Origin of the sequence: Streptomyces pratensis, from assembly GCF_037137275.1 — a bacterium.
Taxonomy (GTDB): Bacteria; Actinomycetota; Actinomycetes; order Streptomycetales; family Streptomycetaceae; genus Streptomyces; species Streptomyces pratensis_B.
This window is the reverse complement of record NZ_JBBBEN010000089.1, coordinates 132,225-189,476: the sequence shown is the minus strand read 5'-3', so window position 1 is coordinate 189,476 and position 57,252 is coordinate 132,225. Positions and strand designations below refer to the sequence as shown.

Genomic DNA, 57,252 nt, shown 5'->3' with positions numbered 1-57,252 from the left:
GCCGGGCCGGCACGCCGTTCCGCTCCTCGGGGCCGGGCGCACCGGGGGTCGACACCTTTCCGCCGGAGCAAGCCGTTCCCGTCGATGCACACCCCCGATGCCTAGGCTGACCGCGTGCGAACACTCCCCGAACCCGTCCGGCGGCTGGCCGCCTGGTGTGCCGTCATCCTGCTGGTCTGCGGGGTCGCCTATATCGGGATTCGGCTGTGCGTGGCGCTCCGGCCGGCCGTCGTCCCCGTCCTGCTGGCCCTGCTCGGCACCGCTCTCCTGCTCCCGCTGCACCGGTGGCTCGTCAGGGCGAAGGTCAACCGGTCCGTCGCGGCGGGGGCCACCTGTGCAGCGGTGCTCGGCGCCGTCGGCGGCGCCGTGTACGTCGTCACGGTCACGCTGGTCGACACGTGGGACCAGATCGTCGCCTCGCTCCGAAGGGCCGTACGGAGCCTGGCCGACCGATTCGGGCTGGCCGAGACCTCACTGGAGGACCTCGCCGACGACGCGCTGAACACCCTGGACCGGTTCGGCGGGACCGTCGCCTCCGGGGTCGTCACCGGGGTCGGCATGGCCGCCCAGGCTCTCGGCATGGCGGTGCTCGCCCTGCTGCTGGTGTTCTTCTTCCTCCGCGACTCCGACCGGGCGGCCGCGACCCTGCGCTCGCTCGTCCCGCACGGGAGCGCCGACCTCGTCGAGGCGATGGCCCGGCGGGCCTTCGAGGGCGTCGAGGGGTTCATGCGGGGGACCACCGTGGTGGCGCTCGTCGACGCGGTGTGCATCACCGCGGGCCTGCTGATCCTCCGTGTGCCGGGGGCGCTCGGACTGGGTGCGATCGTCTTCATCGGCGCGTACGTCCCCTACCTCGGCGCCTTCGCCTCCGGGACCGCCGCCGTACTGGTCGCCCTCGCCGACCGGGGACTCGTCATCGCGCTGTGGGCGCTGGGAGTGGTGCTCGCGGTCCAGATGCTGGAAGGCAACATCTTCCAGCCGGTGGTCCAGAGCCGGACGGTGCGGATGCACCCGGCGGTGGTCCTGGTGGCGCTCACCGCGGGCGCGTCCGTGGCCGGCGTCGTCGGAGTGCTCCTCGCGGTCCCGGTCACCGCCGCCGCGTTCGGAGTCTTCCGCGAACTGCGCGCCCGATACGCCGGGCCCGACGGCCCGCCCGCCCCCGGCCCCTCCGCCGAGCGGCCGGCGGACGCGTGACACGCCGGCGGAGGGGACCACGCGCGAACCCCGCTCACCACCCCGTCCACAGGAAGTGGTTGATCAGCACCGCCGGGACGGCGGACGCGACCAGCCAGCACCGAACGCCCCGTCCGGGGAGCAGCGCCGCGGCGGGCACCAGCCACAGGAGGAACGGCTGCCAGATGCGCTCGGTCTCCGCCTTGCTCATGCCGGACAGGTCGGCGGCGAGAAGCGCCGTCAGGGCCGCCAGCACCAGCAGCGCCAGCCGCCCGCTCGGGACGGCGGCCGCGGGGTCGCGCCGCAGCGACCGCAGGGCCCCGGGAGCGGCCGCCGCGCCGCGGCGCAGTCCGGCGACGGCGGCGAGCCCGGCGGCGAGGGTCGCGCAGGCCAGGTTGGCCCAGACCCAGTACCCGTACGGGCGGACGCCGCCCGCCCCCTGGTAGTAGCGCTCGACCAACAGGTGGTACGCCGTCCACCAGTTGAACCCGGCCAGGGTGAAGGCGACCGGGACCGTCAGTGCCCCGAGCAGGAACAGCGGCACCGGGCGGGCGGTTCTGGCGAGCACCAGCACGGCGAGCAGCACGGCGGCCATCAGCCCCAGCCCGTAACTGAGGTAGCAGGTCCACCCGAACAGCAGACCCCCGCCGGCGGCCGCAGCGGCCGGGAATCGGACGCGACGGGTGGCGGCCAGCGCCAGCAGCGCCACCGACCAGGCGGCGACGGCCGTGAAATAGCCGTCGGCGGAGACGCCGGCCCAGACGGCCGCAGGGGCGAGGACGAGGAAGGGGGCCGCCCGCCGGGCGAGCCGTTCGTCGGCCAGGACGCGCACGGCGATCAGGACGGCCAGCGCCGCGGAGCTGCCGACAACGACGCACCAGACAGCCGCCCAGGCGCCGCCGCCGAGCCCCACGCGGTCCAGCCAGACGAAGGTCAGCGTCGCGCCCGGCGGGTGCCCGGCCACATGGGCGGGCCAGTTGCCGGGCTCGCCGATCAGGATGTGGTTCGTGAAGTCGCGCAACGTGGCGGGGATGTCCTCGAAGCGGTCGATGACCCGCAGGTACTCGTGCTTGGTGGTGAGCCGTTTCGCGACGCCGCGGTGCCAGCCGTCGATCAGCGCCATCGAGAAGACCCAGGCCATGGACCCGGCCCAGGCCGCCGCCAGCAGACCGCGCCAGGGCAGCCGGGCGGCGAGCGGAGGACCGTACGCGACCACCAGGACCGCCATGGTCAGGGCGGCCGGGGTGCCGGGACCCAGATGCGGGTCCCAGGAGGCCAGCAGCGGAGGCCACTGGGCGCGCAGGCTCCCGTCCCTGTTCTGGATGACGTGGCCCACGGCCACGGCGGCAGCGACGAGCAGAACGCCCGCGGCGGCGGCGGCCAGGTCCCGTCGTCTTTCGCGCCGGGCAGGGGCGTCGGTGGGCTCCGGCGGCGCGGGCGGGCGGCGCCCGGTGCCGTCGGCGGTGTCCGTGGGTGCGGCGTCCTCGGTCTTCACGCTGGCACGCTATGCAACCCGGGACGGAATCGGGCGGTACGACGGGGGCGCGTCATCGAACCGTCAGATTCCCTCCGGCCGGCCACGACGTCAGGATTTCGTCAGGAGTCGCAGCAGCCCGGTGACGGCGCCCGCGGCTTAGCGTCGGCTCCATGTCCGAACGCCGCCGCATCCGCGTCCGTCTCCCCGCTCTCCCGCCCCCTTCCCTCCGCGCCCTTCGCACGCCCGCCGACCCGGCGTTCTGGCGCAGCCCCGTGCGCGGGGCGCGCTTCACCGCCGTGCTCGGCGTCATCCTGCTCGTCGGGCTCACCCTGCTGTCCGTCACCGGCCTGCTCTCGTACGCCGCCTACAACCCTGACCTGCACCCGGTCAACGACAAGACCCCCGGCAAGGGCCGGCTCGGCTTCTACCTGTTCGCCTGGCCGACCGGTCCGCACTGGCTCTACCGGCTGACGCAGGGCCTGCACGTCACCGTCGGCATCGTCCTCGTGCCCGTCCTGCTGGCCAAGCTCTGGTCGGTGGTCCCGCGGCTCTTCGCCCTGCCGCCCGCCCGGTCGGCGGCCCACGCCCTGGAGCGGGTCTCGCTGCTGCTGCTCGTGGGCGGGGCGCTGTTCACGTTCCTCACCGGGCTGCTCAACATCCAGTTGGACTACGTCTTTCCCGGGTCCTTCTACGCCCTGCACTTCTACGGGGCCTGGGTGTTCCTCGCCGGTTTCGTCGCCCACGTCGCCCTCAAGGCGCCGCAGGCCGTGCGCGTGCTGCGGCGCGGCATCCCGCGCGGCGAACCGGACGCCCTCGCCGCCCCCGCCCCGCTGCCCGCCACGCTCTCCCGTCGCGGCGCGCTGGCTGTAGTGGGAGCCGGCTCCCTGCTCCTGCTCGTCACCTCGGCCGGACGCAGCTTCGACGGACCGCTGCGCCGGATCGCGCTTCTCACCCCGCGCGGCGGGACGGACCCGGGGCCCGGCCCGAACGCCTTCCCGGTCAACAAGACCGCCGCCGCCGTCCGGATCGGACCCGCCGACACCGGCGAGCGCTGGCGGCTGACCGTGCGCGGGCGGGCCGGGGAGTTCCGGCTGTCCCTGGCCGAGCTGCTGGCGATGGAGCAGCACAGCGCGAGGCTCCCCATCGCCTGTGTCGAGGGCTGGTCGACATCGGACCAGCTCTGGCGCGGGGTGCGGCTGGCGGACCTGGCGGCGCTCGCCGGGCACCCGGACAGGCCGCCCGGCGTGTTGGTGGAATCGCTCCAGCGCAGCGGCTCCTTCCGCAAGGCCGCCCTGCGCGACAACCAGGTCCGCGACGCTCGCTCGCTGCTCGCGCTGGAGGTCAACGGCGCGCCGCTGTCGCTCGACCACGGCTGTCCGGCCCGGATCATCGTGCCCGCCGCGCCCGGGGTGCTGAACACCAAATGGGTCGAGACGCTGACGTTCGGAGAGCCGTGATGTCCACCCGAGCTCTGCCGCCGACGCCCCGCGGGCCCCGCTGCTTCCCGCGCCGCCTGTACGGGGCGGGGCCGTTCCATCTGCTGCTGCTCGCCGTGACGTTCTGCCTGGCCGGCTACGCGGGCGTACGGCTGCTGGACGGGGACACGGCCGGCGTGCTGCTCTGGTTCGCCGGGTCCGCCGTCCTGCACGACCTGGTGCTGCTGCCCGCGTACGCGGGGGCGGACCGGGCGTTGCGCGCGGTGCTCGGCCCCCGGACGGCCCTGGTCAACTTCGTCCGGGTGCCGGCGCTCCTCTCCGGGCTGCTCCTGCTGGTCTGGTTCCCGCTGATCTCCCGGCGGACCGAACGGCGGTACGAGGCCGCCTCCGGCACCTCCCCGGACGTCTACCTCGGCAACTGGCTGCTGCTCACCGCCTCGCTGTTCGCGCTCTCCGCGCTGTGGCTGCTGATCCGTGCCCTTCGCTCCCGTACGGGGCGGCGGGGCCGGCGCAGCGAGACGAAGGTCCGCCCCTCCGCGCTCCACTGAGCGGCCGTACGCCAACCGCGCGCGCGGGCGTACCGCAGCAGCGCCGGCGCTCCGATCCGCGCCCAGGGGAACGGCTCGGCCGCCGCTTCTTGGGCGCACGCGGGGGCGAGCGTCCCGGCCGGGGCGCCCCGGCCGTCGTCGAGCCGCACCCGGACGCGCTCGTCGACGTCGAGGGGAGCGGTCTCCGCGATCAGGAGCCCGTCGGCGGCCAGCAGGCCGGCCGCCCGGTCCAGCAGGGCGGCCGGGTCGCCGCCGATGCCGATGTTGCCGTCGACGAGGAGCAGGGTGCCCCACCGGCCCTCGTCGGGCAGCGGGTCGAAGACGCTGCGCAGGAGAGCGGCGGCGCCCAGTCGGCGGGTACGGGCCACGGCGGCCTCGCTGACGTCGATGCCCAGGGCCCGGTGCCCCAGCGAGGCCAGCTCGGCGACCAGCCGCCCCGGCCCGCAGCCGACGTCCAGCACGGGCCCCTCGCACCGGTGGAGGGCGGACAGGTCGGCGGCGTCCGCCCGGGAACACCAGCGCTCCACGTCCAGCGGCAGCAGCCAGCCGTCGTTGCGGCGGAGGAAGAGCGGTCCGCGGCCGGCGCGCAGCGCCCGGGCGTACGGGTCGGCTCCCCAGGGGGCGGTGCGGGCCGAGCCGGGCCCGGTGGTCCTGTCGGGGCGGCCCGCACGGTCGGGGGCCGCGGCGTGGGGGTCCGGGGCCCCGGCGGGGGCCTCGGCGTCGATCGGCGAGGGGGGCAGCGTCGTGCTCATCGCACCCCCGCCCCGGCCAGCCGGGCGAGCGCCGCGGCGAACCGGCCGTCGGGCGCGGTGGCCGCGACCCGGTGGGCGTCGGCCGCGGTGTCCACGTCGACCAGGGCCGGGAGGTCGCGGACGGTGAGCCCCGCTTGTTCGAGTCTGCTCCGCTGCACCGCCCCGGTCCGCGGTACGGACATCGGCACCCCGCGCAGCAGGGCGGGGTCGGGTTCGGCGAGGCCCAGGGCCCAGAAACCGCCGTCCTCCGCCGGCCCGAACCAGGCCCCGCAGCCGTCCCAGGCGTCGGGGGCGAGCGCGGGGGCCAGGAGCGGGCCGGTGATCTGCGGAGTGTCCATGCCGACCAGGAGGGCGGGCCCGGTGCACCCGGCGAAGGCCGCCGCGAGCCGTTCGTCCAGGCCGCCCGCGCTCTGCGGCACCACCTCGAAGCCCGGCGGTGCCCAGGGGCCCGGCCGCCCGTCCAGGACCAGGACGCGTCGCCGGGCCGGGAGGGTGAGGGCCGTCTCCAAGGTGTCGGTGAGAGCGGCGGCCGCGAGCTCGGCGGCTTCTTCGGGGGAGAACGGCGGGCAGAGCCGTGTCTTGACCCGGCCTGGCGCCGGCTCCTTCGCGATGACCAGCAACTCCGTGGGCCCCCAGGGGCCGTGCGCGCTCATCGGGCGGCCTCCGTGGTGGCCGCCGCCGTCGGCCGGGTCCCCCCGGCCGGTGGCTCCCGCAGGACGCCCCGCATGTCGCGTACCGCGTGCCAGGTACCGCGCCAGGTCCCGGTCACCTTCGACTTGCCCGTGCGCGGCCGGTAGGGGACGTCCGTCTCGGCGACCCGCCAACCTGCGTCCGAGGCCCGGACCACCATCTGGAGCGGGTAGCCGCTGCGCCGGTCGGTGAGGTCCAGGGCCAGCAGGCCGGCGCGGCGGGCCGCCCGCAGCGGCCCGAGGTCGTGCAGCCGCAGACCGGTGCGGCGGCGCAGCATCCGGGCGAGCGCCAGGTTGCCTGCGCGCGCGTGCGGCGGCCAGGCGCCCCGGCCCTCCGGGCGGCGCCGGCCCAGCAGCAGGTCGCACTCGCCTTCGGCGATCCGACGCACGAACCCGGTCAGCAGAGCGGGGTCCAGCGAACCGTCGCAGTCGCAGAAGCAGACGAACTCCGCCTCGGCGGCGAGTAGTCCGGCGTGGCAGGCGGCGCCGAACCCGCGCCGTTCCTCCGTGACCACTGTCGCACCGAGGGAACGGGCCAGCTCGGCCGAACCGTCGCTGGAACCGTTGTCGACGACGATCGCGCGCCAGCCCTCGGGGACGCGGTCGAGCACCCGGGGCAGTGCGGCCGCCTCGTCCAGGCAGGGCAGGACGATATCGGCCTTCGGGAGGACGGTGGGCGGGGCGGTGGCATACGGGGGAGTGGCGAAGGAATCAGTCACCCGCCTCACCCTACGGAGACAAGTCCGGCATTTGGGGCACCCGGTTCTTACGAAACATGGACGTCGGCCGGATGGAGGCGTCCGCGCCTCCGGCGCGCCGGGGGCGAGTGCCACAGTGGGCGCCATGGAGAACACCCCGCCCGCCCCGCTCCGCGCGCCCGTCCGGCAGGACTCACGCGGGCGGGTCCTCGTCGTGGACGACGATCCGACCGTCGCCGAGGTCGTCGTCGGCTATCTGGACCGCGCCGGATACGCCGTCGAGCAGGCCGACGACGGACCCGCCGCGCTGGAGCGCTTCGCGGCCGCCCGGCCCGACCTCGTCGTCCTGGACCTGATGCTGCCCGTCATGGACGGGTTCGAGGTCTGCCGCCGGATGCGAGCGCACAGGCCGGTCCCGGTCATCATGCTCACCGCCCGCGGCGACGAGGAGGACCGCATCCTCGGTCTGGAGACGGGCGCCGACGACTACGTGACCAAGCCGTTCAGCCCGCGCGAACTGGTGCTGCGGGTCGACTCCGTGCTCCGCCGCGCACGTGCCGCCGCGCCGGCGGAGGAGGCCGTGCCGCTGTCGGGGGGCGGGCTGACTCTGGACCCGATGGCCCGGCGGGCCCTGCACGACGGGGTCCAGCTGGCTCTGACGCTCAGGGAGTTCGACCTGCTCGCCTTCCTGCTCCGGCACCCCGGACGGGCGTTCGGGAGGGAGGAGCTGATGCGGGAGGTCTGGGGCTGGGACTTCGGGGACCTGTCGACGGTCACCGTCCACATCCGCAGACTGCGCGGCAAGGTCGAACGGGACCCGGCGCGCCCGCGGTTGATCCGGACCGTGTGGGGCGTGGGGTACCGCCTGGACCTGACCGCCGGGGACACGGGCGGGGAGGACGGCGCGGAGGCTCGGGACGACGGGCGCCGGGGCCTCGGCGAGGACCCGGCCCGCACGGAGACCGGCCGGGCCGTCGTCCCCGGCCCGCCGACGGGGGGCTGACCGCCATGACCGACATCCTCCTCATAGCCCTCTTCGCCTTCCTGGGAGCGGCCGCCGCCGGGCTGCTCGGCGCGCTCCTCCTGCGCCTGCTGCGGCACCGCTCGCTGGTCGTCTCGCTGAGCGTCGTCGCCGGGGTGGCCGTCACCGCCATGCTGGCCGGGACCCTGACGGTCGCCTGGGCGATGTTCCTCTCCTCGCACGACCTGTACGTGGTCACCACCGTCGTCGCCATGGCCGCCGTGGTCTCCCTGGCCACCGCCGTACTGCTGGGCCGCTGGGTGGCGGCCCGCAGCCGGGAACTGACGCTGGCCGCCCGGTCGTTCGGCGACGGCGGCACCTTCGCCGCGCCCACCGCGCAGCCCACCGCAGAGCTGGCCGCGCTCGCCCGGGAACTGGCCGCCACCAGCGCCAAACTGGACAGTTCGCGGGAGCGCGAAAGGGCCCTGGAGACCTCGCGGCGCGAGCTGGTCGCCTGGATCTCCCACGATCTGCGCACCCCGCTGGCGGGGCTGCGGGCGATGGCGGAGGCCCTGGAGGACGGCATGGCCGCCGACCCCGGGCGCTACCTGCGGCAGATACGCACCGAGGTGGAGCGGATGAACGACATGGTCGGCGACCTCTTCGAGCTCTCCCGTATCCACGCCGGCTCGCTCACCCTGGACACGGCCCGGATCTCCGTGCACGACCTGGTCGGCGACGCGCTGGCCGGTGCGGACCCGCTCGCCCGGGAACGCGGTGTGCGGCTGGTCGGCGACCGGATCGAGGAGGCGCCGGTGGCGGTCGACGGGAAGGAGATGAGCCGGGTGCTGGGCAACCTCCTGATCAACGCCATCCGCCGCACCCCGGCCGACGGCACCGTCGCGGTCTCCGCGCACCGCTCGGACGAGGGCGTCGTGCTCTCGGTGACCGACGGCTGCGGCGGAATCCCGGAGGAGGACCTGCCCCGGGTCTTCGACACCGGCTGGCGCGGCAGTCACGCCCGTACGCCGCCGGCGGGGGCGGGCCTCGGGCTGGCAATCGTGCGCGGCATCGTGGAGGCCCACGCCGGCCGCGCCGAGGTCCGCAACGTGCGCGGCGGCTGCTGCTTCTCCGTCACGCTCCCGCCGGCGTGACGGCGTCCGCCTCCAGGGCGGCCCCGGGACTCCGCAGCCGGGCCGCCGCGAAGTCCCGCATCCCCTCGGCGAAGGCCACCCGGGGGCGCCAGCCCAGCTCCTCGCGCAGCCGCCGCGAGTCCGCCGTGACATGGCGCACGTCCCCCAGCCGGTACTCCCCGGTCACCACCGGCTTTGGACCGCCGTGCGCGCCGGCCAGCACGGCGGCCATCTCCCCGATGGTGTGCGGCTCGCCGCTGCCCGTGTTGTACGCGGCGAAGGAAGCGGGCCGGCGCTCCCGTACCGCATCCAGGGCCACGACGTTGGCCGCCGCGACATCGTGGACGTGGACGAAGTCGCGGCGCTGGCGTCCGTCCTCGTAGACGCGGGGGGCCTCGCCGCGGGCCAGCGCGGAGCGGAAGAACGAGGCGACCCCGGCGTACGGCGTGTCGCGCGGCATCCCCGGCCCGTACACGTTGTGGTAGCGCAGGGACACCGCCCGGCCGGCCGTGGCCCGCGCCCACGCGCCGGCCAGGTGCTCCTGCGCCAGTTTGGTCGCCGCGTACACGTTGCGCGGGTCGGCGGGCGCCTCCTCTGCCACCAGGCCGGGCGTCAGCTCCGCGCCGCAGTCGGGACAGCGCGGCTCGAAGCTCCCCGCCCGCAGAGCGGCCTCCGCACGCGGACCAGGGCGGACCGACCCGTGCCGCGGACAGTCGTAGCGGCCCTCCCCGTAGACCACCATCGAACCGGCCAGCACCAGGTCCCGCACCCCGGCCGCGGCCATCTCCGCCAGCAGCACCGACGTGCCCAGGTCGTTGCAGCCCACGTACAGGGGCGCGTCCGCGAAGTCCTTACCGAGGCCCACCATGGCCGCCTGGTGGCACACCGCGTCGACGCCGGCCAGTGCGTCCGCCACCGTCTCCCGGTCCCGGAGGTCCCCGACGACCACCCGGTCGCCGAGGACCGGGGCGAGTGCCGCCGCGGGGTGGGCGGTCGGCAGCAGGGCGTCGAGCACGACGCTTTCGTGCCCGGCCGCGGTGAGTGCGGCGACGACATGTGACCCGATGAACCCGGCTCCGCCGGTGACCAGTACGCGCATGGCCGCCACGTTAGGACCGGGAGGGCCGCCGGGCGGGCCGCGGCGCGCGCACGTCACTGGTCTGTAAGACCCGCCGTCACGGGCTCACGCGCAAACCGGCTCCCCGGCGCGGTCGGCGCAGCGCCCGCCCGGCCCCCTGGGCTTCTGTCGTGGGCCGGGCGGTCGACGCCTTCGCAACAGGACCGGGGCGGCGCGGTCCGCTTGCCCGGCGCCCACGGGTCAGTGGTCGTCCCAGTGGCCGTCGTGTTCGGCGTGCCGGTGACCGTCGTGGACGTAGTCGACGTGATCGTCATGGGGCACGGCCACATGCCCGCAGGTCTCACCGTGCCGGTGCTCGTGGCCCTCGTGGGGCGCGTGCCGGGGGTTCACGCACTCGTCCACGTGATCGCCGTGGGTGCGGTGCAGATGACCGTCGTGGGCGTAGTCGACGTGGCCGTCGTGGGGCACCGCGACATGCCCGCACCCCGGGGCGTGCTGATGGGCATGCTGGGGGTGTGCGTGGTGGTGTGTCGTGACAGACACGCGCGTCTCTCCTCTCCGTCCGGTAAACCGCTGACCTGCGGAATCACCGAGGGCGGCCGTCTCGCGCCTCATGCACGAGCCTAACGCCGCCGTCGTCGGCACGCCTGGGGGGCGGCACGGCGTCGACGGGTGACGAGCCGGGGCCGCCGGAGGCCCCTGAGTACGGGGCGGACGGCGGAGCGTGTTCCGGACGGAGTCCTCGCGCTCACGGACGGGAGCTGCCGCGACACGCCCACCGCTTCCGGCTCCGGTGTCCGGGGGACGTCCAGCGGCTGGAGCCACCGAACCGGCGGGCCGTCCCGGCCAGGAGGCTCTCAGGGCCGTCGGCGTCGTGCCGCGGCGGTCCGCCGGGGGAGCTGTGTCGTCTGCCGGGAGAGCCGCGCTGTTCGCCCGCGAGAGCCGTGCTGTACCGGACGGCAACGGGCTTGCGCCGCACGGCCCCGCCCGGCGTCAGGGAGGCGGTCGGGCGCGCCTTGCGCCCGGAGACGGGTCAGGGCCCGCCTCGGGAGGCGGGCCCTGCACGGTGCGAAGGAGGGAGGCGAAGGGGTCAGACGCCCGCCTTGGCCGGCACCTCGTCCTCGTCGGGGCCCGACGGGCCGGCCTTCCGGTCGCGGACGTAGGCGAGGAAGGAGTCGAGCTCGCGCTTGACGATGGGGGCCAGGAGGTAGAGGCCGACGATGTTGATGACGGCGAGGCTGAAGAGCACCGCGTCGGCCATGTCGATGAGGGTCTGGAGGGTGAGCAGGGACCCCGACACGGCGAACAGGGTGTAGAGGATCTTGTAGGTCATCTCGCTGGCGCGGCTGCGGCCGAACAGGTACGTCCAGGACTTCAGGCCGTAGTACCCCCAGGTCAGGATGGTGGAGAAGGCGAAGAGGACCACGGCGACCGTGAGGACGTACGGGAACCACGGCATCGCGGTGGCGAAGGCGTCCGAGGTGATCGTGACACCGCCGATGGAGTCGTCGTTGCGGGCCTCGCTCCAGCTGGCGGGGTTGGCGATGACGATGGTCAGCGCGGTCATGGTGCAGACGACGACGGTGTCGATGAACGGTTCGAGCAGGGCGACCAGGCCCTCGCTGGCCGGGTGCTTCGTCTTGACCGCGGAGTGGGCGATCGGCGCGGAGCCGATGCCGGCCTCGTTGGAGAACGCGGCGCGCTTGAACCCGATGATCAGTGCGCCGAGCACACCGCCCGCGACGCCCTCGGGGTCGAAGGCTCCGTCGATGATGGTGACGATCGCGGAGGGCACGGCGGTGATGTTGACCAGGATGACGATCAGGCACGCGGTGATGTAGAGGGCGGCCATCGCGGGAATCAGCCGGCTGGTGACCGAGGCGATGGAGCGGATGCCGCCGAGCAGGACGATGCCGACGAGAGCGGCGACGAGGATGCCGAAGAACAGGGCGCCTGCGGAGGAGCCCATCACCCCGTCGTCACCGCCGGTGACGGAGACGAGCTGGGCGTAGGACTGGTTGACCTGGAAGAGGTTGCCGCCGAAGAGCCCGAAGAACAGGATCATTATCGAGGCGAGGACGGCGAGGCCCTTCCCGAAGGTCTTGCCCCGCTTGCCGAAACGTTCGGCCAGGCCCTTGGGCAGGTAGTGCATCGGTCCGCCGGAGACGGTCCCGTCGGCGTGGACCTCGCGGTACTTCACGCCGAGGGTGACCTCGACGAACTTGGTGGCCATGCCGAGGATGCCGCAGAGGATCATCCAGAAGGTGGCTCCGGCGCCGCCGATGGAGACGGCGACGGCCACGCCGGCGATGTTGCCGAGCCCGACGGTGCCCGAGACGGCGGCGGTCAGGGCCTGGAAGTGGTTGACCTCGCCCGCCGAGTTCTTGTCGTCGTACTTGCCGCGCACCACGTCCACCGCGAGACGGAACTTGCGGATCTGGACGAAGCCGAACCAGCAGGTGAAGACGAGCCCTGCCACCACCAGCCAGGCGACGATGAGCGGTAGATCGGTCCCACCCACGGGAACGGCGTAGAAGACGACGTCCATCAGCCAGGTGGCGATGGGATCGAAGAAGCCGCTGACGGCTTCGTCGACGGATTCGGTCAGGGAGTCGAGTGTCACGTTGGCTACCTCAATGGCGCTCGACCGGCGAGAAGGGACGGGTCCCGGTCCGGTCGGCGTGGGTCGGGGGAATGAGCGAACGTCGTTGTCCGGTGGGGGGTGGGGATGCACGTCGTTGTCCGGTCGGCTGCCCGGCGTGTCATACGCGGATGCGCACGCTGGTGGCCTTGGTCTTGCTGTCCGGCTGGTACCGGACCTTCGTCCGGGCCCTCGTGCCGCCTGCGAAGTTGGGCATTTTTACCACGACCCTTACCAAGGTTTAGGTGACCTGGGTCACATCGAGCGGGGTCTTCTGGCGGCAGAGCGGGCGAGTGACCGCATCGTTATGCGGAACAGGAGATACGTTTATCGGACATCTATCGTCTACGGGCTCTTGACCGCCGCGCGGCCCCCGTGCCGATCAGCTGCCGGTTTCCCGATACCTGCACAACTCCTTCACCGCGCAGGCCGCCTCGGCGGACGCCTCGTCCAGCAGGAGATGCCCGGCGTCCTCGACCACGCGCAGCTCCGCGCCGAGGCGTCGGCGGACGGCCGGCCCCGGCGCCGGCGGCGGAAGGAAGGGATCGAAACTGTCGCCGCTGACGACGCACGGCCGCTGCCGCTGTCCGCCGAACCGGTCCGCCGGCAGGGGCGGTGGGGCGAGGCTGCTGCGCCACCAGGTCCATCCACCAGGTCCATCCACCAGGGCAACGCACCGGGCAACGCACCGGGCAACGCGGCCCCGGAGCGGCCATGCGGCGCAGCAGAGCGGCCGTCCGCGGCACCGAGGGGCGCAGCAGCCAGGGCGCGGTGGCCGCCAGGAGCGCGGCCGGTATCCGCAGCCGGGCGATGCCCGCGCTCGGCGGCAGGGCCCGGCCGACGATGTGCGGGGACACGGCGGCGAGCGCGGTCGCGCCGTCCAGGGAGTGTCCCACCACGACGACGGGGCCTGTCGCCTCCCGTTCCAGGAGCTCGTCCAGCCGCCTTCCGTACCAGGCCGTCCCCCCACGACGGGGACGCCGGCCCCCCTCAGCCCCGGCCGGCCCGGGAGGGCCGCGATGAGCAGGAGCCGCCCGTCGGCCCGTCCCCCGGCGGCCGGGAGGCACAGCGCGGCGTCCGTGTTGGTGCCCGGCAGCAGCACGACGGTCGCCGCGCCCTTCGGCGTCGGCGGCCCCACGGCGACGACGCTCGTGGGCCCGGCCGCCGTCGTCGCTTCCCGGCGGCCGGGCTCGGCACCCAGCTCCGCGATCCGCCCCAGGCGCCAACTGCGGACCTCCTGCCAGCCCTTCGCGCTCCGGTAGAACGATGGCACGGGGCTCCTTTCCGCCTCGACGTGGGCAACGGGCCGTGCGCTCGGCGGGCCCGGGAGCCTGCCGGGCTCTCTAGGTCTTCCGCTCGGGCCAGTTGAGGAGCCGGGCTCCGATGACGGCGGTCTGGAGTGTGTAGCGGTGCTGCGGGTCGGTGGGGTCCGCGCCGGTGAGTTGGTGGATGCGCTCCAGCCGGTAGGTGAGCGCCCGGACGCTCAGGGCGAGCTGCCGGGCGGTCTGCGTGGTGACGCATCCGTTGTCGAAATAGGCGGTCAGGGTGTCGAGATAGGTCTGCGGCCCGCCGCGCGCCTTGAGGAGCGGCCCCAGAGTCGTCCGGACGAGTTCGGCCATCGCCTGACGGTCCCGGGTCAGCACCGGGTAGACGAGCAGGTCCCCGGCGTGGAGCACCGGGTCCTCAAGACCGAGCCGGTGCGCGAGGTCCAGCGAGCCGAGGGCCTCCTCGTAGGAGTGGACGACGCCCCCCGGCCCGGGGTGGGCGCGGCCGATCGCGGTCCGCCCGGCATCGGTCGCGGCATGCGCCTGCTTCGCGAAGTAGGTCAGGACATCACGCTGGTCCCCGGGCACGACACAGACCATCCGGCCGTCCTTGGTGGTCAGAAGGATGCTGCGCTCGCCGAACCGCCCGTTCACCGCGCGCTCCACGGAACGGGGCACCGCGTCGCCCTCGGCGTACGGGGCGGGTCCCTCGGCGACCGCGACGGCATGGGCGTGCGAGAGCCGCAGCCCGAACTGCTCGGCACGCTCCGCCAGCCTGCCCAACGCGCTCCGCCCGTACAGGAGATCGTCGATGAACTCCCGGCGTGCCGCCTCCTGCTGCCGCACGGCGACCTGCTGGGCCCGTTCGTACCCCTCGCAGAGGGCGTCGACGGCCAGACCCATCGTGCGCAGCACGTCGTCCGCGGCCCCGGCCCCCGACGGCCGCACCCCGCGGGCCACGGCCAGATGGCTGACCACCAGGGTGCGCAGAGTGGTCCCCTCGACCGCTGCCTGTTCCCCGAGCGTGCGCAGCTCCTCCAGCTCCGCCCGGCAGGGCCGCCGGCCCGTGGCGGCGGCGTCGTCCAGCAGCGCCGCGTAGCCGCCGTGGGCCCGGCCCTGCTCACCCGGCTCCACGGACCCCTCGTGGGCGCCGGGCCCGCCCGGACCCGTCGGTGGGCGCGCCATCAGCCGGCCGGTCCGTCGACGGACCCGGCGGGACGGGAGCGCGCCCCGGCGGGACGTCGCGGTGAGAGGGAAGAGCACGGACGGGGCTCGGACAAGCCCGGACGCGAACGCCTTCGCGTCTTCGGGGCGGTCGTCAGCGGCACGGTGAGGCCTTCACGGTGAGAAGGAGGCGGAAGGAGACATCTGTCCCCTTCGCCGCCGACCAGACTTCCCGGCACACCAGCGCAGGACGCAGCGCGTTGCGGACACTCTAGCGACAGCGCCCGTTTCGGGACACGGGGGGCGCGAGCCCGCGCACGGCCTGCTGGCGGTCCGCCGGAGCGGGTCAGGGGTGAAGCGGGAGCAACCGCGGCACGGCCCGTACGTAGACGACCATGCCGACCACTTCGACCAGGGTCTGGGCGACCACGACCACCGCGGCGACGGCCAGCGCGTCGGGCAGCGCCAGGGCGAGGGGGAGGACGACCAGAGAGTTGCGGGTCGCGCCGGTGAACACGATCGCCCTCCCGGAGGGCGCGTCGAGGCCGAAGGCGCGGGCGACGCCGAGCCCCGCGAACGCCATCACGACGAGGAAGAGCACATAGAACGGGACGACGCGGGCCACGCCCCCCACGCTGCCTGCGGCGTCGATCCCGGGCACCTGGGAGGCGACCACGGTGAACAGGGTGGCGGCCATCAGCGGCACCATCGTGGCGCCCGACGCGCCCGACGCGCCCGCGAGCCTCCGACCGGCCGGGCGGCGAGCGGCCCACGCCTGGGTGAGCCACGCCAGCGCCAGCGGGACCGCGATCAGCACGACGAACGCCTCGACGAAGGGCCCGGCCTCCACCACGTCGGCCAGGCCCGGTCCCATGAAGAGGAACAGGTAACCGGGCAGCAGGACCATCTGGGCGAGCAGCAGCAGGGGAGTGGCGGCGAGCAGACGCCGATGGCTGCCGCCGGCGAGCCCGCTGAACACGATCACGTAGTCGACGCACGGGGTCAGCAACACCAGCAGCACGCCGAGACGGACGGCCCGGTCGTCCGGAAGGAAGGGGAACATCGCGGCGACCGCCAGGGGCGCCACGGCGAAGTTCACCACCAGCGCGGCGGCCAGGAACCGGCCCGCCCGCAGCGAGCGGACCAGCTCGGCGGCGGGCACCTGGAGGAACGTCACATACAGCAGCGCGGCCAGGACCGGGCTGATGGCGTGCTCCAGGGCGGGCCCGGCGCCGGGGGCCAGCCGGCCGACCGCACCCCCGCAGGCCAGGGCCCCGAGGTAGACGGCGACCTGGTGGCGTTCCATGGCTGCGACCGGGCCGGATGACGACGGCAACGTACGGACTCCTTGCGCGGGGGCGGTGGCACGGCGGCTGCCGGGGAGCCGCCCCCGGGCGGGGCCCGCCGGGCGAACAGCCTGCCACCCCCTCGGCCGCGCCGGGGACGCGCCCCTGGGGAATCGGGCGGTAACCGAGCACCGGGCCCGCTCCGTGTCGCGCACGGGCGCCCCGGGCCGCCCCGCGCGGCGGGTGTGGATCAGCCGCCCCCGCGGGGGGCGTACAGAACCCAGAGCGGTCCGGCGGCGAGGGAGACGCGTTCGCCGCCGGGGGTTCTGTACACGGTCTGCGCGTCGGCCGCTGGACGCGTCCAGCGTGCCTCGTGCGCCCGGCCGTCGCGCAGGACGAGCGCGTCCCCCGCCCCCACGGTCTCGGTGAACGGGCTGACGCTCCCGGACCGGTCGTGGAAGTCCGAAGGGCGTACGGTCGCCTCCTGGACGACCACCGTGGCCGCCTCGATCCGCGCCCCCTCGGCCGTACGGGCGGGGGCGCCGTCCAGGGAGACCAGCCACCGGTCGCGCTCGGCGGACCAGGTGAAGGCGGCGCGCGCGGACGGGTAGCGGACCGTGTGGCTGCTCGTCGCCTCCCCACCGGGGGGCGGCGCGCCGAACACCAGCCCCAACGCCTCGGCGGCGCTGGCGCCGGAGGCGGCGTGGGGGAGCCTGTCCGGCCGCAGGTACAGATTGTGCGGGGCGGCCCGGTCCGTCCCCCGGAAGTACGCCTGCGGCGCCTCGGTGGGCGGCACGGCGTCCAGCGGCGCCCGGTCGATGGCCGGCAGCAGTCTGCTCTGGGCCCCCGAGAACGCCAGCACCGGGCGGTCGAACTGCCGCAGCAGCTCCAGATCGGTCTCCCGCGCGCTGCGCACCGGGCCGACGACCGGCGGAAGGCGCGAGGAGTACACGGCGAGGATGCGGCTGAGCCCGGCCTCCACCTGCTCGACGTAGACGACGTCCGCCCGCTCGAGCCCGGTGTGCGGCCGGGCGGCCGCCACATTGTCGATCTTCACGGCGAGCACGCCGGCGCCCGCGCCGGACGAGGAGCTGCCCCGGGGCACGGGCGGGCCCTCCCCGCCCGTGCACCCGGCCGCGAGCGCGGCCAATGCCAAGGCGGCGAGCAGCGCTCCGGCGCGCCCGGTCACTCCGGCTGCTGACATGGCGACCGCCTTTCCGGGGCGCGGGCCGGCGGCGCGGGCGGATCGCCGCCGCGTCGCCGGCCCACTCATCCATCATCACGCGCCCGGCGCGACCACGTTGGCGGCGGGCACCGCCCCGGACGGGAGCGGCCCGGACCACCGGACGCGGCACGAGCGCACGCCGTACGCTACGGGCCGAAGCGGCGGCCCGCCGAGGCGCCGCGCGCACGGAACCGCGACGCGCCCGCACGAAGGCGTCGGCCCCCCGCGGCCGACATGGCCGGAACTGCACCCCGCCGCGCCCCCGGTTCCGCTTCCGAAGGGGCTGTTCGCTCTCTACGGTTGCACCAGCGACGGGTTTCCACAGGCCCGTACGGTGACGGGTGAGCAGAGGGGGTCCGGTGGAAGCCGAGTTGACGGCACTGGCCGCGTCGGGGGCGGCTACCTTCGTGGGGCTGATGGCGACGGAGGCCTGGACGCAGGCGCGCGGGCGGCTGTCCCGGTTCCTGGCGCGAGGGGAGGACCACACGGCGGTGGACGCGGAGCTGGAGGCGTCCCGCGCCGAACTGACGGCCGCGCGCGCCGACGCCGACGAGGCCGCGGCCGCGGACGTCGAGGAGGAGTGGCGGATCAGGCTCCGCCGGGCGCTGCGCGCCGATCCGCGGGCGGCCGACGAGCTGAGGACCCTCCTCGACGAACTGGCCCCGCTCCAGCCCGCCGCGCCGTCCGTGTCGGTCACCAACACCATCAGCGGGGGCGTCCAGCACGGTCCGGTGTTCCAGGGCCAGACGTTCTCCGGCCTGACGTTCAACGGCTCCGGCACGGCCGCGCCGGAGCAGCGGCCGGGTACGGCGTGACCGCCCAGGGTGACCCGGGGCCCGCGTCCGCGCGCAACGAGGTGTCCGGGGTCGTCCACGGGCCGAGCGTGCAGGCCGCCACGGTCCACGGCGGCATCACGTTCCACGTCCGGTCGGCGGCCCCGGCCGAAGACCGGTCCGCGCCCGACGAGATTCCGCCGCTGACCGTGCGGTTCCGCAACCGGGACCGGTTGCTGGCCCTGCTCGACGGCTGGTCGGCCGGGGACCCCGGAGGGGCGAGCGTCGGCTTCTGCGCGCTGTACGGCCTGCCGGGCGTAGGCAAGACCGCGCTCGTGTCCCACTGGGCGGAACGGGGGCGGGGCCGGTTCCCCGACGGACAGATCTACGTGGACTTCGCGACCCTGCGAGGCGGGTCGGCGGGAGCCGACGTCTCAGAGGCGGCCCGGCGCTGCCTGAAGTCCCTGGGGGTCGAAGAGGCCTACATCCCCGCCACGCTGGCCGACCGGACCCGGCTGTTGCGCACCCGGTCGGCGGGCAGGCGGATGCTGGTCTTCCTGGACAACGTCTCGCACCCGGCCCAGGCCGCCGCCCTCGTCCCCAAGGGGAGGGGCAGCGTCCTGCTGGTGGCCAGCGGCGCCCGGCTGGGAGAACTCGCTCTGGACGGTGCACGGATGATGCCGGTGGAGCCGCTCGACCACGACAGCGCCCTGGAGGTGCTGGCCGACCGGTGCGGAACCGGGACGGTCGAGGCGGACCCGGCCTCGGCGGAACACGTGGTGCGGCTCTGCGGCGGACTGCCGGTGGCGCTCCACGTCGTCGCGGCGCGGCTGGCCACACAGAGGCGCCTCACCCTCGCGGCGCTCGCGACGGAGCTGGCGGGAGAATCCCGGCGTCTCGCCGGCCTGTCCCTGGGAGGGGAACGATCCGTGTCGGCCGCTTTCGACCTCGCCTACCGCGAGCTTCCTCCGGAGGCTGCCCGGCTCTACCGTCTGATGGGCTGGCACCCCGGGGCCACCTTCGACGTGGGCGTCGCCGCGGTGGCCGCGGACCTGCCCCCGCACCGCGCCGCCGACGCGCTGGACGCGCTGGACCAGGCCTGCCTCCTCGACCGGACGGCGGACGAGCGTCTCCGCTTCCACGACCTCGTACGGCTGCACGCGCGCGAACGCGCGGCGCAGGAGGAGGCGAGGGACGAACGGGCCGCGCTGGTACGCCGGGTGACCCTGCACTACCTGGCCCTCACCGCACTGGCCGACCGGGCCGTTCGCCGGGACCGGCTGCGGATCGCCGACCTGACGCAGCTGCTCGACGCCGTTTCCGACCCCTTCGCGGCCGAGGGCGGCCCGGAACCCCTGGCGTGGTTGGAGGCCGAACACCGCAACATCCTCGCCGTGCTGCGGGCCGCCGCGCGCGAGGAGGCGCTGCACACCGAGGTGTGGCAGCTCGCGGAGGCGCTGACCGTACTGTTCCTCCACCACCGGCACCTCGGTGACTGGCGTGAGTCGCTCGAACTGGGTGCGGCCGCCGCCGCAGAGGCCATGGCGCCGGCCGCCGAGGCGAGGCTGCGCAGCCTGCTGTCGCGCCCGCTGATGGACCTCGGGGAGCACGCCGCCGCCCGGCGCGAGCTGGACACCGCAGAGGCCTGCGCCGACGTGGCGGACGACCTCGTGCTCCGCGCCTCCGTACAGGAGTTCTCCGGACGCTACTGGGACCACCACGATCCGGCCCGGGCCATGGAGGCCTACCGCGCCGCGCTCCGCCTGAACACGGCCGCACACGAGGTCCGGGGCGCCGCCATCGCCTCCTACTTCCTCGGCTGCGCCCAGGACGCGGCCGGGGAGCACGCCGAGGCGCTGGAAACCCTGCGCGGGGCCTACGAACAGCTCAGCGCGCGCCGGGACCTGCGGATGGCGGCCCGGGTCCGGGTGGCCATCGGCCTCGCCCACGACCGCCTCCACGAGACCGAGGAGGCCGTCTCGGCCCTCAGCGAAGCCGCCGACGTCCTGCGCGCTCAGAAGGCGACCCACTACGAGGCACAGGCACACGTCGCGCTGGCCGACATCCGTGAACGCGCCCAGGGCGACCCCCACCAGGTGCGCGCCCATCTGGAGCGGGCCCTGGAGATCTACGCCGCCGGCGGCAGCCCCCTGGCGGAGGAGCTCCGGGCCCGGCTGGGGAGGGGACCGGCGACGGGCTGAGACGCTGAGCGGCCCTCCGGCCGACGGGCGCGTGCCGCCGTTCTCTCAGGCCGGCGCGCTGCCCGTGGGCCGCGGACGCAGCCGGAGCGCCACGTCCTCTTCGCGCGTGCCGACCCGCAGACCCACCAGGGCGTCTCCCAGCGGAGCGCCGGCTCGCAGGGAGGCGTAGACGACCGCGGCGACCGGCCCCGGGCCGGTCGCGGGGCCGGTCACGGCCGCCTCGACGACACGGCCGTCACGCAGCCCGGCCAGGTGGCCGCCGCCGCGCAGGGCGGCCGCCGCGACCCGGCACCCCGGCCAGCGCTCCAACGCGTCCTCGATCCACCGGAGCGCGGCCGTCGAGGAAGGGGCGGGGGCGCTCCGCAGCACCACGGAGGCGCTCTCCAGCAGCGCGCGGTCCCGCTCCCGCTCGTCGCACGCCAGATGGCTGAAGCGACCGGCCTCCTCGTCCTCTCCCTGGGCCTCCTGGCCCCGCGAGACGGCCGCGGGCTGCCTGCGTACGGTGAGGGCGCCCGGTGCCACGTCGGTGGTGACCTGCCAGGCGGTGACCGCCGCCCCCGTCGCCCCGGGCTCGCTCAGACACCGGTCGGGCGGGGCGGCGGCTCCCGGCTCCGTGAGGTCCAGCAACCGGTAGAGCGCGGTGCGCAGCCGTGCCAGGGCCCGCCCCGGCCGGTCGAACGCGCCCTCGGTGACCGCGGCGTACCGGCCCGGGGCCTGCCCGGTGAGCGCGGACGTGATCTGCTCGTGCACGTCGCCCCGTGCGTCGAGGCGGGGCGCCGCCCGGCCGAGCGCGGCCACGGCCGTCCCCGCGACGGCCTCGCTGCCGAAGGCTCCCAGCAGGACCGGCTTGCCGAGCGCCGCTCCGTACAGGGTCACCGAACCGTGGTCGCCCACCACGACGTCCGCGGCGACCAGGGCGGGCCGCCAGGCGTGGATGTGCGGGATCAGCATCAGACCGGCGTCCAGAGCGGGGGCCAGGAGGGTGCGGATCTGCCAGGAACCGTGCCCCGCCCAGACGTTGGGGTGGAGGATCGCCGCCACCCGGAACTCGTCGTAGGGCAGGGCGGCCAGCATCCGGGCGGCCAGTCGCGGGTCGCGGCCGATCAGCGAGGTGCGGCCCCAGGTGGAGCTGAGGACCACGAGGCGGTGCCCTGCGGGCACCCCGAGCGCCTGCCGGTACGCGCCCGCCCGGCCGGCGCTGAGGAGCAGTTCGTCGTAGCACGGGTCGCCCACGATCAGCGTCCGTCCGGCCGCCTTCGGGTGGGAGGAGAGCAACTGGCGCTCCTGGCCGGGATGCGAGACGGCCAGCCACGCGCGACCGGACTCCAGCAGGCTGTCCGGCACGACGCCGGACAGCCTCTCGCGCGGTCCCCGCGAGTCCGGCACCTGCTTCTGGAAGCCGATGCCGTGCGGCAGCACGAGGACGGGGCAGCGGCCCTCGGGGACCTCGATGTTCTCGCTGGCGGTGAGGATGAGGTCGGGCTCGGCGTCGCCGAGCTGCTCCCACGGGATCACCCGGCAGCCGGCGTCGTGCAGGAGTTCCAGCACCCCGTCGTTGAACGCGGACGTGGGGTCGTGCGCGAAGACGACCGTCACCCGGCCGTCGCCCCGCAGCAGAGCGGGCAGACATTCGAGGACCCGGACGGTCGAGGTCACCGTGCGGGCCGCTACGACCAGGGTCTTCTCGCCCCGGAAGGTGCTCCACCGCTCGGCGTCGGCCCCGACCGGGACGCGCAGGGGCGAGCTCGCGTGCATGGCCACCCCGAAAGACTACGGGCATCGGCCTTCGGGCGATGGCGGCCCGCCCTCGGACGGAGGCTTGGTCCAGACCTCTTGACGTCAGGTCTGGACCAATTTACTTTTTGACAGGGTCACGACATTGAGTCGGCGGTGCGAACCCTTCGTGCCGGCGCGGCGGACCCGGACAGGGAAGGGTGTGTGTCATGGGCAGGACATCACGGCTGCTGCGGCTCGGACTGGCCGCGGCCCTCGTCGTACCGGTGCTGGTCGGAGCCGCGCCGCCGCAGGCCGCCGCCGACGAGACCTGTGCGGTCAAGTCGAAGCCCGCGGGCAAGGTGCTCCAGGGCTACTGGGAGAACTGGGACGGCGCGGCCAACGGGGTGCACCCGCCGCTCGGCTGGATTCCGGTCACCGACTCCCGGATCACCGCACACGGCTACACCGTCGTCAACGCGGCGTTCCCCGTCATCCGCCCCGACGGCACCGTCCTGTGGGAGGACGGCATGGACCGCACCGTCAAGGTCGCCACCCCCGCCGAGATGTGCCGAGCCAAGGCCTCCGGCCTCACCGCCCTCATGTCGATCGGCGGCGCCGCCGCGGGCATCGACCTCAGCTCCGGCACGGTGGCCGACCGGTTCGTCGAAACGGTGGTCCCGATCCTGAAGAAGTACAACTTCGACGGCATCGACATCGACATCGAGACCGGCCTCGTCGGCACCGGCGACATCAACCGGCTGTCCGCCTCACAGGCCAACCTCATCCGCATCATCGACGGCGTCCTCGCCGCGATGCCCCCGAACTTCGGCCTCACCATGGCCCCCGAGACGGCGTACGTCACCGGCGGCAGCGTCGTCTACGGTTCGATCTGGGGCGCCTACCTGCCCGTCATCAAGAAGTACGCGGACAACGGCCGGCTGTGGTGGCTGAACATGCAGTACTACAACGGCAGCATGTACGGCTGCTCCGGCGACTCCTACCCCGCCGGCTCCGTCGCCGGCTTCGTGGCCCAGACGGACTGCCTCAACGACGGGCTCGTCATCCAGGGCACGACCGTCAAGGTGCCCTACGACAAGCAGGTCCCCGGCCTCCCCGCGCAGCCCGGGGCCGGTGGCGGCCACATGTCCGCCGGCCTCGTCTCCCAGGCGTGGAACCACTACGGGGGCGCGCTCAAGGGGCTGATGACCTGGTCCCTGAACTGGGACGGCTCCCGTGGCTGGACCTTCGGAGACAACGTGAAGGCCCTTCAGGGCCGGTGAACGGCGTCCGCCCGGCCCCCGTCCCGCGCCCCTCCGGCCGGGGGAGCGAAGGCCGGGCGGGCCGGGGCGCGACACGAGGAAGGCGTGAACCGATCGCGCACCGGGGCCGGCGGGAGGACAGAATCGGGTACGGACCGGGATGATCGTTCTTCCGGTGCGCCGGCCCGTCCCCCCGCGGGCCGGCCGACGACGCGATGTACGAGGAGACCCGATGGCGCACGAACGGGCCGGACAGCCGGCGCAGTCCGCGGACCTGGTCGACGTGGCACGGCTGGTGACGGCCTACTACACCCTGCACCCCGACCCGGCCGAGCCCGCCCAACGGGTCGCCTTCGGCACCTCGGGCCACCGCGGCTCCGCGCTCGCCGCCGCGTTCAACGACGACCACATCGCCGCCACCACCCAGGCGATCTGCGACTACCGGGCCCGGCAGGGCGCCGACGGGCCCCTGTACCTCGGCGCCGACACCCACGCACTGTCGGAGCCCGCCCGTGCCACCGCTCTGGAGGTGCTCGCCGCCAACGGAGTCACCGCCCTGATCGACGGAGAGGACGGTTACACTCCGACCCCCGCCGTCTCGCACGCCATCCTGACGTACAACCGCGGGCGCGGCGAGGGCCTCGCCGACGGCATCGTGGTCACCCCGTCGCACAACCCGCCCGCCGACGGCGGCTTCAAGTACAACCCGCCGAACGGGGGACCCGCCGGGTCCGGCGCCACCTCCTGGATTCAGGACCGGGCGAACGCCCTCATCGAGGCCGGGCTCGGCGAGGTCCGCCGCATCCCGTACGCCCGCGCGCTGGCGGCCGACACCACCCACCGGCACGACTTCCTCACCGCCTACGTCGACGATCTGCCCTCCGTGCTCGACCTCGACGCCGTACGGGACGCCGGGATGCGCATCGGCGCGGACCCGCTCGGCGGCGCGTCCGTCGCGTACTGGGGGCGGATCGCCGAGCGGCACCGGATCGACCTCACCGTGGTCAACCCGCTGGCCGACCCGACCTGGCGGTTCATGACGCTGGACTGGGACGGCAAGATCCGCATGGACTGCTCGTCGCCCTACGCCATGGCCTCGCTGATCGGGCAGCGCGAGAAGTACGCGATCGCGACCGGCAACGACGCCGACGCCGACCGGCACGGCATCGTCACCCCCGACGGCGGCCTGATGAACCCCAACCACTACCTGGCCGTCGCCATCGACTACCTCTACACCCACCGGGAGCGCTGGGCCACCGGCACCGGCGTCGGCAAGACCCTGGTCTCCTCCTCGATGATCGACCGGGTCGCCCGCGACCTCGGCCGCCCCCTGGTGGAGGTCCCGGTCGGCTTCAAGTGGTTCGTCGACGGGCTCTTCGACGGCAGTCTCGGCTTCGGCGGCGAGGAGTCCGCCGGCGCCTCGTTCCTGCGCCGCGACGGCCGGGTCTGGACAACGGACAAGGACGGCATCCTGCTGGCCCTTTTGGCCTCCGAGATCACCGCCGTCACCGGGTCCACCCCCTCCCAGCACTACGCACGCCTCGCCACCCGCTTCGGCGACCCGGCCTACGCCCGCATCGACGCGCCCGCCACCCGTGAGCAGAAGGCGGTGCTGGCGCGGCTCTCACCGCAGCAGGTCAAGGCCGACACCCTGGCCGGAGAGCCCGTCACCGCCGTGCTCACCGAGGCCCCCGGCAACGGAGCGGCGATCGGCGGACTCAAGGTCTGCACCGACAGCGCCTGGTTCGCCGCCCGCCCCTCGGGCACCGAGGACGTCTACAAGGTGTACGCCGAGAGCTTCCAGGGCCCCGACCACCTCGCCCGGGTCCAGGAAGAAGCCCGCTCCCTGGTCGCGGAAGCGCTCGGCGACGCCCGGTAGGGCCTGCTCGGGGCAGGGCGGTCGTCGGGGGCGCACGGGCGGCCCCGACGACCGCGGGACGCCGCCGAGCGCAGGCGCGGCAAGCGCCCTCACACCGGCCCGTTTGGCCGCGGCCCGGCGGACCGGCGTCAGCCGGGCGCGCCGGCCCCGCCCGCGCGGAACACGCCGAGGATCTCCTCGGCGGCCAGCGTCGCCGTCAACGTCCCCTCCCGCACTCGCCGTTCGAGCTCGGGCGCGAGCTCCTGCACCACCGGGTGCCGGTGCAGACTGTCCAGCAACTCGTCCCGGACCATCGTCCAGGTCCAGTCGACCTGCTGGTCGCGGCGCTTGGCCGCCAGCCGCCCGGAGGCCTCCAGCACCGCCCGGTGCTGCTCCAGACGTTCCCAGAGCGTGTCCAGGCCCGTCGACTCCCGCGCGCTGCAGGTGAGCACCGGAGGAGTCCACGCCGCGTCCGACGGGTGCATCAGCCGCAGGGCGCCCGCCAGCTCGCGGGCCGCCGAGCGGGCGTCGCGTTCGTGCGGACCGTCCGCCTTGTTCACCGCGATGGCGTCCGCCAGCTCCAGCACGCCCTTCTTGATGCCCTGCAACTGGTCGCCGGTGCGCGCCAGGGTCAGCAGCAGGAACGTGTCGACCATGTTGGCCACCGCCGTCTCCGACTGCCCCACGCCCACCGTCTCGACCAGGACCACGTCGTAACCCGCCGCCTCCATCACCACGATGGACTCCCGCGTCGCCTTCGCCACCCCGCCCAGCGTCCCCGCGGTGGGGGAGGGGCGGACGAAGGCGGCCGGGTCGACCGCGAGCCGCTCCATCCGGGTCTTGTCGCCCAGGATGGAGCCGCCGGTGCGGCTGGAGGACGGGTCGACGGCCAGCACCGCCACCCGGTGACCGAGCCCCGTGAGCATCGTGCCGAGCGCGTCGATGAACGTGGACTTGCCCACGCCCGGCACCCCGCTGATGCCGATCCGCCGGGCGGCTCCCGCGTGGGGCAGCAGTCGGCTCAGCAACTGCTGGGCCAGCACCCGGTGTTCGGCACGGGTCGACTCGACCAGGGTGATCGCGCGGGCCACGAACGCCCGCCTGCCGTCGAGCACTCCTCGCTCGTAACCGTCGATGTCGATCTTCGCAGCCATCCGCTCAGCGGCTCACAGCTCGTGGCCGAGCGCGGCGCCCAGCCGGGTGACCAGGTCATGGGCCGCGTCCGGGATCACCGTCCCCGGCGGGAACACCGAGGCCGCGCCCGCCTCGTGCAGGGCCTCGATGTCCTGCGGCGGAATCACCCCGCCCACCACGATCATGATGTCCTCGCGGCCTTCCGCGGCCAGTTCCTCGCGCAGCGCCGGCACCAGGGTCAGATGCCCGGCCGCCAGCGAGGAGACGCCCACGATGTGCGCGTCGGCCTCGACGGCCTGCCGCGCCACCTCGCCGGGCGTCTGGAACAGCGGGCCGACGTCCACGTCGAAGCCCAGGTCGGCGAAGGCCGTGGCGATCACCTTCTGGCCCCGGTCGTGGCCGTCCTGACCCATCTTGGCGACCAGGATGCGCGGCCTGCGCCCCTCCGCCTCCTCGAACGCCTCGACCAGCTTGCGGGTGCGGTCCACCGAGGGGGACTCTCCTGCCTCTTTGCGGTACACGCCGGAGATCGTACGGATCTGTCCCGCGTGCCGCCCGTACACCTTCTCCAGCGCGTCGGAGATCTCCCCGACCGTGGCCATCGCCCGCGCCGCGTCGACCGCCAGCGCCAGCAGATTGCCTTCGAGCTCCGGGCCCGGGTCCCGCCCGGCCGCGGCCGTCAGGGCGGTAAGAGCCGCCTGGCACGCCGCCTCGTCGCGCTCCTCGCGCAGCCGCCGCAGCTTCTCTATCTGCTGGGTCCGCACCGAGGAGTTGTCGACCTTGAGCACGTCGATCTTCTCGTCGGTCTCCACCCGGTACTTGTTCACCCCGATCACCGGCTGCCGGCCGGAGTCGATCCGCGCCTGCGTACGGGCGGCGGCCTCCTCCACCCGGAGCTTGGGGATGCCCGCGTCGATGGCCTTCGCCATCCCGCCTGCGGCTTCGACCTCCTCGATGTGCTGCCAGGCGCGGTCCGCCAGGTCGCGGGTCAGCTTCTCCACGTACGCGCTGCCCCCCCACGGGTCGATGACCCGGCAGGTCCCGGACTCCTGCTGGAGCAGGAGCTGCGTGTTGCGGGCGATCCGGGCGGAGAAGTCGGTGGGCAGCGCCAACGCCTCGTCCAGGGCGTTGGTGTGCAGCGACTGGGTGTGCCCCTGCGTCGCGGCCATCGCCTCCACGCACGTCCGCGTCACGTTGTTGAACACGTCCTGCGCGGTCAGCGACCAGCCCGAGGTCTGCGAATGGGTGCGCAGAGAAAGTGACTTGGGGTTCTTCGGATCGAACTGCCCGACCAGCCGGGCCCACAGCAGGCGGGCCGCCCGCAACTTGGCGACCTCCATGAAGAAGTTCATGCCGATCGCCCAGAAGAACGACAGACGAGGTGCGAACGCGTCGACGTCCAGCCCGGCCTCACGGCCGGCGCGCAGGTACTCCACCCCGTCGGCCAGTGTGTACGCCAGCTCCAGGTCGGCCGTCGCCCCGGCCTCCTGGATGTGGTAGCCGGAGATGGAGATGGAGTTGTAGCGGGGCATCTTGCGCGAGGTGAACGCGAAGATGTCGGAGATGATCCGCATCGAGGGCGACGGCGGATAGATGTAGGTGTTGCGGACCATGAACTCCTTCAGAATGTCGTTCTGAATGGTTCCGGCCAGCTTCTCCGGCGGCACGCCCTGTTCCTCTGCGGCCACGATGTACAGGGCCAGCACGGGGAGCACCGCGCCGTTCATCGTCATCGACACCGACATGCGGTCGAGCGGAATGCCGTCGAACAGCCGGCGCATGTCGTAGATCGAGTCGATGGCCACGCCCGCCATGCCGACGTCGCCGGTCACCCGCGGGTGGTCGCTGTCGTACCCCCGGTGCGTCGGCAGGTCGAAGGCGACCGACAGCCCCTTCTGCCCGGCCGCGAGGTTGCGCCGGTAGAAGGCGTTGGACTCCTCCGCGGTGGAGAACCCGGCGTACTGGCGGATCGTCCAGGGCTGGTTGACGTACATCGTCGGGTAGGGCCCCCGCAGATACGGGGCGATGCCGGGGTAGGAGTGCAGCGCGTCCAGGCCTTCGAGGTCCTCGCCCGTGTAGAGCGGCTTGACCGTGATGCCCTCGGGGGTCTCCCAGAGCAGGTCCGTGCCCGAGTCCTCGGCGGCCTTCGCCGCAGAGGCCTCCCACTGCGCGACGGAACCGGCCGGGGCGGCGGAGGACTCCAGCGCGAGCGCGGAGAAGTCGGGGACGGTCGGATTCTGTTCCGTGGGCGATGTCGTCATCACGCCACTCCCATGCGGTCGAGTACGGAGGTGAGAACGGCGACCGCGTCGCAGCCCGCGAAGACGTAGGAGTCGACGCCCGCGTGCTCGCCGGGCCGGCCGGCGAGGAACACCTGCGCCGCTCCCGCCTGCCTGAGCGCACCGGCCACCGGCTCCGCCTGCTCGGCGTACAGCGCGTCCGAGGAGCACAGGCAGGCGACCCTCGCCCCGGAGGCGGCCAGGGCGTCGGCGGCCGTGTCCGCGTCCACCGACACCGGGTCGTGCACCGCCTCGATGCCGCCGGCGCCGAAGAGGTTGACGGCGAACGACACCCGGGCGGTGTGCGCGGCGGCCGGCCCCAGGGCGGCGATGAAGACCTTCGGGCGCGCGCCCGTCGCCGCGAGGTGTGCGTCCGACCGGGCGCGCAGCACCTCGAAGGCCTCGTCCCGCCGGACCCGGGGCAGGCCGCCCGAAGCCCCCGCGTAGGGGTCGGGGGCCGGTTCGCGCCGCACGGGGACCTCGGTGAGCTGCGGGAACTCGCTCACCCCGGTCACCGGCTCCTTGCGCCGTGCCAGCTCCGCACTGCGCGCCGCCCAGGTGGCGGCGAGCCGCTCGGCGACCATGCCGGAGCGCAGGGCGGCGGGCAGCCGCCCCGCGCGCTCGGTCTCCTGGAAGAACGCCCAGGCGGCCGTGGCGAGTTCGTCGGTCAGCCGCTCCACGTACCAGGAGCCGCCCGCCGGGTCGATGACCCGCGCGAGGTGGGACTCCTCCATCAGGATCGTCGAGGTGTTCCGGGCGATCCTGCGGGCGAACGCGTCCGGCATGCCCAGCGCGTGGTCGAACGGCAGCACCGTCACACAGTCCGCGCCGCCGACGCCCGCGCCCAGGGTGGCGAGCGTGCAGCGCAGCATGTTCACCCACGGGTCGCGACGGGTCATCATCACGGGCGAGGTGACGGCGTGCTGGCGCTGGGCCCCGGCCCCGGGGGCCCCGGAGGCCTCGGCGACCCGGGCCCACAGCCGGCGTGCCGCGCGCAGCTTGGCGATGGTCAGGAACTGGTCGGCGGTGGCCGCGTACCGGAACTCCATCTGCCCGCAGGCCGCCTCCACGCTCATCCCGGCGCCGGTCAGCGCCCGCAGATAGGCGACGGCGGTGGCCAGGGAGAGTCCGAGTTCCTCTGCGGCGGAACCGCCCGCCTCGTGGTACGGCAGCGCGTCCACGGCGATGGCCCGCAGCTCCGGGTACCGCTCCTCGCACTCGCGCGCCCAGCGCACCGCGGTGGTGAGGTCGGCCTCTGTGCCCGTCCGGGCCTCGTGGCCCAGCGGGTCGACGCCCAGGGTGCCGCGTGCCTCGCTCCGGGGGACGCCGCGCTCCTCGTACAGCCGGAGCAGCGCCGTCGCCGCGGCCTCCACGTCGGTGGGGGCGTCGAGGGCGATGGGCGCGAGGTCGAGGTACACGCCGTCCAGCGCGCGGGTGAGCGCCTCGGCGGGAACGCCCGTAGGACCGCCCACGGTGAGCCAGAGCGAGGTGGCCCCGTTCTCCAGGTCGCCGAGCACCGCCTCGTTGAGGCGGGCGGGGTCGGTGTGGGCGTGGCGTTGGCGCACGTCCCAGCCGCCCGCGGCGTTGCCCTCGGGCCTGCTGCCCCGGGTGAAGGGGGCGAAGCCGGGAAAGCCGGTGTCCGGCGAGCTGTCGTGTGCGGTGTAGAGGGGGCGGGTGGTGAGCCCGTCCTCAAGTGTGGTGGACAGCGCTTCCTCGGCGGCCGATCCCGAGACTTCCTTGCCCGACTTGCGCAGTACGCCTTCGACGAGGCTCTGCCACTGGTCATGGGAGGGGTCGGGGAACGCGGCGGCCGGAGAGAGCCCGTCAGCAGGCTGGACCGTCATGGTCAGATGCTAGGGCAGGGCGTGGAACGAGCAGCAGGGGCAGCTGCTGTGATCTTGCCCTCGCGGGTGGCTGCGGACATAGTGCGTGATCCCTTCTGGACAGCCCTGTAGCGGGCATCGCGGCTGAGCGGGGCGCAACACGACGAGGCTCACCAACGGGATGAATCAGCCTATTGATGCATATTATGTGTTCAGTTGCCTGGATTCTTCTGCCATCCCTGGAATGCCCGTATCCACCCCGGCGTGCTCACGGACGCCGGGAAGCGGAGAGGACGCGACCGTGGCCGTCGGCCCCCTGGAGTACCTCGTCATCGCCTTTCCCGGCAGCCGCTTCGCCGGGGCCGTCGCCCCCGTCCTCGCCGGCGCCGTCGCGTCCGGTGCCGTGCGCGCCGGCGACCTGGCCTATGTGCGCCGCACTGAGGGCGGCGCACTGGTCCGGGCGGAACCGCGCGACCTCGCCCCGGAGGCCGACCTGGCCGCCGGGGCCGGGGAGGGGGAGGCGCCGGAGCTGGGGGACGATGACGTCCGGGTGCTCGATGCGAGTGTGCCGCGCGGGGACGCGGCCGCGCTCGTCGTCCGGGAGGACCTGTGGGCCACGCCGCTGGCTCGCGCCGTCCGGGAGGCGGGCGGCGTCTTCGTCGCGCACGAGCGCCTCGGCGCTCAGGGGGAGGCGATGGCGGTGGAGGGCGGGGCTGCGGAGACTGACGAGGACATCATCACCCGGCTGGAGCGGCTCGCCGAACTGTGGAAACGGGACGTGCTCAGCGATGCCGAGTTCGTCCAGCAGAAGACGAAACTCCTGTCGGACTGAGGTGAGGGCTCTCCCCTCGGACTGGTGTCCGGGCCGAGCCTTTCGAGGCGGCGCCCGGCGAGCTCCGTGGCCACTCTCCGCGCCGCGTGCGACGTTGATCCTGATACGGAATTTCTGGAATTCCTCGGGAAAGAGGCAGCTCATCGTGCAGACAGCCCGGACCGTCCCGACCGCCACCGTCGTCAACCTGCGCGACCTGGGCGGCATCGACCTGGGCCGTGGCCGCCGGGTGCGGCAGGGCGTCCTGTTCCGCGCGGGGCAGCTGAGCGACCTCGACCCGCAGGGCGACCGCGCGGTCGCCGCGCTGGGCCTGCGCACCGTCGTGGACCTGCGCACCGCCGACGAGCGGCAGTGGGCCCCCGACCGGCTGCCGGAGAGGGCCCGGCTCTTCGTCGCCGACGTGCTCGGCGACCACCCCGGCGTGGCGCCCGCCCGGCTGCGCTCCCTGCTCGCCGACCCGGCAGAGGCGGAGCGCGCGCTGGGCAACGGCCGGGCAGAGGAACTGTTCGCCGAGACCTACCGCAAGATGGTGCTCTCGCCCGGAGCGGCGGCCGCCTACCGGGCCTTCCTGGAGACCGTCGCCGACCCCGGCGCGCGCCCGGTGCTCTTCCACTGCACGGCGGGCAAGGACCGCACCGGCTGGGGGGCGGCCGTCCTGCTGATGATCCTGGGAGCGCCCCGCGCCACCGTGCGCTCGGACTTCCTCGCGGTGAATCCCGCGGTACGGGCCGCCTTCGCCCCGTCGGTCCAGAAGTTCCTCGACGGGGGAGGGGACCCGGTCGTCGCGGCGGCCGTCGTCGAGGTGCGCCCCCGCTACCTGGAAGTGGCGCTCGACGCCATGGACGAACGCTGGGGTGGGCTCGACGGCTATGTGCGCGACGGGCTGCGGGTGCCCGACGCCGCGCTGGAGCGGCTGCGCGAGGGTCTGGTCATCGGCGGCTGAACGCCGAACGGCCCAGCGAGGATAGGCTCTTGTATCGTGAAGACGCCAGGCTTCCGGCGGACCGAAGGGGCACAGGATGACCGAGCGGAAACCACCGGGGGTCAGCTTCGAGTCCTGGGTCGACCAGCAGATCCACGAGGCCGAGCAGCGCGGGGACTTCTCCCGGCTGCCGGGCTTCGGCCGGCCGATCGCCGGTCTGGACCGCCCGTACGACGAGGCCTGGTGGATCAAGCAGAAGATGCGGCGGGAGGGCGTGTCGATGCTGCCGCCCGCGCTGGCTCTGCGCAAAGAGGCGGAGGACGTCCCCGAAGCGGTGTCCGCGGCCCGCACCGAGGCCGAGGTGCGACAGATCGTGACCCAGGTGAACGAGAAGATCGAGCGGGCCCTGAGGATGCCCCCTGAGGGCCCGCCGCTCGCCCTGAAGCCCTTCGACGTCGAGCAGACCGTCCGCCGCTGGCGCGCCGACCGCCGGGCCTGAACGGCCCCGGCGGTGCGCGATACTCACCGTATGGGATCGGGCAGGACGGGGCGGGGGCGCTCCCCGCGACGAGGTGGCGTCGTGATCCGCCGTGCCGTGGCGGGCGACGCCGGACGGCTGACCCGGCTGGTCCGGACCTCCCGCGCCTACGAGGGCCCGTACGCGCCGATGGTCCAGGGCTACCGGGTCGGGCCCGACTACATCGAGGCGCACCCGGTGTTCGTCGCCGCGGACCGCGGCACCGGCCAGATCCTCGGCTTCTACGCGCTGCTCCTCAACCCGCCCGAGCTGGACCTGCTGTTCGTCGCCGACACGGCCCAGGGGCTCGGCATCGGCCGCCTGCTCGTCGGCCATCTGCGCGAGGAGGCCCGGAGCGCCGGTCTGACCGGCGTCCGGATCGTCTCCCACCCGCCCGCCGAGGGTTTCTACCGCAGCGTGGGGGCCGAACCCGTCGGCACGGTCCGGGCCGACCCGCCCGCCGTGATGTGGGACCGGCCCGAGCTGCTGCTCCGGACCGGCTGACGCGGGAAGGGCCCGGCCGCGAGCCGCCCGCCCGGGGCCCGGGAAACGTGGTGTTCCGGCGGCTGCGGCCGCCGTAAGGGGCCCCCTTCGGCCGTCGGACTCGGCAGGCCCGCCGGAAAGCCGGCGGACTCGCGGCCGTCCCGGACATGAACGAGGGTGTGAGGCAACCCGACGGACACGGTGGAACGCCTCCGGCGGGCGCCCCACGGGCTGCCTCCGGCGGCTGCCCCCGGCCGGTGACCGACGCACGGCGCCCTGCGGCGCGGCCCCTGGGACGCCGCGAGAACCGGCCCTGGGGAATGCGCGCGTGAGCGCGGGGCACTCGTGGGACCCGGCCATTGGCGGGGCAGTGCCTTCGCCGCAGGCTCTCGACGAGGAAAGGAGACCGCGTGACGACCAGGAAGGGCCGTCAGGAGACCCAGGAGGAGCGGGCCGACCGTCAGTGGTCCGAACTCCTCCAGGAACTGCGCGTCGCCCAGACCGGGGTGCAGATCCTCTTCGGCTTCCTGCTCGCCGTGGTCTTCCAGTCGCGGTTCGAGGAGCTGGGGACCACCGACCGGAACATCTACGTGGTCACGGTCATGCTGGGCTCCGCGACCGCCGGAGCCCTCATCGGCCCCGTCTCGTACCACCGGCTCCTCACCGGCCGCCGGTTGAAGCCCCAGACGGTCGTCTGGGCGTCACGGCTGACCGTCCTCGGGCTCGCGCTGCTCTTCTGCACGATGTGCTCGACGCTTCTGCTGATCCTGCGGCTGGCTCTGCACAGCCAGTTCGCCCTGTGGCTGGTCGCCGCCATGGCCCTGTGGTTCATGATCTGCTGGTTCGTCTTCCCCGTCTGGGCCCTTACCCGGGGCCGCTCAGAACCGAACGGCGAGCAAGCGGGCGGTGAGCGTCCGAGCGACGAAGAGGAGGGGGACGGCGACGAGCCGCCGGCCGCCGGACAGGCCGGGGACCCGCGCCGCTGAGGGCCCCGGCGCCGGCGCCGCGAAGGAAGGGACGCTGCGAGGCGGGGTGCCGGGCGGACCGGGAGAGTCGGCCGCTGCGGGGAGTCGACGGATCAGGGCCGTCCCCCTTCAGGGCAGGCCGCCCCCCTACCGCGCCCCGGGGTCCAGCGGTGTGCGCACATCGGTCACCGCGAAGAGCGCGCCGTCCGGGTCGCGCAGCGTCACCTCCGTGCCCCCGAGCCCCCCGCGCTCCTCGACGACCGCGCCGCCGTGCCGCCGGGCCGCTGCGACGGTCTCCGCGACGTCCGCCACCGGGAACTGCACCTGCCAGTGCGGGCGCACCAGGGGATCGACCGCCGACTCAACGGCCCCGGAGCTGATCCGGGCGAGCGGCCGCCCCTCGCACCGCACGATGACCTCGTCGCCCTCGTACGCCACGTCGCAGCATCCGGGCTGCCCGTTCGCCCAGTCGAGTACCTCGCCGTAGAAGATCGCCGCGTCGAAGGCGTTGCGGGTCCTCAGCCGCAGCCAGGCGTGCGCGTGGTCGTCCGGGGCCGGTTGCGAGAGGGAGGGGGGGGTGCGCTCCCACAGACCGAAGGTCGCCCCGTCCCGGTCCGACGCCAGCACCCCGCGCCCCTTGCCCAGCGTCAGCGGGCCCACCGCAACCGTCCCGCTGCGCTCGCGGACCCGGGCGGCGGCCACATCCGCGTCGTCCACGGAGAAGTAGGGCATCCAGGCCACCGCGACCCGGTAGGCGGAGGAGACCGTGACGAACCCGGCGACAGGTACCTCACCGCGCCGGGCCACCGAGAAGTCCGACCCGAGCCGTCCGGGGCGGAACGACCAGCCGAGCACCTGTGCGTAGAACCGCTGGGCGGTTTCCAGGTCCCGGGTCATGAGAGTGACCCAGCACGGCGCCGCCGGGCCGGTCAGCGGCGCCGCCGACGGGGCCGTACGAGGTTCGCTTCCGGTCATGGGTCCACTGCCTTCTTCGGGGGAAGGCCCCGGCGCGGCCGCCGCGGCCCGGCAACCAGCCTCGTCCCGCCCGCCGGGCCTCGCAACCGAGCCGGTCAGCCGCGCGGCGTGTCCGTGTCGGGGGGCAGGGGCCCGTTGCCGTGGTCCTTCAACTCGTACGGCGACAGAGCGTGGCCGTCCTCGGGGAACCGGTCCGAGCCGTGGGGGTCGTGCTGGTCGATATGGGTGCGCCGGTCGGGCTTCTGGGGCTGCTCCTCCGGGCGGGGCGGCGGCGACTCGGCGTCACGCTTGCGCTTTCCGAGGATGAATCCGCCGATCAGAACCGCGACGACCGCGAGGGCCGCGATCGGCAGGAAGACCCCGAGGGCGCCGGTGCCGTCCGCGAGCTGGACCGCGGCCAAAACTTCTACTCCATTGAGAACGTCCATGTGATCCGCCTACCCCGGGAGACGGGTGTCAGTCAGCTATTCACAGCAATTCATGTTTTATAGCCATCTCATTGGCAAAGCGTTTCGTATGGTGCGAATCGGCTACACGATGATGACGGAACAGACCGGCCCGCGAGAGCTCGTCGGCGACGTGGTGGCCGCCGAGGCGGCGGGCTTCGACTTCTCGGTCACCTCCGACCACTTCTTCCCCTGGCTCAAGGAGCAGGGACACGCCCCGTACGCCTGGGCGGTGCTGGGCGCGGCGGCCCAGGCCACCTCGCGCATCGGCCTCATGACGTACGTGACCTGTCCGACCACCCGCTACCACCCCGCCGTCGTCGCGCAGAAGGCCGCGACGGTGCAGATCCTCGCAGAGGGCCGCTTCCGGCTCGGCCTCGGTTCCGGCGAGAACCTCAACGAGCACGTCGTCGGCGGTGGCTGGCCCGCCCCGCACGTACGGCTGGAGATGCTCGAAGAGGCTCTGGAGGTCATCCGGCCGCTGCTGGAGGGGCAAACCCTCAACCACCACGGCGCCCACTTCGACGTGGAGAGCGCCCGGCTGTGGGACCTGCCCGAGACGCCGGTGCCGGTGGGCGTGGCGGTCTCCGGACCGCTCTCCTGCAAGATCGCCGGAGCCCACGCGGACCTGGTGATCGCGACCGAGCCCAAGCGTCCCCTGCTCGACGCCTTCGACCGGCACGGCGGCGCCGGCAAGCCCCGGGTCGGCCAGCTCCCGGTCTGCTACGACCCCGACCGGGACGCCGCCGTCGCCCGGGCCCACGAGCAGTTCCGCTGGTCGGTGGGGGGCTGGAAGGTCAACTCCGAACTGCCCGGCACCGCCGCCTTCGACCAGGCCACCCAGTACGTCCGCCCCGAGGACGTGGCCTCGGCGATCCCGTGCGGGCAGGACGTCGACGAGTTCGTCGAAGCGGTGCGCGCCTACACCGACGCGGGCTTCGACGAGATCGCGCTCGTCCAGGTGGGCGGCGGACATCAGCGCTCCTTCATCGAGTGGGCCGAGACCGCTCTTCTGCCCGCTCTGCGCGATCTCTAGCGATACGCGCGCGGGGACCCGGAACCGAGCACGCCGACCGGACGCGGGGCGCTCCGGAGTGATCCCCCCCGGTCGGCGCCTCCAGTGGAAGGAACCATGGTGAACAGCACATCCGAGCAGAACGGCACGGACCAGTCGGCGGCCGGGGAGGTGGTCGTCTCCCTCAGTCGGTGCGACACCCAGGACGCGCGGACCGTGTTCGACGTCCTCGCGGCGGGCTTCGCGTCCGACCACCCGATGGGCGAGACGCCCGAACAGACCGAGGGCCCCCGCCCGACCGTCTGGGTCACCACCGTCGACGTGTCCGCCCCGAGGGCCGCCCCCGCCCCCGCCCGCCTTTCCGCCCCGGTCACCGTGGAGGCCCAGGGCGGCTACCGGGCCGTCGACCGGCTGCGCGACCACCTCACCGGGGCCTTCGCCGTGAGCGTCGTCGGCACGGCGGCCGGCGACCAGGAAGAGGAGGTCAGGCTGCGGCTGGAGAGCCGCTGAAGCCCCGGCCGTCCCGCGGCGGCAGTACCCGGCACGGGTGACGGGCCCCGCAGCGAAGTGAAAGGCACACGCATGGACTCCCTCGCCCTCGGAGTGGAACCCGACCCCGAACCGGTGGCCGACGAACGCTCCCCGGTGACCCTGTGCGTCAACGGCGAGACGGTGACGCTGACGCTCGACCACCGCACCACCGTCCTGGAGACGCTTCGGGACCGGCTCGGCCTCACCGGAGCGAAGAAGGGCTGCGACCACGGCCAGTGCGGAGCCTGCACGGTCCTGGTCGACGGACGGCGGGTCAACAGCTGCCTGCTGCTCGCCGTCTCCCAGGACGGCGCCGAGATCACCACCGTCGAAGGGCTGGCCGACGGCGAGGCGCCGCACCCCCTGCAACGCGCCTTCGTCGAGCGGGACGCCCTCCAGTGCGGCTTCTGCACCCCAGGCCAGATCTGCTCGGCCGTCGGCATGCTCAAGGAGGCGGCCGACGGCTTCCCCTCCCACGCCACCGCCCCGGGCACGCCGCCCGGCGGAGCGGCGGACCTCGACGCCGACGAGATCCGGGAACGGATGAGCGGCAACCTGTGCCGGTGCGGGGCCTACCCGCGCATCGTCGAAGCCATCGAGGACGTGACCCCGTGAAGCCCTTCGGTTATGTGCGCCCCACCTCCGCCGACGAAGCCGTGCGGCTCTGTGCGGCCGGCTCCCACGCCCGGTTCCTGGGCGGCGGCACCAACCTGGTGGACCTGATGAAACTGGGCGTCGAGACGCCCCGCCTCCTCGTCGACGTCGCGGGGCTGCCGCTGGAGTCGGTGACCCGGACAGCGGACGGCGGCCTCCGCATCGGCGCCACCGTGCGCAACAGCGACCTCGCCGCCCACCCCGACGTACGCGAGCACTACCCGGCCCTGTCCCAGGCTCTGCTGGCCGGGGCCTCCGGGCAGCTCCGCAACACCGCCACCACCGGCGGCAACCTGCTCCAGCGCACCCGGTGCCGTTACTTCCAGGACGTCTCCAAGCCCTGCAACAAGCGGCTGCCGGGCACGGGCTGCCCCGCCCGCGAGGGCGTCCACCGCGACCTCGCCGTCCTCGGACACTCCGAGGAGTGCGTGGCCACCAACCCGTCCGACATGGCCGTGGCCCTGGCGGCGCTCGACGCCACCGTGCTGTTGCTCGGCCCCGAGGGGGAACGCGCTGTCCACCTCACCGACTTCCACCGGCTGCCGGGGCGGAACCCGGACCAGGACACCGTGATCCGACCCGGCGAACTGATCACGGAGGTGGTCCTCCCGCCCCCGGCACAGGGCACGCGCTCCCGCTACCGCAAGGCCCGCGACCGGGCCTCGTACGCCTTCGCCCTGGTGTCCGTCGCGGCGGTCGTCCGGGTGGAGGCCGGGCGGATCGCCCACGCGGCCCTCGCCTTCGGCGGCGTCGCGCACCGGCCCTGGCGGGCCCGGCGGGCCGAGTCCGAGCTGCTGGGGGCGCAGGCCGCCCCCGCCGTCTTCGCCCGCGCCATGGACGCGGAACTGGCGCAGGCCCGGCCGCTGCGCGACAACGCCTTCAAAGTGGACCTCGCCCGCCGTCTCGCCCTCGACGTGCTCGGCGAGCTGACCGGCCGGCAGAGCGCCCCGACCGGCTGACCCCCCGCGAGGCCCGAAGGTCCGGCCGCCCGCCGGGCCCCCACCGACCCGAGGACCCACCGCCATGACCCACGCCCCGCAGTTCCCCGGTGCGCCCGTCGTCCGCAGAGAGGCGCGGGACAAGGTCGCCGGCGCCGCACGCTACGCGGCCGACGTCGCCCCGCCCGACTGCCTGTACGCCTGGCCTGTGCCGGCCACCGTGGCCGCCGGGCGCGTCGTCGCCGTCCGGGCCGTCGACGCGCTGGCCGTCCCCGGGGTCCACACCGTGCTCACCCACGACAACGCGCCGAGGCTCAAGGAGCCCGACGACCCGATCCTGTGGGTGCTCCAGGACGACCGGGTTCCGCACCACGGCTGGCCGATCGCCCTCGTCCTCGCCGAGAGCCTCGAAGCGGCCCGGACGGGGGCCGGGCGGTTGCTGGTCTCCTACGAACGCGACGAGCACGACGTGACCCTCACCGGCGACCACCCGGGGCTCTACACCCCCGAGGAGGCCAACGGCGGCCAGCCGGCCGTCCGCGAGCGCGGCGACGTGGACCGCGCGCTGGCCCAGGCCCCGGTGCGGATCGACGCGACGTACCGGATGGAGGCGCAGCACAACCATCCGATGGAGCCGCACGCCGCCACGGCCGAGTGGGCGGACGGGCATCTGACCGTCCACGACTCCAGCCAGGGGGCCACGCCCGTGCGCGAGAGCCTCGCCCGCGCCCTCGGGCTCGACCGGGACCGGATCACCGTCGTGTCCGAGCACGTCGGAGGCGGCTTCGGCTCGAAGGGCACCACCCGCCCCCAGCCCGTCCTGGCCGCGATGGCCGCCCGGCACACCGGCAGGCCGGTCACACTGGTCTTCCCGCGGAACCAGATGGCCGAGGTCGTCGGGCACCGGGCGCCCACCGTGCAGCGGGTCCGGCTCGGCGCCGGGCTCGACGGCGTGCTCACCGCGGTCAGCCACGAGGTCGTCACCCAGACCTCCACCGTGAAGGAGTTCGTCGAGCAGGCGGCCGTACCCGCCCGCGTCATGTACGCCTCACCGCACAGCCGCACCACGCACCGCGTCGCCGCCCTCGACGTGCCGACGCCCTCCTGGATGCGTGCCCCGGGCGAGGCCTCCGGGATGTACGCCCTGGAATCCGCCATGGACGAACTCGCCTGCGCGCTCGGGCTCGACCCCGTGGAGCTGCGACTGCGCAACGAGCCGGAGACCGAACCCGACAGCGGCCGCCCCTTCAGCAGCCGCGGTCTGGCCGCCTGCCTGCGCGAGGGCGCGGCGCGGTTCGGCTGGCACGACCGCGATCCCCGGCCCGCCGCCCGCCAGGAGGGGCGGTGGCTCCTCGGCACGGGCGTCGCGGCGGCGACGTATCCGGTCCTCGTCTCCCGCTCCTCCGCGAGCGCCGCCACCGACGGAGGCGGCGCCTTCCGCGTCGAGGTCAACGCCACCGACATCGGCACCGGGGCCCGCACCGTGCTGGCCCAGATCGCCGCCGACGCGCTCGGCACGGACCCGGACGCCGTCCGGATCGCGATCGGCAGCACCGACCTGCCCACCGCCCCCCTGGCGGGCGGCTCGTCCGGCACCGCCTCCTGGGGCTGGGCGGTGCACAAGGCCGCCACGGAGCTGGCTGCCCGGATCGCCGCGCACACCGGCCCGCTCCCCGCCGGCGGGCTCACCGCCAGAGCCGACACCGAGGAGGAGACCGCCGCCGATTCCCCGTACGCCCGGCACGCGTTCGGCGCCCACTTCGCCGAGACGGCGGTCGACTCCGTCACCGGCGAGGTCCGCGTACGCCGGCTGCTCGGCGTGTACGCCGCCGGGCGCATCCTCAACGCGCGGACCGCGCGCTCCCAGTTCACCGGCGGCATGATCATGGGCATCGGCATGGCGCTCACCGAGGGCTCCGCCATCGATCCGGTCTTCGGGGACTTCGTCGCCAAGGACCTCGCCTCCTACCACGTGCCCGTCTGCGCCGACACGGCCGACATCCAGGCGCACTGGATCGACGAGGACGACCGCCACCTGAACCCGATGGGGAGCAAGGGCATCGGCGAGATCGGGATCGTCGGCACCGCCGCCGCCATCGGCAACGCGGTGCGCCACGCGACCGGCGCGCGGCTGCGGGACCTCCCCCTCACCCCGGACACGGTGCTGCCCTACCTGCTCTGACCATCGGCCCCTTCCCACCAGGCAGAACGGTCCCCCTGTTGCGGGCCCGGAGCTCCCGGGTCACCCTAATGAGTGACCCAGAAGTGATTGACGCTCACGCTTCGTGTTCGGGGGTCGTCCGTACGGCGGGGTGAAGCACGTGAGCCTCGTGGTGAGGAGCCTCGACGATGACCGTTCCACTCGACCGGCACCGCTCGGTCGAACTGCAAGTGTCGGCAGAACGCGTATCCCCGGTGCGGCGCATCGTCGCCGCGCACCTTCGTCACTGGAGTCTCGACCTGCACGTCCGGCCGGTGTGCCGGGCCCTGGACGAACTCCTGTCCAACGTCCACCGGCACGTGGGCGCCGGCGACGCGTGCGTCGTCGAGCTCCACTGGACCGGACGGCGCGTCACCGTCTCCGTCGCCGACAGCAGCTTCCGGATGCCGAAGCTGCTGCCGGCCGGGGGCGGCCTGAGCCGGGTCATGGCCCTGAGCGACAGCTGGGGCACCTGCCGGACCGAGGCCGGCAAAGTGGTCTGGTTCACCCGCTATGCCGAGGCGCCGCACGCGGCGCCCCTGCTTCCGCGCACACCGCTGCCCGGTGCCCGCACGTCCCGGCCCGCGCCTCTCGCGGCGCTCCTGTAGGCCTCGGGGGCCCGGGGGGACGGCCCTGCCCGGCCGACGCGGAACGTGCCCGTCCGGCACGCATGATCCGCGCCGGCCGGGTACGCGCCGGGCAAGGACCGCGTTGCGCGGACCGGTGCCACGCGGCACGGTCGACATACCGATGCAAGGAGGCCACTGCCATGCCCATCGCGACGGTCAATCCCGCGAACGGCGAACTGATCACGTCCTTCGACGCCCACGGAGAGGAGGAGACCGAGCGCAGGATCGCGGCGGCCGCGGACACCTTCCGCCAGTACCGCACCACTGCCTTCGACCGGCGGGCGGCCTGGCTGAACCGGGCCGCCGACCTCCTCGACGAGGAGCGCGACACCGTCGCCCGCACCATGACCGTCGAGATGGGCAAGCCCGTCACGGCGGCCCGCGCCGAGGCGGCCAAGTGCGCGAAGGCCATGCGCTGGTACGCCGCCCACGCCGAAGGGCTGCTCGCCGACGAGCACCCCGACCCCGACGACGTGCACGACTCCGGCGCCTCGCGCGCCCTCGTCCGCTACCGGCCCCTCGGCGTCGTGCTCGCCGTGATGCCGTGGAACTTCCCCCTCTGGCAGGTGGTGCGCTTCGCGGCCCCCGCCCTGATGGCCGGCAACGTCGGCCTCCTCAAGCACGCCTCGAACGTCCCGCAGACCGCCCTCTACCTGGAGGACCTCTTCCACCGGGCCGGATTCCCGGCGGGCTGCTTCCGTACGCTGCTCATCGGCTCCAGCGCCGTCGAAGCGGTTCTGCGGGACCCCCGGGTCGCCGCGGCCACCCTCACCGGCAGTGAACCGGCGGGCCGCTCCGTCGCCGCCACCGCCGGCGACGAGGTGAAGAAGACCGTGCTGGAGCTCGGCGGCAGCGACCCCTACCTCGTCCTGCCCTCCGCGGACGTGGAGAAGGCCGCCGCCACCGCCGTCACCGCACGCGTCCAGAACAACGGCCAGTCCTGCATCGCGGCCAAGCGGTTCATCGTGCACACCGACGTGTACGACACCTTCGCCGAGCACTTCACCGCGGGCATGCGCGCCCTGACCGTCGGAGACCCGCTGGAGGAGTCCACCGACATCGGACCGCTCTCCACCGAACAGGGACGCGCGGACCTGGAGGAACTGGTCGACGACGCCGTCGAGCGGGGCGCCGAGGTGCTGTGCGGCGGCCGCAGGCCCGAGGAACTCGCCCGCGGCCTGCGCGACGGCTGGTTCTACGAGCCCACGGTCCTGGCCCGTGTCACCCCCGCCATGCGCATCCACCGCGAGGAGACCTTCGGACCGGTCGCCACCCTCTACCGGGTCGCCGACCTCGACGAGGCCCTCCACCTGGCCAACGACACCCCCTTCGGCCTCAGCTCCAACGTCTGGACCCGCGACCCGGCCGAGAGCGAGCGCTGCGCCCGCGACCTGGAGGCCGGCGGGGTGTTCTTCAACGGCATGACGGCATCGCACCCCGCCCTCCCCTTCGGAGGGGTCAAGCGCTCCGGATACGGCCGTGAACTCGCCGGGCACGGCATCCGCGAGTTCTGCAACGCCACCACCCTCTGGTACGGCCCCGAGGAGTGAGACGGGCCCCGCCGCCTCGGCGGGGCCCCGCCCGCCCCCCTCGCGAACGCGTGCGACAAGGAGACCTCCTCCGTGACCGAAGCATCCGTACCGACCGACGGCCCCCGCACCCTGCCCGACGACGAGCTGGCCGCCCTGGACGCGCACTGGCGTGCCGCCAACTACCTCGCCGCAGGCCAGATCTACCTGATGGCCAACCCCCTGCTGACCCGGCCGCTCGTCCCCGAGGACGTCAAACCGCGGCTGCTCGGCCACTGGGGCACCTCGCCCGGGCTCAACCTGGTCCACACCCACCTCAACCGTGTCGTCAAGGCCCGCCGGCTGAGTGCCCTGTGCGTCTGGGGGCCGGGCCACGGCGGGCCGGCCGTCCTCGCCAACTCCTGGCTGGAAGGCAGCTACACGGAGACCTACCCGGACGTCGGCCGGGACGCCGCGGGCATGGGGCTGCTGTTCCGGCAGTTCTCCTTCCCCGGCGGCGTGCCCAGCCACGTCGCCCCCGAGACACCCGGGTCGATCCATGAGGGCGGCGAGCTGGGATACGCCCTGGCCCACGCCTACGGGGCCGCCTTCGACCACCCCAACCTGCTGGTCGCCTGTGTGATCGGCGACGGCGAGGCCGAGACCGGGCCGCTCGCCGCCTCCTGGCACGCGAACAAGTTCCTCGACCCCGTGCACGACGGAGCGGTCCTGCCGGTTCTCCACCTCAACGGCTACAAGATCGCCAACCCGACCGTCCTCGCCCGGCTCCCCGAGGAAGAACTCGACCAGCTGCTGCGCGGCTACGGCCACGACCCCCTGTACGTCACCGGCGACGACCCGGCCGCCGTCCACCGGGCCTTCGCCGCCGCGATGGACACCGCCCTGGACCGCGTCGACGCCTGCCGGCGGGCGGCCCGCGAGGACCGGAGCGCCGAGCGCCCCCGCCCGCCCATGATCGTGCTGCGCACCCCCAAGGGCTGGACCGGCCCCGAGGAGGTCGACGGACTTCCCGTCGAGGGGACCTGGCGCTCCCACCAGGTGCCGCTCCCCGGCGTCCGGGAGAACCCCGCACATCTGCGGCAGCTGGAGGCCTGGCTGCGCTCCTACCGGCCGCAGGAGCTCTTCGACGCCGACGGCCGCCCCACCGAAACCGTCCTCGCCTGTGTGCCGGAGGGGAACGCCCGGCTCGGCTCTACCCCGTACGCCAACGGCGGCCTCCTCCTGCGTGACCTTCCGCTGCCCGCCCCGGAGGACCACGCCGTACCGGTCGAGCGGCCCGGCGCCTCCCTCCACGAACCCACCAAAGTGCTCGGCGGCTACCTGGAGAGCGTCATGCGCGCCACCGACCGGCGCAGGGACTTCCGGGTGGTCGGCCCCGACGAGACCGCCTCCAACCGGCTGGACGCCCTCTACCGGGCGACCGGCAAGGCCTGGCAGGCCTCGACGCTCCCCACCGACGAACACCTCGCCCGCGACGGCCGGGTCATGGAAGTGCTCTCCGAACACCTCTGCCAGGGCTGGCTGGAGGGCTATCTGCTCACCGGCCGGCACGGGCTCTTCTCCAGTTACGAGGCGTTCGCCCACATCGTCGACTCGATGGTCAACCAGCACATCAAATGGCTGCGCACCTCCCGCCGACTGCCCTGGCGGCGGCCGATCGCCTCGCTCAACTACCTGCTCACCTCACATGTCTGGCGCCAGGACCACAACGGCTTCTCGCACCAGGACCCGGGCTTCGTCGACCACATCCTCAACAAGAGCCCCGAAGTCGTCCGCGTCTACCTCCCCCCGGACGCCAACACCCTGCTCTCCGTCGCCGACCACGCCTTGCGCAGCCGGGACTACGTCAACGTCATCGTGGCCGGGAAACAACCCACCTTCGACTGGCTGACCCCGCAGGAGGCCCGCGCCCACTGCGCCCGGGGGGCGGGGGTCTGGGAGTGGGCCGGCACCGAGGACGGAGGCAGGGAGCCGGACGTCGTCCTCGGCTGTGCCGGAGACGTGCCCACCCAGGAGACGCTGGCCGCCGCCGACCTGCTCCGCCGTCACCTGCCGGAGCTGGCCGTGCGGGTGGTCAACGTCGTCGACATCGCCCGCATGATGCCGCACGAGGAACACCCGCACGGCATGCCGGACTTCGAGTACGACGCGCTGTTCACCCGGGACCGGCCGGTCGTCTTCGCCTACCACGGATACCCGTGGCTGATCCACCGGCTCGCCTACCGCCGCGCGGGCCACCCCCACCTGCATGTGCGCGGCTACAAGGAGGAGGGCACCACGACCACGCCGTTCGACATGGTCGTGCGCAACGACCTGGACCGCTTCCGGCTGGTCATGGACGTCATCGACCGGGTGCCCGGCCTGGGCGTCCGCGCGGTCGCCGTGCGCCAGGCGATGGCGGACGCCCGTACGCGCCACCACGCCTGGGTTCGCGAGCACGGCACGGATCTGCCGGAGGTCGTGGAGTGGGAGTGGGGCGGCGGCTGACGCGTCCCGCCGCCCCCGTCGGGCGCCGTCGTGCCGTCACGGCCCATGGGCGATCATGGGCGGCGACGCCCGCCCCGACGGAGAGAAGCCCCCCATGAAGCTGCGCTGTGCCGTGATAGAAGACTTCCAGTCCGTGGCGACCACCGTCGTCGACTGGTCTCCGGTCGCCGCCGACGTGGAGGTCGTGACGTTCACAGAGCACCTCGCCACCGAGGACGAACGGGCCGCCGCCCTCGCGGACTTCGACATCGTGGTCACCCTGCGCGAACGGGTCCCGTTCCCGGCGGAGCTGTTCGCCCGGCTGCCCCGGCTCCGGCTGCTGGTCGCCTCCGGCATGCGCAACACCGTCATCGACTACGCCGCCGCCGAACGCCACGGCGTCGTCGTCTGCGGCACCGCCAGCTCCTCCACCGCCCCCCTCGAACTCACCTGGGCGCTGCTCCTGGGCCTGGCACGCGGAATCGTCACCGAGAGCGAGGCGATCCGCACGGGCGGCCCCTGGCAGTCCACGCTGGGGGCCGACCTGCACGGCCGGCGGCTCGGCCTGCTGGGGCTGGGCAAGATCGGCGGCCGGATGGCGCAGGTGGGCCTGGCCTTCGGCATGGACGTCCGGGGGTGGAGCCAGAACCTCACGGAGGAAAGGGCGCGGGAGGTCGGGGCCACGCGCGCCGCCTCCAAGGAGGAGTTGCTCGCCACCAGCGACTTCGTCTCCGTCCACGTGGCCCTGAGCGAGCGGACCCGGGGGCTCGTCGGCGCGACCGAGCTCGCCCTGATGCGCCCCACGGCCTACCTGATCAACACCTCCCGGGCCGCCGTCGTCGATCAGGACGCCCTGCTCGCCGCCCTCCACGCCGGCTCCATCGCCGGGGCAGGGGTGGACGTGTTCGACACCGAGCCCCTCCCGGCCGACCACCCGATGCGCACCGCCCCGCGCCTGCTGGCCACCCCGCACCTGGGCTACGTCTCACGGTCGAGCTACGAGCTGTACTACGGCCAGGCCGTGGAGGACATCCGGGCGTTCCTCGACGGGCGGCCGGTCCGCCGCCTCGGCTGAGGAAGCGGACCGGACTCGGGAGGGCGCACTCGGGGCCGGCGGGGCGGCGCTGCGCCGGGGCCGGGCCCGAAGGAGGAGGGCCCGGGGGGTCAGAAGCGCAGCGCCGCCGCGATCCGGGAGTGGTCCGCCAGTGAGTCGTCCTCGACGAACACCACGTCGGCGCCGCTGTCCAGCGCCGACTCCACCAGTTCGTCGACGATGTCCTCGCGGACCCGGCCGTCCGCGCCGCGCTCACTCTCCTCCGTGACCGGCTCCAGATGCCCGTCGGTCACCCGGACCGTCGTCTGGAAGTGCTCCTCGACGGCGACCAGGCCCGCCCGGCCCTCCCGGACGGCGGCCCACACCTCGTCGAGGCCGCCCGCGAAGGCGCGGGCGCCGCGGGCCCGGTCGAGGCGGTCCCCGACCTCGGCCGCCGCCCGCCGCCTGCCCTCCGCGAGGGCGGGCCGCAGCTCCTTGAGCACCTCGGAGGCCGGCAGGTCTGCCGGTGCGCCCTTGGCTGTCCGGCCGACGGCGGCGGAGGCGCCGCCGACCTCGTCCAGCAGGGCGAGCGCCGGGGGCAGGCCCATCAGATACAGCGGCCGCGGGTCAGCGGCGAGCACCGCCCGCAGCTTCTCGTCGACCGTGCGGAAGAAGTTCCGCGTCTCCTCGTCGGTGTACGTGCTCGGGGTGTCGCCGACCCGTTCCTCGCGCTGCGGGTTCGGCGGTTCCTCGGGTGCGGTCAGCGGGAAGCCGCCCGTCTCCTCGGGCCGGAGGCCGTCGCACGTGCCGGTCCACAGGGTGGCGTGGTCGGCGGCCAGCGTGAGCACGCGGAACGGGCGCGTCTGGGCCTTGGCCGCGACGAGGTTGCGGGTCAGATAGCTGTCGCTGAGCACTACCCGCTCGGGCGCGGTGCGCGGAAGCTGCCAGATCCAGTACTCGTCCGCGGTGACCAGGACGACCAGCGAGTCCAGTGCCCTGCGCGCATCGACCTCGCCCGCCGCCCGCGCCAGCTGGGCCCGGAGAGCGGCACGCGTCTCGTGGTCCACCCGCGGGTCCGCGTCGAGCCGGTGGCCGGCCTCGGCCACCAGATTGCGCAGGCGGACCGGGTCCTGCGCGTTGTCCGGGGCCGTGCGATGGGTCGGCATCGTCAGGGAGAGGGCCGGATAGGCCCGGGGCGTCCGCAACTCACGCAAGAGGTCGGCGGTCAGGGCGTCCGTGTCCATCGTTCCCTCCCGGGGCTCGATCCCGCTTCCGGGGAAGCGGCTGCTTCAACCTGCCAATTCATACCTTTCTATTCTTATGCGGGCGAATTGAACACCGAGGAGTGAGCCGTGACGGCGGCGCGTGTGCGGGCTGTCGGCACCCGTCCTCCCTTCGGTGTCCGCCTTCTGCGAGGGGGTCGGCCGACCGGCCCGGGCCCTGGCGGGGCCCGGCGGACCTGCCGACGGCGTTCAGCGGCCTCGCCCGGCTCGCCGCGGACGGGCGGCGGACCGGGCCCTGGTCGAGGGTCGGCCTACCAGATGGCCTCGACCCACTCGGGGTGGTCGACGAACGGGTTCCGGTTGTGCTGGAACCGTTCGAATATGACGTCATTGCGGCGCTTCTCGAACGTGTCCGGCGGGTCCTGCCGGCTCCACTGCTTCAGGACGGACAGCCTGCCCATCTTCGGTGCGGACCCGTTGCCCACCCGGTCGTTGGGCTCGAGGTCGGCGAAGGAGTCGTTCCCCTCGTAACGCACCGCCATATAGAGGACCATGCGGGCGACGTCCCCCTTGACGGCGTCTCGCGGTTCGAACGAGTCGTGGTCGGTGTAGTTGCCGGGCGCCTGGCCCAGTTGGCCGCCACCGTGGTCGAAGTCCTTGTTGCCGCGGGCGGAGTTGACCGTGACGGACGTGGGCCGCAGATGGTGGACGTCGGTGCCCGGCCCCGGCGCGGTGCCGAAGTCGCCGTGGGACTTGGCCCAGACGTGCTCCCGGTTCCACTCGTCCGCGTCGCCGCCGTTGTCGTTCTTGGACTGCGAGCGCCCGGTGTAGAGGAGGATGACGTTGGAGGAGTTGGCGGGGTCCTCGTCGGTGGCCTTGAGGGCGTCCCAGACCTGCCTGTAGGAGAGCGTGGTCTGCTCGCTGATGATCGTGTGCAGGGCGGCCTTGAGCCCGGCCCCGGTCTTGCCGACGGCGCTCTGGTAGTAGGTGGCGTCCAGGGCGGCGGTTGCGGTGTGCCGGTCGGGAGCGCCGTCGGCGGGGGCGGCGGCCGCGGTGCCGGCCAGCACGGTGACGGCGGCCGCGGCGGCCAGCACCGGACGCGCGTAGAACGAGTGACGACGGGACATGGGGAGTGTCCTCTCCGGAGCGCGGGCCCCGCGACGGGGCCCGGGGCGGGGCGTCGCGGCAGCCGTGCGGTAGTGGTCAGCCGGGAGCGTCCCACACGCGCCGTGCCGCAGGTGTGAACGCGGCGCATCTATCATGTGCAGGTCAAGTAGCGGCTCGGGGAGTTCGTGTTCCCGGAGCCCGCGCGGGCCCCTGGTGGCTGACGCGCGTGAGGGGCGAGGCGCGCGGGCCGCTCCCGTGCCGGGGCGCGGCCCCGTGCGCCTCGGCGTACGGCGGGTCCCTCAGGGCCGTGCGGCCGGGGCCCCCTGCCGGGTCTACCCGGCAGCCCAGTCCCGCAGCGCCCGCAGGGAGGCGAAGTCGGCGACGTTCCGGTCGAGGGGGTCGTCGGTGTACTGGTGGATGCGCCAGGACGCCTCGATGCGGGGCGCGCCCGCGGAGACGTAGTCGGCGATCCACAGCCCGTCGCCCGCGTAACCGCTGGTGTCGTGGCCGCGCCAGAACTGCCGGTTGCAGTACAGCAGGACCCGGTGACCGGGCCGCTTCCGCTTCACCTCCCGCAGGAAGCGGTCCTTCTCCGCACTGCTCGCGCGCGTCTGCGCGCCGGTCTGCTCCCAGTCGACGGCGAGCAGGTCGCCCGCCTTCGCCGGAGCCTTCTCCAGGAAGTACGCGACCTGGTCCGCCACGTCCCCCGGCCACAGGAAGTGATAGAAGCCGACGACGCACTCGGCGTCCCGCGCCCGTTTAACCTGGGCGTCGAGGCGCGGGTTGACATAGGTGCGGCCTTCGGTGGCCTTGATGAGGACGAAGTCGAGACCGTCCGTGTCGTAGGAGGGCTGATAGGCGCTGACGTCGACGCCGTGGAGCATGGGCACCGCCTCGGAAGGAAGGGAACGACACCCCGATTCCTGCCCGCGTTCCCCCGCGGTCAAGGAAGGATTCACCCGTACGGGTGGCCCACCGCGACCGGGCCCCTCGGATGCGGGCGGGTCACCGCGGCGCGAGAATGGCGGCAACGACGAGGAGGCGGTATGAGCGAAGAACCCGAAATCCTGTCGGCTGCCAGGACCGAGCCGCAAGGGATCACCCCCGACCGGCTGCTGCACACCGGGGCGAGCGACCGGCCGAGCGCGGAGGACCTCGTACTCGCCTCCGGGCGGGACGTCACCCCGCGAACACTGGAATGGGCGCGGCGCAAGCTGGCCGAGGAGGGCCGCACGGCCATCGACAAGCAGCTGCCCTGACGGGGCCGCCGACCGGTGTACGCGGGCCGGGCGCGGATCGGCCCGGCCCGCGTACACCGACCGTGAGCGGAGCCGGATGCGGCGGGGACCGGGGAGCGCGTGGGGCGCCTTCGGTTCCCTCCGTTAGCCTGAGTGTTATATGAACCGCTTGACGACCTCCCAGGGCGCCTTCGATCTCGCCCGATTCCCCGAGCACCCGCGCGATCCCTTCCGGGCGTGGGACGCCGCCGACGAATACCTGCTCCGGCAGCTGACAGACCCCGAGACGGGGCCCGTCGACCTCTCGGGCGCGGTCGCCGTCATCGGGGACCGGTGGGGGGCACTGGCCACGGCGCTGGCCGCTCATCGGCCCGTCCAGATCAGCGACTCCTATCTGGCCCGTCGCGCCACCCTGGCCAACCTCGCGCGCAACGGCCTCGACCAGGAGGCGGCGCGCCTGCTGTCCTCGCGCGAGGACCCGCCGGACCGCGTCGACGTGCTCCTGATCCGGGTGCCCAAGTCGCTGGCCTTCCTCGAGGACCAGCTCCGCCGGATCGCGCCCGCCGTCCACGCCGGCACCGTGATCATCGGCGCCGGCATGGTCAAGGAGATCCACACCTCCACGCTCAAGCTCTTCGAGCGGATCATCGGGCCGACCCGCACCTCTCTGGCGGTGCGCAAGGCGCGGCTCATCTTCTGCACGCCGGACCCCGAGCTGCCGCGCACGCCGAGCCCCTGGCCGTACCGCTACGAGCTGCCCGCCGACGTGGGCCCGGTCTCCGGCCGGACCGCCGTCAACCACGCCGGGATCTTCTGCGCCGAGCGTCTCGACCTCGGCACCCGTTTCTTCCTGAACCACCTGCCCGCCCGCAGCGGACCCGAGCGCGTCGTCGACCTGGGCTGCGGCAACGGCGTCCTCGGCCTCTCCGCCGCCATCGCCAACCCCGAAGCACACCTCACCTTCGTCGACGAGTCCTACGGAGCCGTCGCCTCCGCTGAGGAGACCTTCCGTGCGGGCGCCCCGGACGGCGCCAAGGCCGACTTCCTGGTCGGCGACGGGCTCGGCGACGTCGCCCCGGGCAGTGTGGACCTGGTGCTGAACAACCCGCCGTTCCACTCGCACATCGCCACCACCGACGCGACCGCCCGCACGATGTTCGCCGGGGCGCGCACCGCGCTGCGGCAGGGCGGTGAGCTCTGGGTCGTGGGGAACCGGCACCTCTCCTACCACGTGCACCTGCGCCGGATCTTCGGGAACTGCACCACGATCGCGGGTGACCCGAAGTTCGTGGTCCTGCGCGCCGTCAAGCGCTGACGGGGAGACCGCACGCCGCCGTCCCTCCCGCTGAGCGCAGGCGGGGAAGACGCCTGCTCGCGACCAGTGGTCGCGAGGGCGGTGGCGTGGCCGACGAACGGGGCGCGGCCGCGGCGAGCGAGGAGCCGGGGCGGCGGAGCCGGACGGGACGGCCCCCGTCCTGTAGGGGCGAGCGAGGTCGCGCTGTACGCACCGCGCTCCCACATACCGGGAGACGCTGGAGGGGCCGCCGTCGGCTTCGACGGCTCGGGCGCGAAGAATGTCGCCGCAGCCTGTTCTCACCGTGACGATCGCATCGTGCTGTTCCAGGGCTGTCAGCATGGTGGCGTCGTGGACCTGCGCGCCTGCTCCGGCGGCGGCCGAGGGCAGCGCCGCGTTCGGTGGCCGCCTGGAGGTCGCCACCACTCCGAACGCCGACGCCCGGACGGAGGTCTTCGGCGTCAGCTCGACCCGTACCTTCCGCACGTGGCGGACAGGGGCCGACGAGGGCCGGTTCGACGACACCGGCGTCCCGCGCTGAATCGACTGGGCGCTGATTCCCCGTTCTCGCCCACGGCCCCCACCCCGGCCGGGAGGGGTGCACGGCCGGGGCGGGGCGAGTGGGGAAACGAGGCGCCGGGCGGGCCGGGGACGCGTCCGACCGGATCGCGACCCCGCTGAGGGGCAGTGACCTTTCCCACCTTGCCTCGGGTGGGCGGAACCCTTGGCCGACGCTCAGGGCCGCCGGCAGGGAGCGGCGGCCGTCCGGCCCGCTCTCGTCGCCCGTACGGGTCCGTGACCTCCGTCCGCGCCTCCCCAGGGACGGGAAAACCGACGCAAAAGGGGCGTCCCGGAGGGAAGTGCGAGACGGCCCGCCCCACGGCGCCGATGCGTTGACCGAGCCCCCGGACGAAGCCGGCCGGGCTCCCCGAAGCGGTGGGTGACCGGGGGCGGAAACGTCTTCGCCCGCAGCTGCGACCGTTCTCGGCCACCTTGGCCGAAGTGCGCCGGTGCGCCCCCCGGGTGCGTGGGTATCGTTCCGTCGTCCGATGACCGGGACTCGAAACGGGGGGTGCGGTGAGCGGCGTAGTCGTCCATCTGCCACAGGGCAGCGGTGGCGCCGAAGGGGGCGAGCGGTGCGCCGAGGCGGTGACCCTACGGCTCGGCCCCGGCGAGGTCGCCCGCTTCGGGCGCGGCTCCTTGGCGGTCCCGGTCGAACTCCACCTCGCCGACGCGGCGATCTCCCGGCTGGCCGGGGAGATCCGCGTGACCGACGACCACTGGCAGCTCACCAACCACAGCACCGCGCACAGCTATCTCGTGGAGAACCCGGAAGGGGCGGGGGAGTATCTGCGGGTGCCGCCGCGGCGCGTCGGAGCGCCCGTCCCGTTCGAGTTCGCCCGGGTGGTGCTGCCCACCCGCCGGGACGTCACCGTCTCCTTCCAGGTGTTCGCCCCCGACCACGTCTACCTGGACCCGGAAGCCGTGGGCGGGCCGTGGGGGAGCCGCACCGTCACGGCGTACTCCCTGGACGAGACCGCCATCTACTTCCTGGTCCTCGTCGCCCTCTGCGAACCGAGGCTGCGCGACCAGTCGCGGGTGGCGGTCCCCACCACGCCGCAGATCGTCGAGCGGCTCAGGGGCCACGCGGCCTGCGGCGCCCTGACCGCGCGGGCGGTCAGCTCGCACATCGACTACCTCGCCGAGGAGAAGCTGCGCATCCTGGGGCCGGACGCGCACGGACCCGGCAAGGGCGATCGCCGCACCGGCAAGCGGGAGGAAGTCGTCGGGCTCGCGCTGCGCTTCGGGCTCGTCCGGGAGGAGCACCTCGCGCTGCTGCCGCCCCGGGACGGGGGGAGCGGGCGGGAGCGGCAGACGGCACGGTGACGCCGGTGCACGGACCGGGAGACAGCATGGGCGACGGCCCCGCCGACCGCCTTCCGCGAGGGTTTCGCGCGGGGCCGTGGGCGGTGACCGAGCTGATCGGAGCGGGAGGCTGGTCCACGGTCTACGCGGCCCGCCCGGCCGGCCGGGCCTGCGGCCAAGCGGGCGGGGCCGGAGCTCCGGAGCGCCCCGACGTCGCTCTCAAGGTCATGCCGACCGCCCATCTCGCCCCGCGTCAAGCGCGCGGAATCGTGGAATCCGCGCGCCGCGAGGTCGAACTCGGCCGCAGGGCCGGCCACCCCCGGCTGATCCGCCTCCTGGATTCCTTCGTCCTCTCCGCCCCCGACCGGCCGTCCCTGGACGGCGCGATCGTGCTCGTCATGGAGCGAGCCAGGTGCAGCCTGCGGGAACTGCTCGACGCCGGCGTGCCCAAGGCCGAGGGCGGGCGGCTGATCGCGGGCATCTGCGAGGGGCTCGCCCACCTCCACCGCACCGGTTGGGTGCACGCCGATCTCAAGCCCGAGAACGTGCTCATCGGCCGGGACGGCTCGGTGAAGCTCTCCGACTTCGGACTCGCCGCCGAGACCACCGCAGGCACCCACGGGTACGCGCCCCCCATGGGCACCCTGGACTACCTCCCGCCCGAACGCTGGAGAGCCCCCCTCGGGGAGCGGGGTGTGGAGATCCGGCCGAGCGCCGACATCTGGGCCCTCGGCATCGTCATCCACGAAGTGTTCGCCGCCGGCGCCTCTCCGTTCTCCGGCGCCACCCCCGTCGCCCGGGGCGCCGCCGTGCAGGAGTACGGCCAGGGGCGCGCACCGCTCCGCATGGACCACGCGGTGCCCCCGTTCTGGCGCCTGCTCGCCGCCGACTGCCTCGCCCCGACCCACGCCGCCCGCGCCCCGCACACGGCCGAGAGCCTGCTCGCCCGCATCGCCGCCCGGGAGGGCCCGCGCGGGACGGCGGCGGGGCGGCGGCGGAACGGGGCCCGGGCCGCCGTCCTGGCCGCCGCGCTCTGCGGGGCCGCCGGCGCGACGCTGTCGTCCGACACGGCACGGGAGATACTCCACGCGCCGACGGCCCGTGAGGGCGCGGCAGTCGGCACGGTCCGGGTCTTCAACGCCGAACAGGACTGCCGGGCCCGGGCCGGACGGGAGCTCCGGTGCAGTCTGGGCCTGGCGGTCGACCCCCTGCTCCCGTACACCGCCGAGAACGTCGTATCGACCCGGGTGTGGCACGGAGACCTGCTCACCGCCGACTGTCAGCTCCCCGACGGGCTGCCCATCGTCGACGAGGAGGACCTGCGCTCCGCCCGCTGGTACCGGGTCCACCTCCCGCACGGTTCCGCGCGCCCCACCGCCTGGCTGCCCGCCGTGCGCACGAAGGACCGCCCCCCGCTCCCGCGTTGCCCTCCTTCGGTGCCCGCGCGCTGACCGCCCGCCGCCCCTGGAGCCGGGAGGCCGTCGCCACCGTGAGCCGGGCCAGGCCCGCGGAGCGCGCTCCTCACCGCCGGCCGCGCTGAACCAGGCCTGAACGGCGGGGGACACGCAGAGCCGATGAGCCATCCGTTGTTCACCACCGCGCCCCGTCGTACACACACAGGGCTCCTACGGTTACGGACTGTCCGGTTCCCTACTGAGGAGTATCGTGAGCGTCTCCGCTCTGACCGCCCTGGCCACCACCTTGATGATGGTGTCCGGAGCCCACGCCCCCGGCCCCGTGTCCGTCACCGCGGACGTCGAGACCCCCGCCGTGTACGACGACGAGGCGGGCGGCAGCGCCGACGCCGACGACCCCGCCGTCTGGGTCGACCCCGAGCGCCCCGGCCGCAGCATCGTCATCGGCACCCTCAAGGAAGCGGGCCTCGACGTCTACGGCCTCGACGGCAGACGGCTCCAGCACGTCGCCGCGCCCGAGGCCCCCGGCGAGGACGCCTCCGCCGGCCGGTTCAACAACGTGGACGTGATCTACGGCTTCGAACTGGACGGGAAGAAGACCGACCTGGCCCTGGTGAGCGACCGGGGCCGCGACCGCGTCCGCGCCTTCGCCATCGACCCCGCCGCGGTGGCAGCGGGGAGGCCGCCGCTGAGGGACGTCACCGCACCGGGCGTCAAGCCGGTCTTCGCGTCCAGTGAGGCAGAGGTGGACGAGCAGCGCACCTCCTACGGTCTCGCCGCGTTCAGCGACGACGACGACGCCTATGTCGTCGTGTCGCAGCGCGAGGAGAGCCGCCTGCGGCTGCTCGAACTGAAGGACCGGAACGGCAAGGTCGGCTACGAGACCGAGGACACGCTCGCCCTGCCCGCCGCCTTCAAGCTCCCCGACGGGACCAAGTGGGCCCCGTGCGGCGATCCCGGTGAGCTTCCGCAGGTCGAGGGCATGGCCGTCGACCTGGAAGAGGGGGTCCTCTACGCCGCCCAGGAGGCCGTGGGCCTGTGGCGCGTCGAACTCGACGACGAGGAGTTCGAGGACGCGCGGTTGATCGACCGTGTCCGGGAGTACGGCACCCCGTGGACGTACGACGAGGACGCGGACGAGGAGTGCGTGCTCGACACCGGGAACGACCCCGGCTTCGGCGGTGAGCACCTCAGCGCCGACGCCGAAGGCGTCACGGTCTACCACGGGGACGACGGGGCCGGCTACGTCCTCGCCTCCAGCCAGGGCGACGACACCTTCGCCGTGTACGAGCGGGAGGGCGGCAACGCCTACCTCGGCTCCTTCGCGGTCGGTGGCGGCCCGACCACCGACGGGGTCCAGCACTCCGACGGCTCCACGGTCGTCAACGTCCCGCTGGGCAGCGCGTTTCCGCAGGGTCTGCTGATCACCCACGACGGCGAGGCCACCCCGGCGGACGGCGACCGGGAGAGCACCAACTTCAAGTTCACGCGGTGGGACGCCGTGGCGGGCGCGTTCCCCGAGCCGCTGACGGTCGACACCGAGTCGTTCGACCCGCGCGACGCCGGCTGACCCCCGGGCGGGACCGGCCGGCGAACGCACCGCGCGCCGGCCGGCCGCGTGGACCGGGCGACCCGCCCGGGGAGCCGGACCGGGCGCTGTGCCGCGTCGCTTCCGATGCGCGCGTGCGCGTCTCGTGGTGAGTTCGCCCCGGCGTCCCGGCCTCCGGGGGTGCGACCCGGGGGCCGGAACGCCGCGCACCTGCCAGGGCGGCGCGCGTCCCTCCGCACTCCGGGCGCGTGCCGGTCCGTGCGAGCGGGACTGTCAGCCGATGCGCCGACTGCGGCGCTCGACCAGCACGGTGTCGCGCCAGCGCCCGTGATGGAGGCCGATGCGCTCGCGGACGCCGATGACGCGGAACCCGGCGCGCTCGTGGACGGCGAGGCTCGCGGTGTTCTCGGGGAAGATGCCGGACTGAATGGTCCAGATCCCGGCCGCCTCGGTGGAGTCGATCAGCGCGGCGAGGAGGGCGGAGGCGACCCCCCGCCCACGGGCCTCGGGGCGGACGTAGACCGAGTGCTCGACGACCCCGGCGTAGACGCACCGGCCCGAGACCCGGCTCGCGGCGACCCAGCCGGATACCCCGCCGGCCGGGTCGAGAGCGACGAAACGGTGCTCGGGAAGCCGGGCGGCGTCGAACTCTGCCCAGGTGGGAGCCGTGGTCTCGAAGGTGGCGTCGCCCTCGTCGATGCCCGCCCGGTAGATCGCGAGGACCTGATCCGCGTGCCCGGCGGTCAGGGGAGCGACGGCGGCGAGAGCGCTCACGCGGTGGCCGCCCCGGTGAGGAGCGCGCCCATGGCGGCGAGGACGGAGGGCTCGACGCGGTAGTACACCCAGGTCCCGCGCC

50 protein-coding genes (1 of these 50 cut by a window edge) are annotated in these 57,252 nt (G+C 73.9%); 28 read left to right on the top strand and 22 right to left on the bottom strand.

Annotated features, from left to right (window positions below; genetic code table 11):
- Positions 1-114: 114 nt before the first annotated feature.
- Entirely contained in the window at positions 115-1,194 is a 1,080-nt protein-coding gene (locus tag V9U70_RS15535) for an AI-2E family transporter (protein ID WP_336675714.1), read from the top strand.
- A gap of 34 nt (positions 1,195-1,228) precedes the next feature.
- Here the strand turns inward: V9U70_RS15535 and V9U70_RS15530 are convergent, their stop codons facing one another.
- Complete coding sequence (locus V9U70_RS15530; RefSeq protein ID WP_336675713.1) at positions 1,229-2,668, bottom strand: hypothetical protein; 1,440 nt, start codon at positions 2,666-2,668, stop codon at positions 1,229-1,231.
- A gap of 152 nt (positions 2,669-2,820) precedes the next feature.
- Between V9U70_RS15530 and V9U70_RS15525 the strand changes: the two genes are divergently transcribed.
- Entirely contained in the window at positions 2,821-4,107 is a 1,287-nt protein-coding gene (locus V9U70_RS15525) for a molybdopterin-dependent oxidoreductase (RefSeq protein WP_336675711.1), read from the top strand.
- 385 nt (positions 4,108-4,492) lie between these two features.
- On the opposite strand, the gene V9U70_RS15520 is transcribed toward V9U70_RS15525, so the two are convergent.
- Genes V9U70_RS15520 through V9U70_RS15510 form a run of 3 tightly spaced genes read right to left on the bottom strand, consistent with a single transcriptional unit; the run spans position 4,493 to position 6,794 of the window.
- Positions 4,493-5,386: a class I SAM-dependent methyltransferase gene (locus tag V9U70_RS15520; protein WP_336675709.1), complete on the bottom strand. Its 894-nt coding sequence runs from the start codon at positions 5,384-5,386 to the stop codon at positions 4,493-4,495.
- Complete coding sequence (locus V9U70_RS15515; protein ID WP_336675707.1) at positions 5,383-6,039, bottom strand: TIGR04282 family arsenosugar biosynthesis glycosyltransferase; 657 nt, start codon at positions 6,037-6,039, stop codon at positions 5,383-5,385. Before V9U70_RS15515 ends, V9U70_RS15520 begins: the two co-directional genes overlap by 4 nt.
- The gene (locus V9U70_RS15510) at positions 6,036-6,794 is read right to left on the bottom strand and encodes a glycosyltransferase family 2 protein (RefSeq protein WP_336675705.1); all 759 of its coding nucleotides are present in this window, start codon (positions 6,792-6,794) and stop codon (positions 6,036-6,038) included. Before V9U70_RS15510 ends, V9U70_RS15515 begins: the two co-directional genes overlap by 4 nt.
- A 124-nt stretch (positions 6,795-6,918) precedes the next feature.
- Between V9U70_RS15510 and V9U70_RS15505 the strand changes: the two genes are divergently transcribed.
- Together V9U70_RS15505 and V9U70_RS15500 are read left to right on the top strand one after the other, a co-directional pair.
- Positions 6,919-7,776, top strand: a complete 858-nt coding sequence (locus V9U70_RS15505; RefSeq protein WP_336675703.1) for a response regulator transcription factor — start codon at positions 6,919-6,921, stop codon at positions 7,774-7,776.
- A 5-nt stretch (positions 7,777-7,781) separates the two neighbouring features.
- Positions 7,782-8,888 carry a sensor histidine kinase gene (locus V9U70_RS15500; protein ID WP_336675702.1) on the top strand — a complete coding sequence of 369 codons (1,107 nt, stop codon included), beginning with the start codon at positions 7,782-7,784 and terminating at the stop codon, positions 8,886-8,888.
- Here V9U70_RS15500 and V9U70_RS15495 read toward each other — a convergent pair.
- The 7 genes from V9U70_RS15495 to V9U70_RS15465 all read right to left on the bottom strand — a co-directional run bounded on the left by V9U70_RS15495 (position 8,869) and on the right by V9U70_RS15465 (position 17,505).
- Complete coding sequence (locus V9U70_RS15495; RefSeq protein ID WP_336675700.1) at positions 8,869-9,966, bottom strand: NAD-dependent epimerase/dehydratase family protein; 1,098 nt, start codon at positions 9,964-9,966, stop codon at positions 8,869-8,871. The genes V9U70_RS15500 and V9U70_RS15495 overlap by 20 nt on opposite strands.
- A 219-nt stretch (positions 9,967-10,185) precedes the next feature.
- Entirely contained in the window at positions 10,186-10,488 is a 303-nt protein-coding gene (locus V9U70_RS15490; protein WP_336675698.1) for a hypothetical protein, read from the bottom strand.
- A 547-nt stretch (positions 10,489-11,035) separates the two neighbouring features.
- Positions 11,036-12,568, bottom strand: a complete 1,533-nt coding sequence (locus V9U70_RS15485) for an alanine/glycine:cation symporter family protein (protein WP_336675696.1) — start codon at positions 12,566-12,568, stop codon at positions 11,036-11,038.
- A 400-nt stretch (positions 12,569-12,968) separates the two neighbouring features.
- Positions 12,969-13,250, bottom strand: a complete 282-nt coding sequence (locus V9U70_RS15480) for a hypothetical protein (RefSeq protein ID WP_336675694.1) — start codon at positions 13,248-13,250, stop codon at positions 12,969-12,971.
- Positions 13,251-13,929: 679 nt separating this feature from the next.
- Entirely contained in the window at positions 13,930-15,036 is a 1,107-nt protein-coding gene (locus tag V9U70_RS15475; protein ID WP_336675693.1) for a PucR family transcriptional regulator, read from the bottom strand.
- A gap of 325 nt (positions 15,037-15,361) precedes the next feature.
- Positions 15,362-16,351 carry an arsenic resistance protein gene (locus V9U70_RS15470; RefSeq protein ID WP_336675691.1) on the bottom strand — a complete coding sequence of 330 codons (990 nt, stop codon included), beginning with the start codon at positions 16,349-16,351 and terminating at the stop codon, positions 15,362-15,364.
- A 200-nt stretch (positions 16,352-16,551) separates the two neighbouring features.
- Complete coding sequence (locus tag V9U70_RS15465; RefSeq protein ID WP_336675689.1) at positions 16,552-17,505, bottom strand: DUF3048 domain-containing protein; 954 nt, start codon at positions 17,503-17,505, stop codon at positions 16,552-16,554.
- A gap of 380 nt (positions 17,506-17,885) precedes the next feature.
- Here V9U70_RS15465 and V9U70_RS15460 point away from each other — a divergent pair, with 380 nt between their 5' ends.
- Entirely contained in the window at positions 17,886-18,341 is a 456-nt protein-coding gene (locus tag V9U70_RS15460) for a hypothetical protein (RefSeq protein WP_336675688.1), read from the top strand.
- On the top strand, positions 18,338-20,500 hold the full coding sequence (locus tag V9U70_RS15455; RefSeq protein ID WP_336675687.1) for an ATP-binding protein: 2,163 nt from the start codon (positions 18,338-18,340) through the stop codon (positions 20,498-20,500). The genes V9U70_RS15460 and V9U70_RS15455 overlap by 4 nt, the downstream gene beginning before the upstream one ends.
- Positions 20,501-20,545: 45 nt before the next feature.
- Here V9U70_RS15455 and V9U70_RS15450 read toward each other — a convergent pair whose 3' ends face one another.
- Positions 20,546-22,255 (bottom strand): hypothetical protein, encoded by a 1,710-nt coding sequence (locus tag V9U70_RS15450; RefSeq protein ID WP_336675835.1) that lies wholly within the window; start codon positions 22,253-22,255, stop codon positions 20,546-20,548.
- A gap of 188 nt (positions 22,256-22,443) precedes the next feature.
- On the opposite strand from V9U70_RS15450, the gene V9U70_RS15445 reads away from it, so the two are divergent.
- Positions 22,444-23,496, top strand: coding sequence for a chitinase (locus V9U70_RS15445; protein ID WP_336675686.1), 1,053 nt, complete (start codon positions 22,444-22,446; stop codon positions 23,494-23,496).
- A gap of 211 nt (positions 23,497-23,707) precedes the next feature.
- Entirely contained in the window at positions 23,708-25,354 is a 1,647-nt protein-coding gene (pgm, locus tag V9U70_RS15440) for a phosphoglucomutase (alpha-D-glucose-1,6-bisphosphate-dependent) (RefSeq protein WP_336675684.1), read from the top strand.
- 128 nt (positions 25,355-25,482) lie between these two features.
- On the opposite strand, the gene meaB is transcribed toward pgm, so the two are convergent.
- Genes meaB through V9U70_RS15425 form a run of 3 tightly spaced genes read right to left on the bottom strand, consistent with a single transcriptional unit; the run spans position 25,483 to position 30,590 of the window.
- Entirely contained in the window at positions 25,483-26,487 is a 1,005-nt protein-coding gene (gene meaB, locus V9U70_RS15435) for a methylmalonyl Co-A mutase-associated GTPase MeaB (protein WP_336675682.1), read from the bottom strand.
- A gap of 12 nt (positions 26,488-26,499) precedes the next feature.
- Positions 26,500-28,728 carry a methylmalonyl-CoA mutase gene (scpA, locus tag V9U70_RS15430; protein WP_336675680.1) on the bottom strand — a complete coding sequence of 743 codons (2,229 nt, stop codon included), beginning with the start codon at positions 28,726-28,728 and terminating at the stop codon, positions 26,500-26,502.
- The gene (locus tag V9U70_RS15425; RefSeq protein ID WP_336675678.1) at positions 28,728-30,590 is read right to left on the bottom strand and encodes a methylmalonyl-CoA mutase family protein; all 1,863 of its coding nucleotides are present in this window, start codon (positions 30,588-30,590) and stop codon (positions 28,728-28,730) included. Before V9U70_RS15425 ends, scpA begins: the two co-directional genes overlap by 1 nt.
- A 280-nt stretch (positions 30,591-30,870) precedes the next feature.
- Here V9U70_RS15425 and V9U70_RS15420 point away from each other — a divergent pair, with 280 nt between their 5' ends.
- The 5 genes from V9U70_RS15420 to V9U70_RS15400 all read left to right on the top strand — a co-directional run bounded on the left by V9U70_RS15420 (position 30,871) and on the right by V9U70_RS15400 (position 34,309).
- Complete coding sequence (locus V9U70_RS15420) at positions 30,871-31,401, top strand: DUF6325 family protein (RefSeq protein ID WP_336675676.1); 531 nt, start codon at positions 30,871-30,873, stop codon at positions 31,399-31,401.
- Between the two features lie 145 nt (positions 31,402-31,546).
- Complete coding sequence (locus tag V9U70_RS15415; RefSeq protein ID WP_336675674.1) at positions 31,547-32,344, top strand: tyrosine-protein phosphatase; 798 nt, start codon at positions 31,547-31,549, stop codon at positions 32,342-32,344.
- 76 nt (positions 32,345-32,420) lie between these two features.
- Positions 32,421-32,822, top strand: coding sequence for a DnaJ family domain-containing protein (locus tag V9U70_RS15410; RefSeq protein WP_336675672.1), 402 nt, complete (start codon positions 32,421-32,423; stop codon positions 32,820-32,822).
- Positions 32,823-32,852: 30 nt separating this feature from the next.
- Positions 32,853-33,344, top strand: coding sequence for a GNAT family N-acetyltransferase (locus tag V9U70_RS15405; protein ID WP_336675670.1), 492 nt, complete (start codon positions 32,853-32,855; stop codon positions 33,342-33,344).
- 389 nt (positions 33,345-33,733) lie between these two features.
- Positions 33,734-34,309 carry a DUF6328 family protein gene (locus V9U70_RS15400; protein ID WP_336675668.1) on the top strand — a complete coding sequence of 192 codons (576 nt, stop codon included), beginning with the start codon at positions 33,734-33,736 and terminating at the stop codon, positions 34,307-34,309.
- Between the two features lie 126 nt (positions 34,310-34,435).
- On the opposite strand, the gene V9U70_RS15395 is transcribed toward V9U70_RS15400, so the two are convergent.
- Together V9U70_RS15395 and V9U70_RS15390 are read right to left on the bottom strand one after the other, a co-directional pair.
- Entirely contained in the window at positions 34,436-35,263 is an 828-nt protein-coding gene (locus tag V9U70_RS15395; RefSeq protein WP_336675666.1) for a VOC family protein, read from the bottom strand.
- Between the two features lie 95 nt (positions 35,264-35,358).
- Complete coding sequence (locus tag V9U70_RS15390; protein ID WP_336675664.1) at positions 35,359-35,691, bottom strand: DUF6479 family protein; 333 nt, start codon at positions 35,689-35,691, stop codon at positions 35,359-35,361.
- 88 nt (positions 35,692-35,779) lie between these two features.
- On the opposite strand from V9U70_RS15390, the gene V9U70_RS15385 reads away from it, so the two are divergent.
- The 9 genes from V9U70_RS15385 to V9U70_RS15345 all read left to right on the top strand — a co-directional run bounded on the left by V9U70_RS15385 (position 35,780) and on the right by V9U70_RS15345 (position 46,746).
- On the top strand, positions 35,780-36,745 hold the full coding sequence (locus V9U70_RS15385; RefSeq protein WP_336675662.1) for an LLM class F420-dependent oxidoreductase: 966 nt from the start codon (positions 35,780-35,782) through the stop codon (positions 36,743-36,745).
- A gap of 99 nt (positions 36,746-36,844) precedes the next feature.
- Positions 36,845-37,234: a hypothetical protein gene (locus V9U70_RS15380; protein ID WP_336675833.1), complete on the top strand. Its 390-nt coding sequence runs from the start codon at positions 36,845-36,847 to the stop codon at positions 37,232-37,234.
- A gap of 72 nt (positions 37,235-37,306) precedes the next feature.
- A complete protein-coding gene (locus V9U70_RS15375) occupies positions 37,307-37,870 on the top strand; it encodes a 2Fe-2S iron-sulfur cluster-binding protein (RefSeq protein ID WP_336675660.1) in 564 nt (187 codons plus the stop codon).
- Complete coding sequence (locus V9U70_RS15370) at positions 37,867-38,868, top strand: FAD binding domain-containing protein (RefSeq protein WP_336675658.1); 1,002 nt, start codon at positions 37,867-37,869, stop codon at positions 38,866-38,868. The genes V9U70_RS15375 and V9U70_RS15370 overlap by 4 nt, the downstream gene beginning before the upstream one ends.
- 64 nt (positions 38,869-38,932) lie before the next feature.
- Entirely contained in the window at positions 38,933-41,029 is a 2,097-nt protein-coding gene (locus V9U70_RS15365) for a xanthine dehydrogenase family protein molybdopterin-binding subunit (RefSeq protein ID WP_336675656.1), read from the top strand.
- A 167-nt stretch (positions 41,030-41,196) separates the two neighbouring features.
- Positions 41,197-41,655, top strand: coding sequence for an ATP-binding protein (locus V9U70_RS15360; RefSeq protein ID WP_336675655.1), 459 nt, complete (start codon positions 41,197-41,199; stop codon positions 41,653-41,655).
- A 161-nt stretch (positions 41,656-41,816) separates the two neighbouring features.
- On the top strand, positions 41,817-43,226 hold the full coding sequence (locus V9U70_RS15355; RefSeq protein ID WP_336675654.1) for an NADP-dependent succinic semialdehyde dehydrogenase: 1,410 nt from the start codon (positions 41,817-41,819) through the stop codon (positions 43,224-43,226).
- Between the two features lie 72 nt (positions 43,227-43,298).
- The gene (locus V9U70_RS15350) at positions 43,299-45,692 is read left to right on the top strand and encodes a phosphoketolase family protein (RefSeq protein WP_336675653.1); all 2,394 of its coding nucleotides are present in this window, start codon (positions 43,299-43,301) and stop codon (positions 45,690-45,692) included.
- Positions 45,693-45,786: 94 nt separating this feature from the next.
- Entirely contained in the window at positions 45,787-46,746 is a 960-nt protein-coding gene (locus V9U70_RS15345; RefSeq protein WP_336675651.1) for a D-2-hydroxyacid dehydrogenase family protein, read from the top strand.
- Positions 46,747-46,835: 89 nt separating this feature from the next.
- On the opposite strand, the gene V9U70_RS15340 is transcribed toward V9U70_RS15345, so the two are convergent.
- From V9U70_RS15340 to V9U70_RS15330, 3 genes are all read right to left on the bottom strand, one after another.
- On the bottom strand, positions 46,836-47,948 hold the full coding sequence (locus tag V9U70_RS15340) for a baeRF3 domain-containing protein (protein ID WP_336675649.1): 1,113 nt from the start codon (positions 47,946-47,948) through the stop codon (positions 46,836-46,838).
- Positions 47,949-48,238: 290 nt separating this feature from the next.
- Entirely contained in the window at positions 48,239-49,054 is an 816-nt protein-coding gene (locus V9U70_RS15335; protein ID WP_336675647.1) for an endonuclease I family protein, read from the bottom strand.
- A 312-nt stretch (positions 49,055-49,366) separates the two neighbouring features.
- Entirely contained in the window at positions 49,367-49,918 is a 552-nt protein-coding gene (locus tag V9U70_RS15330; protein WP_336675644.1) for a GH25 family lysozyme, read from the bottom strand.
- Between the two features lie 162 nt (positions 49,919-50,080).
- Between V9U70_RS15330 and V9U70_RS15325 the strand changes: the two genes are divergently transcribed.
- The 6 genes from V9U70_RS15325 to V9U70_RS15300 all read left to right on the top strand — a co-directional run bounded on the left by V9U70_RS15325 (position 50,081) and on the right by V9U70_RS15300 (position 56,417).
- Positions 50,081-50,293: a hypothetical protein gene (locus V9U70_RS15325; RefSeq protein ID WP_336675642.1), complete on the top strand. Its 213-nt coding sequence runs from the start codon at positions 50,081-50,083 to the stop codon at positions 50,291-50,293.
- Between the two features lie 139 nt (positions 50,294-50,432).
- On the top strand, positions 50,433-51,587 hold the full coding sequence (locus V9U70_RS15320; RefSeq protein ID WP_336675640.1) for a methyltransferase: 1,155 nt from the start codon (positions 50,433-50,435) through the stop codon (positions 51,585-51,587).
- Between the two features lie 319 nt (positions 51,588-51,906).
- A complete protein-coding gene (locus V9U70_RS15315; protein ID WP_336675638.1) occupies positions 51,907-52,107 on the top strand; it encodes a hypothetical protein in 201 nt (66 codons plus the stop codon).
- 536 nt (positions 52,108-52,643) lie between these two features.
- Positions 52,644-53,453 (top strand): serine/threonine protein kinase, encoded by an 810-nt coding sequence (locus V9U70_RS15310; protein WP_336675636.1) that lies wholly within the window; start codon positions 52,644-52,646, stop codon positions 53,451-53,453.
- Between the two features lie 26 nt (positions 53,454-53,479).
- Positions 53,480-54,883, top strand: a complete 1,404-nt coding sequence (locus V9U70_RS15305) for a serine/threonine-protein kinase (protein WP_336675634.1) — start codon at positions 53,480-53,482, stop codon at positions 54,881-54,883.
- Between the two features lie 214 nt (positions 54,884-55,097).
- A complete protein-coding gene (locus V9U70_RS15300; RefSeq protein ID WP_336675632.1) occupies positions 55,098-56,417 on the top strand; it encodes a phytase in 1,320 nt (439 codons plus the stop codon).
- A 252-nt stretch (positions 56,418-56,669) separates the two neighbouring features.
- Here the strand turns inward: V9U70_RS15300 and V9U70_RS15295 are convergent, their stop codons facing one another.
- Both V9U70_RS15295 and V9U70_RS15290 read right to left on the bottom strand, forming a co-directional pair.
- Complete coding sequence (locus V9U70_RS15295) at positions 56,670-57,170, bottom strand: GNAT family N-acetyltransferase (RefSeq protein ID WP_336675630.1); 501 nt, start codon at positions 57,168-57,170, stop codon at positions 56,670-56,672.
- Positions 57,167-57,252: the 3' portion of an ArsR/SmtB family transcription factor gene (locus tag V9U70_RS15290; RefSeq protein ID WP_336675628.1), read on the bottom strand. The gene runs 277 nt beyond the window's last position; 86 of the gene's 363 nt are visible here — the last part of the coding sequence; the start codon falls outside the window, past its right edge — the gene reads right to left on this strand; the stop codon is at positions 57,167-57,169. Before V9U70_RS15290 ends, V9U70_RS15295 begins: the two co-directional genes overlap by 4 nt.

Bases quoted from the DNA above. Each gene is read 5' to 3' on its own strand.
- V9U70_RS15525 (WP_336675711.1), top strand. From the start codon at position 2,821: ATGTCCGAACGCCGCCGCATCCGCGTCCGTCTCCCCGCTCTCCCGCCC.
- V9U70_RS15520 (WP_336675709.1), bottom strand. From the start codon at position 5,386: ATGAGCACGACGCTGCCCCCCTCGCCGATCGACGCCGAGGCCCCCGCC.
- V9U70_RS15515 (WP_336675707.1), bottom strand. From the start codon at position 6,039: ATGAGCGCGCACGGCCCCTGGGGGCCCACGGAGTTGCTGGTCATCGCG.
- V9U70_RS15505 (WP_336675703.1), top strand. From the start codon at position 6,919: ATGGAGAACACCCCGCCCGCCCCGCTCCGCGCGCCCGTCCGGCAGGAC.
- V9U70_RS15500 (WP_336675702.1), top strand. From the start codon at position 7,782: ATGACCGACATCCTCCTCATAGCCCTCTTCGCCTTCCTGGGAGCGGCC.
- V9U70_RS15495 (WP_336675700.1), bottom strand. From the start codon at position 9,966: ATGCGCGTACTGGTCACCGGCGGAGCCGGGTTCATCGGGTCACATGTC.
- V9U70_RS15475 (WP_336675693.1), bottom strand. From the start codon at position 15,036: ATGGCGCGCCCACCGACGGGTCCGGGCGGGCCCGGCGCCCACGAGGGG.
- V9U70_RS15465 (WP_336675689.1), bottom strand. From the start codon at position 17,505: ATGTCAGCAGCCGGAGTGACCGGGCGCGCCGGAGCGCTGCTCGCCGCC.
- V9U70_RS15450 (WP_336675835.1), bottom strand. From the start codon at position 22,255: ATGCACGCGAGCTCGCCCCTGCGCGTCCCGGTCGGGGCCGACGCCGAG.
- V9U70_RS15445 (WP_336675686.1), top strand. From the start codon at position 22,444: ATGGGCAGGACATCACGGCTGCTGCGGCTCGGACTGGCCGCGGCCCTC.
- pgm (WP_336675684.1), top strand. From the start codon at position 23,708: ATGGCGCACGAACGGGCCGGACAGCCGGCGCAGTCCGCGGACCTGGTC.
- meaB (WP_336675682.1), bottom strand. From the start codon at position 26,487: ATGGCTGCGAAGATCGACATCGACGGTTACGAGCGAGGAGTGCTCGAC.
- scpA (WP_336675680.1), bottom strand. From the start codon at position 28,728: ATGACGACATCGCCCACGGAACAGAATCCGACCGTCCCCGACTTCTCC.
- V9U70_RS15425 (WP_336675678.1), bottom strand. From the start codon at position 30,590: ATGACGGTCCAGCCTGCTGACGGGCTCTCTCCGGCCGCCGCGTTCCCC.
- V9U70_RS15410 (WP_336675672.1), top strand. From the start codon at position 32,421: ATGACCGAGCGGAAACCACCGGGGGTCAGCTTCGAGTCCTGGGTCGAC.
- V9U70_RS15405 (WP_336675670.1), top strand. From the start codon at position 32,853: ATGGGATCGGGCAGGACGGGGCGGGGGCGCTCCCCGCGACGAGGTGGC.
- V9U70_RS15395 (WP_336675666.1), bottom strand. From the start codon at position 35,263: ATGACCGGAAGCGAACCTCGTACGGCCCCGTCGGCGGCGCCGCTGACC.
- V9U70_RS15390 (WP_336675664.1), bottom strand. From the start codon at position 35,691: ATGGACGTTCTCAATGGAGTAGAAGTTTTGGCCGCGGTCCAGCTCGCG.
- V9U70_RS15385 (WP_336675662.1), top strand. From the start codon at position 35,780: ATGGTGCGAATCGGCTACACGATGATGACGGAACAGACCGGCCCGCGA.
- V9U70_RS15375 (WP_336675660.1), top strand. From the start codon at position 37,307: ATGGACTCCCTCGCCCTCGGAGTGGAACCCGACCCCGAACCGGTGGCC.
- V9U70_RS15365 (WP_336675656.1), top strand. From the start codon at position 38,933: ATGACCCACGCCCCGCAGTTCCCCGGTGCGCCCGTCGTCCGCAGAGAG.
- V9U70_RS15360 (WP_336675655.1), top strand. From the start codon at position 41,197: ATGACCGTTCCACTCGACCGGCACCGCTCGGTCGAACTGCAAGTGTCG.
- V9U70_RS15355 (WP_336675654.1), top strand. From the start codon at position 41,817: ATGCCCATCGCGACGGTCAATCCCGCGAACGGCGAACTGATCACGTCC.
- V9U70_RS15345 (WP_336675651.1), top strand. From the start codon at position 45,787: ATGAAGCTGCGCTGTGCCGTGATAGAAGACTTCCAGTCCGTGGCGACC.
- V9U70_RS15340 (WP_336675649.1), bottom strand. From the start codon at position 47,948: ATGGACACGGACGCCCTGACCGCCGACCTCTTGCGTGAGTTGCGGACG.
- V9U70_RS15335 (WP_336675647.1), bottom strand. From the start codon at position 49,054: ATGTCCCGTCGTCACTCGTTCTACGCGCGTCCGGTGCTGGCCGCCGCG.
- V9U70_RS15330 (WP_336675644.1), bottom strand. From the start codon at position 49,918: ATGCTCCACGGCGTCGACGTCAGCGCCTATCAGCCCTCCTACGACACG.
- V9U70_RS15325 (WP_336675642.1), top strand. From the start codon at position 50,081: ATGAGCGAAGAACCCGAAATCCTGTCGGCTGCCAGGACCGAGCCGCAA.
- V9U70_RS15320 (WP_336675640.1), top strand. From the start codon at position 50,433: ATGAACCGCTTGACGACCTCCCAGGGCGCCTTCGATCTCGCCCGATTC.
- V9U70_RS15315 (WP_336675638.1), top strand. From the start codon at position 51,907: ATGGTGGCGTCGTGGACCTGCGCGCCTGCTCCGGCGGCGGCCGAGGGC.
- V9U70_RS15305 (WP_336675634.1), top strand. From the start codon at position 53,480: ATGGGCGACGGCCCCGCCGACCGCCTTCCGCGAGGGTTTCGCGCGGGG.